The sequence below is a fragment of the Nocardia sp. NPDC058114 genome (assembly GCF_042884695.1).
GTDB lineage: Bacteria > Actinomycetota > Actinomycetes > Mycobacteriales > Mycobacteriaceae > Nocardia.
This window is the reverse complement of record NZ_JBHVTK010000016.1, coordinates 28,034-78,410: the sequence shown is the minus strand read 5'-3', so window position 1 is coordinate 78,410 and position 50,377 is coordinate 28,034. Positions and strand designations below refer to the sequence as shown.

Sequence of the window (50,377 nt, the reverse complement as noted above, 5' to 3'; positions counted from 1 at the left end):
GGTTAGCCACCGGGGCTTGCTCCTTCGTCGCCTACGCCCCGGCGGCTAACCGGCGGCCCGGCCGCGACCGGCCACTTCGTGGCCGCTGCTCCCTAGGGGTCGCAGGTGGTGTGTGGGAGTGCGGTCATGGCGGGTCTGGGGTTTGGGCGGTGTGGGTTAGCTGGCTACCGGGGGATCTTCGGCGTTCAGTGCGGCCAGTAAACGGGCGCGCAGGGACGGTGGCGGTGGGGTGGGGGTTGTGGACGCGAGCTGGGCGAGAGCTTCGCGGGTATCGCGAACCTCTCGCAGGAACTGCGTACACAGGATGGAGTCTTCGGTATCGATGATGGTCTGGATCGCGTGATGGTCTTCGTCGTCGATCAATCCGAGCGCGACGGTGTGCGCGAGATCGATCTGGGCTTCGTTCATCTCACGTCACCCCCAAACTTTTCTTCAGTCGTGTCAATCCGTCCCGAATTCGGGACTTAACGGTCGGTAACCCGATGCCGAGGTATGTCGCTACCTCCGCGTAGGTCCGCCCGCCGTAGTAGGCGAGCGAGATCGCCTCGCGCTGGGTCTCGGTGAGGGTCGAGAGTCCGCGCTGGACGGCCTGTTGTTCTAGTCTGCGTTCCACCTCCTCGGTGACCTCGTCGAATTCGTGTCCGAGCACCCGTATCCCGTACGCGACCTCGCGCTGGGTGTGGGCTTGCTCGGCGCGAACCCGGTCGACCGCGCGCCGGTGTGCCAACGTCATCAGCCAGGTCACCGCCGACCCCTTGGCGGGGTCGAAACTCGTAGCGGTACGCCAGATCTGGAGATAGACCTCCTGAGTGGTCTCCTCCGCGTACCCGGGGTCGTGGAGCACCCGCAGGACCAGGCCGAAAACGCGCGCGGACGTTCGGTCGTACAGCTCGGCAAAGGCCTGCTGGTCGGACAGACCGCATCGTTCCAGCAGTGCAGCTAGCTCGACTCCTTCGGCCGCGCGTGCGGTAACCGCAGAATCCACGCTCGGTGGAAAGGCTTCGCTTCGGAACCCATTCTGTGTCATCGGTCACGAATGTAGCCCGAGGCTATGACCTCCTCGCGACCGGGGGTGCCCTTTATTCGGGTGCCAGCTGTTTGCTAGAGATTCGGCGCGCCACGGCCAGCGGATTGGAACAGATTTGCCAACCCGGCCAGACGGGTCCGGTTGACCTCAGACGGCCATCCGTCGCCGGTTGCGGCGGGCGTGCATCTCGCGTTCGGTCTCGGACATGCCGCCCCAGATGCCATAGGGCTCGCTGACCTTGAGGGCATGGGTGCGGCATTGCATCAGCACGGGGCAGGCCCGGCAGATCTCCTTGGCGCGCATCTCGCGCGCTGTGCGGGCGCGGCCGCGTTCGCCGTCGGGGTGGAAGAAGACCGCGGAGTCCTGACCGCGGCACGAGCCGCGCATCTGCCAGTCCCAGACATCGGCGTTCGGTCCGGGAAGGTGGGTGGGCATGGGCATGTGAACTCCTTGAGGCGCGAGCTCGTCAGCGTTGTCGAGCGAGTGGTGCGGCAGGTCTTCGCGCCACCCGGTGGGGGTGGCCGGCTCGACGGTGCCTGACGGTGCCGCTCGGAGGTCGCTGCGATTTCGCGCGGCGCCAACCGTGGCGATGAGCTACGTTAGGTGCAGGCGGGAATTTCCGTCAATAGTTCGGCGCATGAGTTCAGTAAATCTGCAACGCTGAAATTTAACCTACTCACTATTTACATTTCACACCCGATCCCTCCATACTGTTTGGTTGGCTATGGATCGGGTGTCTTCGCGTTTCCGAGACATCCCATATTTTCCCAGGTCGCGCCGGTCGGGGCCTGGTTCGTGCCGGTGACGGCCAGGGTGGCTGGGTGTGCTGGATCACAACGGCCTCCGCGCCCGGACTGCGTGCAGATGGCGAAAACGGGGCGTGAAGGTTAATTGCGCGAAACGCATGTGAATTCGAGACTTTCCGGTAGTGGCATCGGGGAGCGGAGATTTACCTGATGGCAACATCGACACTCGAGCGAAATGCTGATTGTTTGCTGATTGCCCCTCGTCGATCCATAACATGGGCGCTGCCCGGGGCGGGTGGCGGCTAGAGTCTCGTCGTGCAGACAATGGCCTCACCCGCGGATATCGGTTCCGAAATACTCGTTTCGACTGCTTTCGGGCCCACTCCCGGCCTGGCCGCTACGGAGTTGCCGGAGCCGGCGGACCCGTTGTCGCGGTGGTACCGCGCGGTCGCGCTCGGCGGCCAGGGCCGCTATGCCGCCGCCCGTGCCGACCTGCTGATATCGGCCAGAACCGCGACCGATCCCGGCCTGAGATCCCTCGTCGAGAGCACCCGTGGATCGCTGCTGCGCCAGCTCGGCGATCACGCGGGTGCGGCAGCGTTCGACGGTCGCGCCGCGGCGATCGCACTCGGCGCTACCGGAGCGTCGCGCGCCGAGGCGCTCGCCGACGCGTATACGGGCCTGGCCGCCGATGCCCTCGGCACCGGTCGACTCGCGCTGGCCCGCACACTGCTCGGCCGGGTGCGGCCACTGCTCGCCGCGGCACCTCCGCGAGCCGAGGTGCGCTGGCACTGGGTGCGCGCCGAGACCGCGCTCGCCGCCGGTGAAGCGGACGCAGCGCTCCGCGACGCGGTCGCGGCGGTCGAACTCGCCGGGGCGCTTCCCTCTGTGCGTCACCAGGTGAAATCGGCGCTGCTCGTGGCGGCCGCGACAGCCGCCACAGGCGACCTCTCCGGGTCCGCCGAACTGGCCGTGCGAGTCGACGCGGACTGCCGCGAAAACGGCCTTCTCCCACTGCGCTGGGCCACCGCGATGCTGCGCTCGGGAGTCGCCGAACCGGCTCCGGCGCGCGCCGCGGCGGGCGAAGCCGCAGATCATGGCGCCCGTCTACGGGCCTGGGGTGGGGACATCGCCACGCTGGGTGCCTGATTCGCTCCGGATGATCTTTCTGAGAGCACGGTTAGAAGCGGCCACGCCCGCTGGCGGCCGATCCGGGGGTCGCTATTGTTAGTGCCGTTCCGCCATTTCGGTGGAAGCTCGGTCACATTCGACCGCGCCACTCGTAACGCCAGGAAAATCTCTGACGATGACGCATATGGGCGAAGAGTTGGACCTCGCCGTCGCTGCGGCTGCGCAGGGCGACAGGACCGCTTTAGCTCGGGTATTGGAACTGGTCCGTCCCTTGGTGGTTCGCTACTGCAGGGCCAGGATCGGAGCCGCGGAGCGCGGACAGCTCTCCGCGGACGATGTTGCGCAAGAGGTCTGTTTGGCTGTGATGACCGCCCTGCCCCGCTATCAGGATCAGGGTCGGCCCTTCATGGCCTTCGTGTACGGAATCGCTTCGCACAAGGTCGCCGACGCCCATCGCAACGCCGCCCGTAACAAGGCGGAGGCGATGGCCGAAGTACCAGATGTCATATCCACCGACCACGGGCCGGAACAGCGGGCTCTCGACTCGGAGACGAGCAGGCAGATGAACACTCTGCTGGCCACGCTCCCCGAGAAGCATCGAGAAATCCTGATCCTGCGTTTGGTCATGGGTCTGTCAGCAGAGGAAACCGCAGTCGCCGTGGGCAGCACGGCGGGGGCGATACGGGTTGCCCAGCACAGGGCACTCGCGAAACTGAAGTCACAAGTGGCGAGGGCAGGTGAAATGTATGGCTAGGGATGGCGAGCGCGGTCTAGGCGACCGGAAAGTTTGGCAGCGCGGATCGCACGACAGCGGTCCCTACGCCGCCGAGGATGCCGGTGACTCCGGACCGGTCGACATTGCGGCGGTGCGCAGCGATGATGCGCTGATCGACGCGATCGCGAGCGATGGTCCGGTCCGCACCGACAGTCCCGAAGAGTTCCAGCTGGCGTCGTTACTCGCGGATTGGCGGGCCGACCTACTGGCCGAGCCGATGCCCGCGGGCCCTGATCTCGACACCGTGTTCGCGGCCGTCAATCAGGAGATCGGCGCGCGGCAGGTTCGAGTCGGAGCTTCCTCGCGCGGACGTCTACGACTGGTCCGCCCGATTTTCGGGGCAGCGGCGGCACTGGCGCTGGTGTTCGGCGGTATCACGGCCTTCGCTTACAGCGCGGCTCCCGGCGATCCGCTGTGGCGGGTCAAGGAGGTCGTGTTCAGCGAGCAGGCACAGTCCACCGTCGTACAGTACGCCGACGAAGATCTGCTGGCCGCACAGAACCTGCTCACCTCGGGCAATCCGGAACAGGCGAAGGCCAGGCTGGAACAGGCTTCGGCCAACGCGGGCCAGGTCGACGATCCGGCCAAGCGTGACGATCTGATCGCGCGCTGGAACCTGCTGCGAGATCAGCTGATCAAGGTCGCCCCGGAGATCGGCGCGCAACTGCCGCCGACCACCACCGCGCCGACCAAGCCCAGCTCGCCCGTTCAGGTCCCGCCGACGACGAATCCGGGTACCACCGCGCCGGTGGCGCCAACCGCTCCAGGAGCGGGTACCACCGATCCGTCGACACCGCCGCCGGTCATCATGCAGACCCCGGGCCCGGGCCCTGGCCCGGAAACCAAGCCGCTGGTTCCGGTCGAGCCGTCGCAGCCGCCGGTCGAGCCGACACAACCGCCGGTGACCCCGCCGGTGACTGTCGACCCGACCACACCACCCACCACCATCGTCGAATCACCGCCGGTCGTCACTGTGCCGACGACGGTGGTCCCGACGTCCGCACCGCTGCCGAGCTTGCCGCCCACGCAGCAGGTGCCTCCGCCGGCGACCATCCTGCAGTCGCCGCCCGCGGTGCCCTCGCCGTAGCAGCACGATGAATTGAACTAAAGACGAAGGCCCCGAACAGGTTCGGGGCCTTCGTCTTGTGCTGGGGCATTTCCGGTGTGGGCCCGCGTATTCCCCCCACGCACGCGTGACCGAGAGTGGAGGAGGGCAGGCGCCGCGACGGACTCAGCTGTGCCGAGTCGGCGGGGAGCTCAGTTGTCGAACCCGTCGAACCCGTCGCCGTGGAACGCCTCGTTCATCGACGCGTCCGCGTAGCCGCGGCAGTAGTCCCACGTGACGTAAGCCTCGGGGGTGGGGTCGTAGGCGGGTTCGTGTGGACGGACAGTGCCGTCGACCAGTAGCTGTAGGAGGTTCGCCCGCAGCATGTCCCAGTCGTGGTAGTGATCTTGCCGACAATCCTCACAGCTGACGACCAGACCGCGGATACCGCGGTGGGCCAGCAGGGCTTCGTATACGGCGAGGTCTGCGAGATCTTCCTCGACCGCGAGGCGCTCATGAGGATCCAACGGCTCACCGGGCTCGATCGCATCGAGCGCGGCGGACGGGTCGGAGGGGTCTCCGGCGAAGGGATCCGGCGGCAGGCCAGGTGGTAGATGGTCACGCACATCCCCACGGTACGCAGTACTTGGTGCATCGCGCCAGCGATGCACCGGGCAAGTTTTGCGGAAGGGCTCACTTCACAGGCGTCTCCGGGCGCCGGATACCATGGAATACAGGCGTCGGCGACTTTGTTCCAGCCGACCATCCGAAAGTTTTTTCCGCTCGAGCACCGACGCACTGTGTCTACCGCGTCGGTAGCTATGACGACCAGGAGGGGTCGATCCGAATGAGTAATCCCGTGTCGGGCGAACGAATCGCGGTGCGCCCTCCTACGGGGGGCGACGATCCGACCAAGATCGCCATGCTCGGCCTCACGTTCGACGACGTGCTGTTGCTGCCTGCCGCCTCGGATCTCATCCCCAGCTCGGTCGAGACTTCCAGCAAGCTGACCAGGGACATCACCCTGCGCACGCCGCTGGTGAGCTCGGCCATGGACACCGTCACCGAGGCGCGCATGGCCATCGCCATGGCGCGTGCGGGCGGTATGGGTGTGCTGCACCGCAACCTCTCGGCCGCCGATCAGGCCGCCCAGGTGGAGACGGTGAAGCGCTCCGAGGCGGGCATGGTGACCGACCCGGTCACCTGTCGTCCCACCGATACCCTCGCCGAGGTCGACGCCATGTGCGCCCGCTTCCGCATCTCGGGTCTGCCGGTGGTCGACGAGACCGGCGCGCTGGTGGGCATCATCACCAACCGCGACATGCGCTTCGAGGTCGATCAGGACCGCCGCGTGGACGAGGTGATGACCAAGGCGCCGCTGATCACCGCCCGTGAGGGTGTCACCGCCGAGGCCGCGCTGGGGCTGCTGCGTCGCCACAAGATCGAGAAGCTACCGATCGTCGACGGCAACGGCAGGCTGCGCGGGCTGATCACGGTCAAGGACTTCGTCAAGACCGATCAGTACCCCAACGCCACCAAGGACCGCGACGGCCGCCTGCTGGTGGGCGCCGCGATCGGTGTCGGTGAGGATTCCTGGTCGCGGGCCATGACGCTGGCCGACGCCGGGGTCGACGTGCTGATCGTCGACACCGCGCACGGCCACCAGTCGCAGGTGCTGCAGATGGTCGCCAAGGTCAAGGCCGAGGTCGGTGACCGGATCCAGATCGTCGGCGGCAATGTCGCCACGCGTGCCGGTGCCGCCGCGCTCGTCGAGGCGGGCGTCGACGCGGTGAAGGTGGGTGTGGGCCCCGGCTCCATCTGCACCACTCGTGTGGTCGCCGGTGTCGGCGCGCCGCAGATCACCGCGATCCTCGAAGCCGTTGCCGCGTGCAAGGCCGCAGGCGTGCCGGTGATCGCCGACGGTGGCGTGCAGTACTCCGGCGACGTCGCCAAGGCGATCGCCGCGGGTGCGTCCACGGTGATGCTCGGCTCGCTGCTCGCGGGCACCGCCGAGTCGCCCGGCGACCTGGTGCTGGTGAACGGCAAGCAGTTCAAGGCCTACCGTGGCATGGGCTCGCTCGGTGCGATGCAGGGCCGCGGCCAGGCCAAGTCGTACTCCAAGGACCGCTACTTCCAGGACGACGTGCTCGCCGAGGACAAGCTCGTCCCCGAGGGCATCGAAGGCCGCGTTCCGTTCCGCGGCCCGGTCAACCAGGTGATCCACCAGCTCGTCGGCGGCCTGCGTGCCGCGATGGGCTACACCGGTTCGCAGAACATCGAGCACCTCCAGGGCGCGCAGTTCGTGCAGATCACCGCGGCGGGCCTCAAGGAGAGCCACCCGCACGACATCACGATGACCGTCGAGGCCCCGAACTACACCGGGCGCGGCTGAGTACAATAGATGCGTTTGTGCGCCGGGAGGTACGCTCCCGGCGCACAAGGGCAATGCAGGCAGGCTCCGAGTCCGCCGTCTACCGGCACTCCCGGCCCCGCACGACCCGACCTCGAGGAGGGTCCGCCGCGCAGCGGCGGTTCGCGGCCGGGTCGCCGGCCAGGCGCCGCCGCGTAGGCGACGAAGGAGCAAGCGGCGGTGCCTGACCGGCGGCCCGTGGTGGCCGCGAACTCGAGCGCGCCAGCGCTCCAAAAACACAGGAGCAACTGTGCGTGACATGGTCGAAATCGGTATGGGACGGGTCGCTCGTCGGACCTATGAGCTCGACGACGTCGATATCGTGCCCTCGCGGCGGACGCGTTCGTCGAAGCTGGTCTCGCTGGCGTGGCAGCTCGATGCCTACCGTTTCGAGATCCCGGTGCTCGCGCACCCCACCGACGCGCTGGTCTCGCCCGAGTTCGCGATCGAGCTCGGGCGCCAGGGTGGCCTCGGTGTGATCAACGGTGAAGGCCTCTGGGCCCGCCACGCCGACGTGCAGGCCAAGATCGACCAGCTGCTCGATCTGGTCGACAAGGGGGGTTACGAAAAGGCCATCTCGCTGCTGCAGGAATTGCACGCCGCGCCGATGCAGCCCGACCTGCTGGCCGCCGCTGTCGCGCAGGTCCGGGCGGCCGGGGTGACCACCTCGGTGCGCGTGAGCCCGCAGAACGCCCGCGCGCTGACCCCGGCGCTGCTCCAGGCCGGTATCGACCTGCTGGTCGTGCAGGGCACCATCATCTCCGCCGAGCACGTGGGTGGCGAGGAGCCGCTCAACCTCAAGACCTTCATCGCCGAGCTGGATGTGCCGGTCGTGGCCGGTGGCGTGAGCGATCACCGCACCGCGCTGCACCTGATGCGCACCGGCGCGGCGGGTGTCATCGTCGGCTACGGCTCGTTCCCGGGTGCCACCACCACCGGCGAGGTGCTCGGCATCGGCGTGCCGATGGCGACCGCGATCGCCGACGCGGCCGCGGCCCGTCGCGATTACCTCGACGAGACCGGCGGCCGGTACGTACACGTCATCGCCGACGGTGACGTGGCCACCTCGGGTCAGCTGGCCAAGGCCATCGCCTGTGGCGCCGACGCTGTGATGCTCGGTGTGCCGCTGTCGGCGTCGGCGGAGGCGCCCGGTCGCGGGTGGTACTGGCCCTCGGCGACCGCGCACCCCTCGGTGCCGCGCGGTTCGTTCCTGCCGGTCGACGAGGCCTGGCTGGACGGCCCCGACGGCGCGGCGGCCCGTCCGAGCCTCGAGCGCGTGCTCTACGGCCCCTCCGACGACCCGTTCGGCTCGCTGAACCTGGTCGGTGGCCTTCGCCGTTCGATGGCCAAGGCCGGCTACTCCGACCTCAAGGAATTCCAGAAGGTCGGGCTCAGCGTCCGCTGACAGGCCGCCCGCGCTGACGAACGTGGGTCAGTGAGACCCGATCCCGCAGGAACCGGGAGATCGCGGTATTGACCGGTTCCGGGTGCGTCATCGTGACGGCGAGACGGGCGCCATCGATCTCCACGAAGGTGGAGGCGGTGAGCCCGTCCGCCAGCGTGCGGGCCCGGTCGCCCGCGATGCCGCTCTGCGTGGCGTGGATGATCAGTGCCGGGCAGGTGATCTCGCGTAGTCGGTCGAGTACCGAGTCGCGTCCGAGTAGGCAGCCGACGGCGGCGTCGAGCCCGCTGTGGGCGTCGCCGACCCAGCGGCGGGTCCAGATGTCGCGGTACCAGGTGTCGTCGCCGATGAGCCAGTCGGCCAGTCGGCCCGCGGCTTCCTCGCGGGAGCTGCGGTCGTGCCACTCGTCGAGGAATCGCTGGGTGGCGGTCGACTGGTCGAGGGTCGGCCCGTGCGCCTCGGTGCTGATCAAGATCAGCGCGGCGACCCGTTCGGGTGCGACCAACGCGGTCCGCAATGCTGTGAAGCCCCCTTGCGCCGTCCCGCCGACGATCGCGCGTTCGACGCCGATCGAGTCGAGCACCGTCAGCGCGTCCCTGGCCGCGGTCCAGTAGGTGAAGGGCAACCGCTGGTCTCTGGTGCGGCCGTGACCGCGCGCGTCCCAGGCGACGATCCGGAATTCGGGTGCGAGCGCGGCCTGCTGCGAGGCGAACATCGTGCGATCCATGAAGAATTCGTGGGCGAGCAACACCACCGGACCGGTGCCACCGCTGTCCTCGTAGTAGATGTCGGCATCGATCGCGCGGGCGAATGGCACGAGCACGAGGATAGCCAGAGCCGCCGCGCCACGCCCAAGAATGGGGGCGCGTCGTGCACAGTCACTACGGCGAGTCCGGCCTCCGGCGATGCCCGCTGCTTGCTCGTCGCACCCCGTCACTAAACTGTGGCGGTGGCAGATACTCAGAGACCGGTCCTCGTCGTCGACTTCGGCGCGCAGTACGCCCAGCTGATCGCCCGACGGGTGCGTGAGTCACGGGTGTTCTCCGAGGTGATTCCTCACACGATGACCGTGGAAGAGATCGCCGACAAGCAGCCGCTGGCCGTGATCCTGTCCGGTGGTCCGTCGAGTGTGTATGCCGAGGGCGCACCGCAACTCGACGCGCGGCTGTTCGATCTCGGCGTGCCCGTGTTCGGCATCTGCTACGGCTTCCAGGCCATGGCACAGGCGCTCGGCGGCACCGTATCGGAAACCGGCACCCGCGAATACGGTCGCACCGAGCTGAACATCGACGGCGGTGTGCTGCACGGCGGCCTGCCGACCATCCAGCCGGTGTGGATGTCGCACGGTGACGCGGTGACCGACGCCCCCGAGGGCTTCGAGGTCACCGGTACCACCGCGGGCGCCCCCGTGGCCGCGTTCGAGGACCGTGCGCGGCGCCTGGCCGGCGTGCAGTATCACCCCGAGGTGCTGCACTCCCCGCACGGCCAGCAGGTGCTCAGCCGCTTCCTGCACGAGCTCGCGGGCATCCCCGCGCAGTGGACCCCGGCCAATATCGCCGAGTCGCTGATCGAGAGCGTGCGCGAGCAGATCGGTGACGGGCACGCCATCTGTGGCCTGTCCGGCGGTGTCGACTCCGCCGTGGCGGCCGCGCTGGTGCAGCGCGCGATCGGCGACCGGCTCACCTGTGTGTTCGTCGACCACGGTCTGCTGCGGGCCGGCGAGCGCGAGCAGGTCCAGCAGGACTTCGTCGCCGCGACCGGCGCCAAGCTGGTGACCGTCGACGCGGTGGACAAGTTCCTCGGCGAGCTGAAGGGCGTCTCCGATCCCGAGGAGAAGCGCAAGATCATCGGCCGCGAGTTCATCCGCTCCTTCGAGGACGCGGTCGCGGGCATCGTGCTCGAGGAGGGCGCTGCCGCGGGTGCCGCACCGAAGGTCGAATTCCTGGTCCAGGGCACCCTGTACCCGGACGTCGTCGAATCCGGCGGCGGCACCGGCACCGCGAACATCAAGAGCCACCACAATGTCGGTGGCCTGCCCGACGACCTCGAGTTCGATCTGGTCGAGCCGCTGCGCCTGCTGTTCAAGGACGAGGTCCGCGCGGTCGGCCGTGAACTCGGGCTGCCCGAGGAAATCGTTGCACGCCAGCCGTTCCCGGGCCCCGGCCTCGCGATCCGCATCGTCGGCGAGGTGACCGCCGACCGGCTCGATCTGCTCCGCCAGGCCGACGCCATCGCCCGCGAGGAGCTCACCGCGGCCGGCCTGGACAAGCAGATCTGGCAGTGCCCGGTCGTGCTGCTGGCCGACGTGCGTTCGGTCGGTGTGCAGGGCGACGGCCGCACCTACGGTCACCCGATCGTGCTGCGTCCGGTGTCGAGCGAGGACGCGATGACCGCGGACTGGACCCGGCTGCCCTACGACGTGCTGGAAAGGATCTCGACGCGCATCACCAACGAGGTGGCCGAGGTCAACCGCGTGGTCCTCGACGTGACGAGCAAGCCGCCGGGCACCATCGAGTGGGAGTGAACTAGGCCGGCCGCGGCGGCGCCGCCTGGGTGAGCAGGAGCCTGCCCAGGAGGAAGCCGCCGGCGTATGGCCGGTGGGTGACCGGCGGCAGGACCTTCGCCAGTGGGGTTTGCGGTCTCTTCTCGGATTCGTCCATTGCCCTTGTCTTTCAACTGGTCCCGTCAACAGCAATGGCCCGTCGTGATGACGGGCCATTGCTGTTGCCTGAGTTGTCTTCGGTCAGTGGTGTTTACGGCTGGGGGTCAGCGTGAGCAGCAGGCCGATGACGATGGCCGCGATCACCACGCCCCAGCCGATGGGCAGGATCCCGCCGTCGTCGGGGGTGGGTGCGCCCAGCAGTGCCCAGACGCTCACGGCCAGTGCGATCAGGCCGATGGTCAGCAGGGTGAAGGCGGGTCGGCGGGCGGGCTCGGTGCCGGTCGGATCAGCCACGGGTCACCACCGCGTCACCCAGGTGCATCTTGACGTGCAGGTCGAGGACCGGTGCGCCGGGGGTGTTCGGCCCGCTCAGTCCGTCTTTGCAGGTCGAGTTGGAATCGGCCACTCGGATGTCACACGTCGTGTTCACCGTCATCCCTTCGGGCAGTTGCACTTTCGCGTCACCGATGTTCACCGCGACTTCGACGCTGCGTGACTCGGTGAGGTTCAGTCCGCGCAGGTCCAGCGTGCCCGAACCGATGTCGAGGGCGTAGCGGGGCTGCAACTCGGTGACCGAGGTCGGCGCCCAGACACGGTCGCCGACGGCGGTTTCGCTGAAGTCGATCGGCCCGATCAGGGAGGCCAGCACCACGAACCCGGCCAGCGGGGCGGTGAGGATCAGCAGCCCGTACCCGCGCCGCAGGAACGCGCCGACGACGAGGCCGAGTCCGACTACGGCCAAGGCGAAGGCCGCGATCCGTGCGGGGGTCATCCATTCGACGCCCGATGCGGCTGCCGCACCCGCCAGCGCCGCGGCCAGGATCGCCAGGCCGATGGTGACCGGGGTCAGCCGGGAGCGTGGACGTTTCGGTGCCGGTGGCGCGACCGGTGCGTAGCGGGGTGCCGCTTCCGGGAGTTCCCAGGCGAGGGGGGCGACAGCGAGCGGGTCCCAGCCGTTGGGCACCTGCGCGTTGATCCGCGGGGGCTCGGGTGCGGGAGCGATGGTTCCGGGGACGTCCTTGCGCAGGACGGCGGTGGCGCCGGTTTCGTTCGCCTGTGGTTGTTCGGCGGGCCGCATGCTCTCGTCGGTGCCGGCCGGCTCGACGACCTCGGTTGTCGGGCTGTCCGCCCGCTTGTCGAGATCGACGGGTGGAACCGAATCGGCCGCCTGCTCGCTCGTATCCGACACGGCGAGCGGAGTCGACGCGTCCGCGGCGACCTCGCGGTTGTCCGGATCCTCGTGTCCGGGTTCGCTGGAGGCCGGTGTCACGGTGATCCGGGTGGTCTCGACGGAATCCACAGCAGCGCTGCCCGATTCGTCGATGTCCTTGTGCAGGACGACCGTGTCGGTCGCGTCGACCCGCAGCAGCGGCGCGGATTCGGCGGTGGCCGTGCGGGTTTCCTCGCGGGCGAGTGCCGGATCGGGAACGTAGGTATCGGGGAGTTTCGTGTAGGGCGTGTACATCCCCGTCGGCGGCACCTCCGGGTTGTACGGGTAGCCGCGCACCGGGACCCCGGTCGGGTAGCCCGCGCCCGGGTAGCCCGTCGTGCCGAGCGGAGCGCGGTAGGCGTCGAATCCCGCGGGCAGCTCCGGATGCCGCAGATACAGCATCCACCAGCCTGCGAGCATCAGCCCCATGCTGACCACCCCGGACCCGCCCATTCCCAGCCCGATCGGCCCCATGGTCGACACGGCGATAGCCAGCGCGACGATCAACACGATCGTCTTGGTCTGCGAATGCGAACCTCGATCGTGGGCCGACAGGGCCTGCGCCGCCGACATCTCGTTGCCCGCCGACCCCAGCACCAGCCAGGCCAGCAGGTACAGCACGATCCCGGCCCCGCCGAAGATCGTCGATACCACGAAGGCCACCCGCACGAGCACCGGATCCACCCCGTACCGCAACCCGAACCCCGCCGCCACGCCGGCGATCGGCCCTTGCCGAGGCAGCCGGACGGGCCGCGTCTGCCACATCTGGTGAACCTGGTCGGCGAAGCTCGTTCTGCTCATGCCATCCATGGTGTGCCGAGCCGCCCCTTCCGCACATCGGGGGTAACCCTGATAATTGCCCGGGTTCAGGGACAGGGGGAGCGGTAGGCGACGTTCGCGACCTGCCCGCGCCAGACGGCTTCGGTGAGTCGGCCGGTGGACGCGCAGATCCGGGCGGCGACGGTCTCGGTGTCGAGGTCCCACACGCCGAGCTGGCCGTTGTCGGTGACGATCACGAGCTGTTCACCGCGTGGGTGCAGGACCACCTGCCGGTCGCGGCCGTCGGCGGGGCCGAGCGGGCCGATGTATTTGCGCGGCGCGCGGGGGTCGTCGAGATTCCACAGGCCGGTCGTGCCGTCGTCGCTCGACACGGCCAGCTCGGTGCCGTCCGCCGATGTGGATATCCAGCTGAGCGGCCCGACTTCGGTGCGGACCGCGTCGACGAGCGGGGTGAAGACCTCGGGTGTGTCGGTGTCCCACAGGCCGAAGCGATCGTCTTTGGTGACGGCGAGAGTCCGGTTGTCGGGCAGGAACTGGGACGGTTGTACGACGGTGCTGAGTTCCACGTCGGTCTCGGCGATCAGACGAGGATGCACCGGGTCGTCCAGATTCCAGATCTGGCGGGTGTAGTGCTGCCAGTCGCTGCGGTGGTCGACGAGCATCACTTCGACCAGGCTGCCGTCGAGGCTGAAGGCGTCACCGACGAGCTTTCCGAAACTCGCGGTGATCGGCGACCCGAGAGGCTTCGGCGCGCTGCGGTCGGTGACGTCCCACATGTGGACCGAGTCGGTGAAGGTCAGCAGCATCCGGTTGCCGTTGACAGTCGAGCTCTCGGCCTCGCCGGTCGGCCAGCTGGGCAGTTGTCGTGGATGACGCGGATCGTCGAGGTCGAAGACGATCCGGCGCTTGCCGACCTGGTCGTGCAGGCTCAGCGTGCGTCCGTCCGGACTCAGCACCGGGTTCGACAGCGCCAGCACGTTCGGGACCGTGGTCAGCCGGGTCGGGCGGCGCGGGTCGGTGGTGTCCCAGATCGTCACGTCGCCGGTCCGGGTCACCATGGCCATCCGATCTCCTGCTCGATCGAACACCGGACCCGAGGGCAGCCGGGGAAACACGTCGATCGTCGATCGGGGCAGTGTCCAGGTGCGCAGCAGGCCGTCGTGCCCCGCTCCGATGAGTATCGGTTCGCCCGGGAGGAAGAACATCGACGTCGGTCCGCCGCTGCACAGGGAGACCCTGGCCTGTGGGCAGGCGGCCGGGCTCACCGACAGGGCCGGGCCCGCTTGCACGGGTTGGGCCGGGTCGGTGATGTTCCACAGCCGCGCGGCCTCGTCGGAGCCGGTGGCGAGGAGGTGCCCGTCCTGGTGGAAAGCGATCGAGGCCAGCACGTCGTTGTCGACACGAGTCGAGGCGCCGAACGTGTGCGGGTGGTGCGGATCAGTGATGTCCCAGAGTTCGAACTGACTCGACGGTGCGCTGCTGGTGTGCTTCACGCCGTGCGTGCCGATAGCCAGGCGGGTGCCGTCCGGGCTGAGGGCGACCGCTTGGAGGACGTCGGTGCCGGATGTGGCGATCGGCGGCCCGATGGGACGCGCAGCGGCGGTATCCCACAACTGCACGAAATCGGGGACGCCGGTGTCGAAGGTGGCGGACCCGACGGCTAGCAGCGTGCCGCCGGGGCCGAATTCGACGGAATGGTTGTCACCGGAGAGCGGACGGGTGAAGGTGCGCACAGGTCGTGACCGATCGCGGATGTCCCAGAGGGTAAGCGTCGAGGCGTCGATTTCGGCGAGTCGCGTTCCGCTCGGATCGACGGTGAGTGTGTCGCTTCGCAGGGTGTCGAAGGTGTGGATCAGACGGGGAGACTCGGGGCGAGCGAGGTCCCACAGCTGGGTACCGGAATTGCCGAGGGTGACCGCGTCGGTGCTACCCGGGATGAATTCGAGGTGGTCGGTCCGCGTTCCGAGTGAGGTGGTGAGCCGGCGTGGCCGTGCGGGATCGCGCAGATCCCAGAAGGCGGTGTCGCCGGCGTAGTCGATCGACACCAGTAGTGCGTCGGCCGCGCGATGAGCCAGCGTGGAGACGCCGCGCTGGTGGGCGGGCACGCTGACGGCCAGGGGTGAATCCTGGCTGTTCAACAGCTGGGTGCGCGTCGCGATGTCAGGCCGGATTCGATACGCGGCCAGCAGGAATTGCGCCGAGATCGACGGGTCGCTGCTTCTGGTCCGGTGGGCCGCGGCCACCAGTTCGGCGTAGTCGCGGTCCAGTGCCCGCTGATCGGCGAGCCTGCTGCGGTCGACGGCGATGACACCGGTGGCGAGCAGGGCGATCACGACGGCGACCGCCACGATCCGCCAGCGGCCGCCATTGCGTGCCGCTCGCCGCGAAGCTTGGAGGAAGGCGCGTACACGCGGACTGAGGGGGGCGCCGCCGGTGTGCTCGTTCGCGTTGTCGAGTCGGGTACCGCGATACAGCAGCGCCGAATCATGTCTCGCCGACTCCCACTCGGTCGCATCGTGTTCGAGCCGCTGTCGGACCAGGTGCCCGACCCGGTCCGTATCGATCCAGCCGCGTAGCCGGGGCCACGCGGTCAGCACGATCTCATGGGAGAACTGCACCGAGCCCGCGTCGAGGGCGATCAGTCTGCTGGTCGCGAGGACTTCGAGCGCTTCCGCTGAGGCATCGGGATCGCCGCTGCGGCCGAGCAATTCGGCACGGTCTACCGTTCGCCGGGTGTCACGCCCGTCCTGTCCGACGGTGACAAGCGAGCCGAGCAACTCCTGAGCGGCGCTCTGCTGCCCCGGAGTGAGCTCGCTCCAGGCGAGTTCGGCGGTCTCGGCGACCGAGCCGGCGACACCGCCCGCTTTGCGGTAGCCGGCGACGGTGAGTTTGCGACCCTCGCGCTGCTGCCAGGTCGCGGCCATCACGTGTGAGAGCAGTGGCAGCGCCCCTGGGTCGTAGCCGTCGGCGCTGAGGTGCCCGCCGAGCCCGCGCAGTTCGGTGAGTACCAGCTCTTCCAGACCTGGCTCCAGGGTGAGCCCGGCGGCGGCCGCCGGTCCGGTGATCGCGTGCGAGACCTCGTCCATGGACATCGCGCCGAGCAGGTAGCTGTTGCGCTGCAGGCTGTTCCGCACTATCGGATAGTGCAGGCATTGTTCGTAGAAGTCGGCACGCAGCGCCAGAACGACCGTCACCGAATCGGGTAGGTCGGCGAGCGCGGACAGGAACGCCGAACGTTCGGCTTCGTCCTGGCACAGGGTGAACAGTTCCTCGAACTGGTCGACGATCAGGACCCGAAGGCCGTCGGTCAGTGTCGCCGCGAGTCCGGCGGTCGGCGTCGCTCCCGGTGTCATGGTCGCGGCGGGTAGGTCGATCGTAGGTCGAAGACCCGCCGCCAGCAGCGAGGACTTGCCCGCCCCCGACGCGCCGATCAGGACGACGACGCCGGTGGTGGCGCGCACCAGGTCGACGAATTCGGTGGTGGCCTGCTCACGTCCGAAGAACAAGGTGTGCTCCTCGGGGAGATAGGCGCGCAGGCCGGGGTAGGGGCAGGCGTCGCCGTCGGTGGCGGCCGCTGTCCAGGTGACCGACTCCTGCCACAGGCGTCGCCATTCGTGCGGGTCGGCCAGGCCGCGCGGTAGGTCGCGTTGAGACTTCTCGGTCAGCTCGACGAGCGTGAGGACCACCGGCAGCAGCGATTCGAAGCGAGCGGGCACATTGCGCCCGGCCTTCCAGTCGCTGATCCGCTGCGGCGACGGCGTGCCGGCCTGGGTGCCGCGCATGCGACGCTCGGTGGCCGAGGCGACCCGGCGCAAGGTCGGATTGCCTGCCACGGCATAGAGTTCGGCGAACCGCTGCGCGAAAATCGCACGTGGCGAAGAACTCTGCGCGTCATTGATGGTCAATGAACCCCCCGTTCGATGAAAACGACCGAGGGTCATGCTATTCGGATCGACCGGGACCCGGCGACTCGCCGGGCCCCGGTGCGGATCACAGGAACATGGTGTCGCCGAAGATCGAGTTCGTCGCCTTCACCTGTCCGGTGCCGGCGGTGACCGTCGCCCACGAGTAGACGTTGAGCGGTCCACCGCAGTTGCCCACCATCAGATGGAAGTCACGGTTCACCAGATAGGTGGTGCCCGAACCGAGCGACATCGATCCCACATCGATCTTCTTGATCTCGCCCGGCGCGAGCGACAGGCTCAGATCGACACCGGCCGAGATCGACGGGCCGATATCGGCGGACACATCCGGACCGGACGAGCCGAACCCGATGCCGGCTTCCGCGCCGACCGAGACGCCACCGTCGAGCCCGACCGACAGCGTCAGGTCCACCGCGCAGGCGACGAGATAGCCGGAGGTGACCTCACCGGTCGCGCCGAGCGGTGCGGTGACGTAGGCGGTGTTGTCGAGGAACACCTCGCGATTGGTCGGCATCGCGTTGAGCGGCGGGACCAGCCGGTAGGACTCCTCGGTATGGCCGAGGGTGAGTTCGAAGCCGGCGGGCCCGTGATAGGTCGTCTCGTGCGGTGCCATCGGTGTAGCCGATGCGATCGGTGTCATCCCGAGGGTGCTCAGTCCGATAGCGGCGGCACCCAGCACGGTGGTGATGATGTTCACTTGTTCCTCCCCTGAAGCGGCGGCCGCAGTTCCGGCCTGCCATCAACGTAGGAAGAGCCTGTGCGGCCGGGCTTTCGGCGCGACCGCGCATCGGCTTAAAAGACCTGCTGAGGACCCTGGGTTCAGGTTTCCGGTCCGGCGGTCCGGCACCGGCGTCGCGGTCCGGCACCGGATCGGACATATACCCAGGTAGAGCGTAATTTCTGTCCGGACCGGACAGCTCGCCGCGCAGGTCAGCGGCGGATCGCCGACATCGGGGACGAGATCAGGGACTTTCCTGATGTCGACACCCCGTCGCGCGTGCCAGTATCGAGAGCATGGATCCGTCTGTTTCCGCCCGCACTGCCGCCCAGGGGTCCGCGACCCCGTCCGGGCCCGGCGCCGCCGCCGGGAACAACGCCACCCACGGGCCTTCCGACGGCCCGGGCGCAGCGGCGAATCCGCGGTTCGGTTGGCACCGGCCGCGTGGTTTCGTAGAGCGCTCGTTCGGGGGTGAGCCGGTGGTCTATGGGCCGCCGCAGCACTACGCGCCGCCGCCGCAGTATCGGAGCGCGCCGGGTTACGCCCAGTATCCGCAGGGTTATGGCGTGCCGCGCGGCTATCGGCCCATGCTGCCCGTCCCCGGCCCCGAGCCGGTGGGTGCGCCGATGCCGGAGACCCCGCGCCTGGTCCGTCGCAGTGGTGGGCGGGTGGTGGGTGGAGTCGCGGGTGGTCTGGCCGACCATCTCGGTGTCGACGTGATCAAGGTGCGGCTGGCGTTCGTCTTGCTGTCCGCGCTGGTCGGCGCGGGACTGGTGGCGTACGGGCTGCTGTGGATCTTCACTCCCGGTGGCGCGGACGCGGCGAAACCGACCGGTGACGAGCGCAGGCAGGCGATCGGGCTCGCCCTGCTCGGGCTCGGACTCGCGGTGACGGTGGGGTGGTTGTTCCAGGGGACCGCGGCGAAGGTGATCGCGCCGATCGTGGTGGTGGCGGTCGGCGCCGCGCTGGTGTGGCGCGAATACGATGTCGCCGCGCCGGGGCCGCGGGCCCTGTTCGGGCTGCCCGCGCGACCCTCGGTGGTCACCTGGTCGCGCATCGTGGCCGGGGCGACGCTGATCGTGGTCGGGCTCGGTGTGGTGGTGCTGGCCAGGATCGATCTCAGTTCGCTCGGGTCGGCGCTGATCGCGGTGGCGGTCACCCTGGTCGGCGCGGGTCTGCTGACGGTGCCGCTGTGGCTGCGCATGGTCCGCGCGCTCAATGCCGAGCGCGGCGCCCGCATCCGCAACGAGGAACGCGAGGAGATCGCCTCGCACCTGCACGATTCGGTATTGCAGACGCTCGCGCTGATCCAGCGCCAGGCCGAGGATCCGCAGGAGGTGCTTCGCCTGGCCCGCAGTCAGGAGCGTGAACTGCGCAAGTGGCTCTTCGACGACACCGCACCCGCCCAGTCGAGCCTGGCCACCGCGCTGCGCACCATCGCGGGCGAGGTGGAGGACCAGCACGGTGTGAAGGTCACCCCGGTCACCGTCGGCGATGTGGCGATGGACCCCGGCGACACCGGCGCGGGCCTGCCCAAGGAGCATTTCACCGCCCTGCTCGGCGCCACCCGTGAGGCGCTGGTCAACGCCGCCAAGCACGCCGAGGTCCCCGAGATCGACCTGTTCGCCGAGACCGAACCCCACCAGGTGAGCATCTTCGTGCGCGACCGTGGCGCCGGTTTCGACGTGTCGGCGGTGCCTGCCGATCGGCGCGGGGTGGCCAAGTCGATCTGTGCCAGAATCGAGCGCCGCGGCGGTACCGCCGTGATCGACTCGACCCTCGGGCGTGGCACGGAGGTGCGGATCGTCATGCCGCGCACCGACTCCGGGACCTCCGAGCCGGACGAGGTCGCGAGCGACGACGCGCCGACCACCGCAGGCCCGGATGACCACGCGCCGACGCGGGACCATCCGGCCGATCACTGAGCGCGATCGCACCGACCCGGGCCGATCTCGGCGCCCGGACGCCGCGGTGTGGTACCGATGACAGCAGGTCGATCGAGCGGTTCGAATGAGGAGTCTGGTAGTGAGTGTGCGGGTGTTCCTGGTCGACGATCACGCGGTTTTCCGGTCGGGGGTGCGAGCCGAGCTGAGCCGGGAGACCGACATGGAGGTCGTCGGTGAGGCCGGGGCGGTGGCCGAGGCGATCGCCGGGATCGATGCCACGAAGCCGGACGTGGTGCTGCTCGACGTCCACATGCCCGACGGTGGTGGAGTGGCGGTGCTGAGCGGGATCGCCACGGGGCCGGTGTGTTTGGCGTTGAGTGTGTCCGACGCGGCCGAGGATGTGATCGCGGTGATCCGGGCGGGGGCGCGCGGGTACGTCACCAAGACGATTTCCGGTGCCGAGCTGGCCGACGGTATCCGCCGGGTCGCGGGTGGGGACGCGGTGTTCAGTCCGCGGCTGGCCGGGTTCGTGCTCGATTCGTTCACCGGGCGCTCGCCGGTCCCCGAGCCGCCGCTCGATCCCGAATTGGATTCACTCACCCCGCGCGAGCTGGAGGTGCTGCGCTTGCTGGCGCGTGGATACACCTATCGGGAGATCGCCGAATCCTTGTTCATCTCGGTGAAGACCGTGGAGACGCACGCGTCGAATGTGCTTCGTAAGACGCAACAGTCGAACCGGAACGCGCTGACTCGATGGGCGCATCGACGCCGCATCGAGTGAAGCTCGGCTCTACATCACGGCGATGATGATCGCGATCAGGATGATCAGGCCGATCAGCACGCCCGCGCCGATGGCGAGGGGGGCGCCGTTGGGGAGGTTGTCGACGAAGCTGCCGGTGCGCTGCTGGGGTGCGGCGGCGGTGGCGCCCACCGGCGCGCGGTGCGGGCGCGGGAGGGGGGAGGAATTGTGGCTACGCAGGCCGCTGGCGGAGTTACGGGTGGACCAGGCCGGGATGGTGCCGTCCTCGGTGCGCAGCGGCACACCGAGGATGTAGGCGCCGGTGCCGGGTCCGAAGGCGGCGGTGAGGATTTCGTCGCGGGCCTCGGCCATGGTGGGGCGGCGCTGCGGCGCGGGCTCGAGCATGTGCAGCAGCGGCTGGGTGAGGATGCCGCTGCGGGTGGGCGGGATGATCCGGCCCATCGCGGCCGCGGCGACGACGTCGTGCTCGTCGGAGTCGAAACCGAACGGTGGCTGGCCTTCGAGTGCGGTGTAGAGGGTGGCGCCGAGGGAGAACACGTCGCTGGCCTCGGTGGGCCGGGCGCCGCGCGCGACCTCGGGCGGCAGGTAGGCGGGGGTGCCGGTGATCACACCGTCAGGTTCGTCACCCTGGGTGTCGCCGGCGCCGCGCGAGATGCCGAAGTCGCTGAGTTTGGCCAGGCCCACACTGTTGCCGCGGTCGGCGACGAGGATGTTGCCCGGCTTGATATCGCGGTGCACGATGCCCGCAGCGTGCGCGGCGGCCAGCGCGTCGGCGACCTGCGCGCCGATCTGGGCGACCTCGACCGCGGGCAGCGTGTCGACCAGCGCGAGCGCCTTGGCCACGCTGCGCGAGGGTAAGTACTCCATGACGAGCCACGGCTCGCCCGCCTCGATCACCACGTCGTGCACGGCCACGGCGTGGATGTGCGACAGCTTGGCGGCCACCCGGCCCTCGTGCACGATGCTGCTGCGGATTCGCTCGGCCTCGGCCGCGCTCAGTCCCGCGGTGGACAGCACCTGCTTGATCGCGACTTCCCGGTTCAGCAACCGATCGGTCGCGAGCCAGACCGCACCCATGCCACCCCCGCCCAGCTTGGACTGCAGGCGGTAGCGACCCGCGACCAGGTAGTCGGGGCCGATATGGGGACGAGCACGTTCGGTCACGGGTGCGAGGGTAGCCGAATATGGCGCTGACTGGCCGGGATCTCCGGGGTGCTGCGCGGTGGACACGGGGTGGGGGTGGGTGTCACGCTGGTCGCTATCGAACGTATATTCGAATACGATCGATAGCTGAAACGGTGCTGCCGTTTCGGTGCAGGGCGGTTTTCCGCTCGCGGGTCCATCGTGGAAGTAGGTGGTGTTGATGGGTTCGGAAGCGTTGTCGCCCGATGCGGGCATGATCGACGAGCTGCGCAGGCGGATGGCCGCAGTCCCGGGCCGTGGTGAGTCCGCGACCGGGCATATGCCACGTGAGCAGCCGCTACGCCGAGATCTGCTGCCTGTTCCGCCCCCACTCGCCGATCTGTTGCCCGATGGTGGGCTGCCGAAAGGCGCGGTCGTCGCCTACACCGGCGCACACTCCCTGCTGACGGGGATGCTCGCCGCGGTTACCGGGAACGGCGGCCACGCCGCGGTCGTCGGCCTGCCCCGGCTCGGTTTGCTGGCCGCTGCCGAGATGGGTGCCGAGCTGTCCCGGTTGGCGGTGATCACCGACCCCGGCCCCGACCCCGCCGAAGTGGCCGCGGTCCTGCTCGACGGCCTCGACCTGGTAGTCCTCGGCCTCGGTGGCCTCGCTGTTCCTCCGTCGCGCTGCCGCGTCCTCGCCGCCCGCGCCCGCAATCGCGGTGCCACCCTGGTGGTCGCGGGCGAATGGGCCAACCCGACTCTGCGCCTGGACTCCCGCGTCACCGGGTACCGCGGCCTCGGCCCCGGTCGCGGCCGCTTGCGCTCGGTCTGCCTCGACGTGCGCGTGAGCGCCAAGGCCGGCCAGACCCGCCACGGCCGTATGGACCTGTGCGCCCAGGTCGGCCGCACCGAATGGCTGCCCCGCGAAACCGTCAGCGGTGCACCGGAAGTCACCGCGCTACACGAGGCGGTCTCATGACCGCCGGGCCGTTGTCAGGTTCCGGCCGATGGGCGTGAGGGGATCCACCGGCTGTCCGGCGGCCGCCCGGACGATCGCCGCGGGTCTCCCGTTCGTTCCCGAGTCGCTCTCGGCACGCCGTTGCGGTTACCGATCGCCTACCGCATTCGTGGTGGGTGGCTCGTTCGGACGTGGCGTGGCGTGTGGATCGGTGGCGTCGTCGTGACGCGCGTTGAGCGGGTGCTCGCGGTGTGGTGCCTGGACTGGCCCGCGGTGGCGGCGGCCGCGGCGGAGGGGGTGTCGGCGGAGCGACCGATCGCGGTGTTGCGGGGAAGTTCGGTGGTGGCGTGTTCGGCGATCGCGCGGGCCGAGGGTGTGCGGCGGGGGATGCGACGGCGGGATGCGCAGGGATGTTGCCCGGAACTTGTTGTCGTGCAGGATGATCCGGATCGCGATGCGCGGTTGTTCGAGCCGGTGGTCGGCGCTGTCGACGAGACGGTGCCCGGCGTCGAGGTGTTGCGGCCCGGGCTCATCGTGCTCGGGGCACGCGGTGCCGCACGGTATTTCGGCTCCGAGGAGGCCGCGGTGGTGCGGTTGATCGACGCGGTCGCCGTGGCGGGAGCCGAGGCGCAGATCGGGATCGCCGATGCCATGTCGACAGCGGTGATCGCGGCACGGCGCGGGGCGATCGTGGCGCCGGGGGAGGGCGCGGAGTACCTCGCTGGGCTCCCGGTCGCGGAGCTGGCGGTGGAGCCGAGCCTGGCCGCACCACAGCGCGCGGAGCTGGTCGACCTGCTGCGCCGCTTGGGTTTGCGCCGCATCGGCGACTTCGCGCGCCTGTCTCCCGCCGAAGTGGCCTCCCGGTTCGGCGCCGACGCCGTGCTCGCCCATCGCACCGCCCGCGCCCTGCCGGAACGTCCACCGTCGGCACGCCGGCCCGCTCCGGAACTGACCGTCGAGCTGGCCTGCGATCCGCCCATCGATCGGGTCGACGCGGCCGCCTTCGCGGGCAGGCAGCTGTCCACCCGGCTGCACGCGGTGCTGTCGGCGGCGGGGGTGGCGTGCACCCGGCTCGCCGTGACCGCGCGCACCGAGACGGGTGAGGAGCTCACCAGGATCTGGCGCTGTGCTCGCCCACTCACCCCCGCCGACACCGCCGACCGCGTCCGCTGGCAACTCGACGGCTGGCTCACCCACCGCGCCCGCCCCACCGGCCCGATCGTCGCGCTCACCCTGGAACCGGTCGAGGTGGTCGCCGCCGGTGCGCTGCAACTCGGTCTGTGGGGTGGTGAGGGCGAGGAGACCGAGCGCGCCCGCCGCGCCCTGGTCCGCGTGCAGGGGCTGCTCGGTGGCGAAGCGGTCCGCATCGGCGTGCTCAGCGGCGGGCGCGGGCCCGCCGAACGCATCACCATGATCGCCCTCGGTGACGAGCTGACCCCCGCCGCCGACCCCACCCAGCCCTGGCCGGGTCGTCTCCCCGAACCCGCTCCCACACTGCTCCTGCTGCACCGCCCGGTCGTGCACCTGACCGCCGCCGACGGCGCCCCCGTCCTGGTCACCGATCGCGGCCTGTTCACTGCCGTCCCCACCCGTCTGCGCTGGGGCAGCAAGCAGTGGGCGCTGCTGGGCTGGGCGGGCCCCTGGCCGATCACCGAACGCTGGTGGTCCACGGCCGAGCCCACCTCCCTGGCCGTGCGCGTCCAAGTCCAGCTCGATGCCGACCCCACCGAGATCCGCGCCGTCCTGCTCGTCTACGACGCGATGCACTGGCACGCCGAGGGCGTCTACGAGTAGCCCACCGCCCCGGTTCTAGAGTGAAACGACGCTTGTCCGGGACGGTCCCGGAAGGCTCGGTCGTGGGAGGAGCGCTGTGAACCCGTTCGAGGGCATGCTGTGTACGGCGGCCGCTGCCGATCTTCCGCTGCTCGGTACCGCGGGACATTTCACCGGATGGCTGTGTATCGAGCATCCCGGTGCGTGGGGCGGTGATGTGATCGGTGACGAAGTGCTCGGTCCGGAGATCACCGCCGAACTCGCGGCGCGTACGTCGGCGGCGCAGGTCCGGCCGACGCTGATCCGCCGCCCCGGCCGCAACGAGTTCACCGGTACCCGCACTGTGCTGCTGGTCAGTTCGCGGCCGGAGGGCTCCTGGTGTGAGCGGTTCGAGATCACCGACTTGCGCCAGCTCTTCGACATCGACCTGCATCTCGTCGACGGTCCGGCGCCGGGAATCGGTGTGCGCGTGGACGATCCGGTGGTCCTGGTCTGCGCGCACGGCAAACGCGACCAGTGCTGTGCCCTGCTGGGCCGCCCGATCGCCGCCGCCCTCGCCGCCGACTACCCGGGCCGGGTCTGGGAGGCCTCGCACACCGGTGGTCACCGCTTCGCCCCCGCGGTCGTCCTGCTTCCCTCCGGCCTCACCTACGGCCGCGTCGACGCCACTGCCGCCAAGGCGATGCTCGCGGCGGCCGACGTCGACGAGGTCTCCCTGACCGGTCTCCGCGGCCGCAGCTGCTATCCCCCGATCTCCCAGCTCGCCGAAGTGGCTGTGCGCGAGCAGGTCCCGGCCGATGCCACCGCTCTCACCGTCCAGCCCGACCCGGCCCCCACGCACGACCCGACCGTGGCGGGCGCCGCCATCGTCACTCACCGCGACGGCCGCCGCTGGCGCGTCACCGCCCGCACCGTCGCCGCCGCCCCGCGCCAAGCCAGCTGCGGTGCCGCCCCCAAACCGGCCACCTACTTGGAACCCGCTGCGATAGAACAACTTCCCGCGCTGTCTCGCGCGCAGTCCGAACGTCCCACGGATCGCTGACTCATCGACTGCGGACGACTCGGCTTCCGGGCAAGCTTCACAGTGGACTACTGGAACTACGGCGCGGTGGCCCTCCCGCACGTCGTCCGACGGGCTTAACGTCGACTCCATGATCGACATCCGGGAAATCGGCGAGGACGAAACCGGGCTGGCGGGCCCGGCTCTACTGGAGCTTCGCCCACGGTGGGAGACGGCATCGCGCCTGATCGAGTTCATCGATAACGAACTCCGCCCCGCGGGCTACCGGCTCATCGGGGTCTTCGAAACGGGTTCCCCCGCGGCACTATCGGTGGCAGGGTTCCGCGAATCCCACTCCACCGCCTGGGGCCACCACCTCTACATCGACGATGTCTCCACCCTTCCCGTGGCGCGCGGTCGAGGCCATGCCGACAGCCTGATCGACTGGGTCACCGCCGAAGCTCGGCGTCTGCGGTGCACGGGGGTCCACCTGGACTCCGGCGTCGGTCCTACCCGAGCCGCCGCCCATCGTCTCTATATGCGCCGTCATCTGACCATCACCGCCCACCACTTCACCCTCGACCTGCAGTGAATCGTGGCGGACCCGGCGGCACTGAATCCATGTGGGTGCGAGACGAACCGAGTGACTACGCGGGGGTCACCAGTGTGTGCCGGGTACCCAGCGGGCCGCGCGGCGCAGGGCGGTGCCGGTGGCTTTTCGGGCGGCGGAAGGGGTTTTCGGATCTGCCCGGGGTGCCGGTGCGGGGGCCGGGGTGTCTTCGGCCGATTCGCCCTTGGCCGCAGGGGAATCCGGCAGTGCGCGGTAGTAGCGGTGCAGGATGCGGTCGCGAAGTTTGGGGGTGATGATGCCGCCGTATTCGGCGAGGGTGCCGAGGGGAACATCGATGCGTTTGGGACGTTCGGTGAGGGCGCGCACGATCGTGCCCGCGGCCCACTCGGGGGATTCGGACGGCCCCTGGTCGCCGCTGGGGGCGATCATCGGGGTGCGCACCAACGGCATGTGGATGGTGGTGAACGTGACTCCGTCGGCGAGGGTTTCGACCGAGGCGACCTCGGTGAACTTGTCCAGGGCCGCTTTGCTGGCGAGGTAGGCGGCGAAGCGAGGGGTGGCCACCTGCACGCCGGCGCTGGAGATGTTGACGATGTGGCCGAAGCCGCGTTCGCGCATCTGTGGCAGCAGCGCGAGGGTCATCCGCAGCGCGCCGAAGTAGTTGACCGCCATGGTGCGTTCGAAGTCGTGCAGGCGATCGGTGGAGCGGTGGATGGCGCGGCGGATGGACCGGCCCGCGTTGTTGACCAGCATGTCGACGTGGCCGTGCTGGTCGAGGATCGCTTTGACGGCCGAGTCCACGGATTCGGAGTCGGTGACATCGCACGGGTAGCCGTAGGCCTGCCCGCCCGCGTCGACGATCTGGGCGACCACCGCGGCCAGTTCGTCGGCGCGGCGCGCGAGCAGGAACACCACACCGCCCTTGTCGGCGACCGAGAGTGCGGCGGCCCGTCCGATCCCGGACGACGCACCGGTGATCACGACATGCCTGCCGGTGAGATCGCGCCGCTTGCGGCCCCGTTCACCTGGAGAAACCTGAGACATCACTGCTCCTTTGCAGCTCGTTGCCTCGAACTTACTCCAAAGTAAGTTCGAGGGCCAGGGTCGCCGGAAAACTCGAAAATATGTTCGAGTGGCTCTCGCTAATGTTCGAACATATGTGCGATACTGATGCACATGGCGGACGATCGGATGGCGGACATCTATGCCGCGGTGCGGCTCGGCGGTGGCGACCCTGATGCGGCGCGCGCGGCGCTGACCAGGCTGTGGAGTGAGATAGGGGAAGGCGGCGACCCGTTGCATCGCTGCGTGGTGGCGCATCACCTGGCGGATGTGCAGGAGTTGCCGGAGGGTGCCTTGTTGTGGGACCAGCGGGCGCTGGCCGCGGTGTTCGGGCCGGGCATCCCGCTCGATGAGGGGCTGCGCGGGTTCCTGCCCTCGCTGTATCTGAACCTGGCCGACAGTCATCGCCGCGTCGGTGACTTCGAGATGGCGCGGATGCAATTGGCCATCGCGCGCGGGCACCTGGATGTGCTCGCCAACGATGCCTACGGCGCGGTGATCCGCACCGGTCTGAGCCATGTGGAGGCGGCGCTGGAATCGCGGTCGATGGAGCGCTTGCCCGCGAATTGAGTAGTCCGCCAAGGGGAAAGGGTGCGTGATGCGGGGGTCGTGAGAGGAGCGGGTGCATGGGCTGGAGCAACGGTCCGCCGACCTGGTCGGAGCTGGAGCGGGTGCTCTCGGGCAAGCCGAGCGGCAGGCCTACGCAAGACTTGCACCCGGGCGACGGCGGCGACAGTCCGGCCTGGTCACGTAAACGCGGCGAGTACCACGCCGCCGAGCTCGACCGGCCGACCGGCCCGACGGTGCCCTACGCGGAGCTGCACACCCACTCCGCCTACAGCTTCCTCGACGGGGCGAGTCAGCCGGAGGAGCTGGTGGAGGAGGCGGTGCGGCTCGGTCTGGAAGCGCTCGCGCTCACCGACCACAACGGGTTCTACGGGACCGTCCGGTTCGCCGAGGCGGCCAGGGAATGGGGAATGCCAACGGTTTTCGGTGCCGAACTGTCACTGGGAACCGATGCGGAGGCGGCGCCGGGCCGAGGGGATGCGGTCCGGCGCCGTTCTGTCCCTCGGGGCGGGGTGCGTTTCGTGCCGGGTCGAACGCAGGCGCGCGAAGCAGATACTGATGGGCCGAGCGGGGACACGGCTGACGGCGGTTCGGCCGAGCCGCGAAACGGGCACGCGAACGCGCCGGACTCAGTGCCGCGCACTGGATCTCCTGACCCTGACGGTCCGCATCTGCTGGTCCTCGCCAGGGGTCAGGAGGGTTATCGGCGGCTGTCACGAGAGATGGCGGCGGCGCATATGGCCGCGGGGGAGAAGGGTGTTCTGCGATACGACCTGGACGCCCTCACCGCGGCGGCGGGCGGGCACTGGCATATCCTCACCGGCTGCCGGAAAGGCCACCTGCGCACCGCGCTCGAACACGATCTGCGCGGTGGCGATATCCGGCTACCGAAAGCCGAAGCGGCCCTGCGGGATCTGCTCGAACGATTCGGCGCCGATCGGATGAGCGTGGAGCTCACCCATCACGGCATCGCCACCGATGACGAGCGCAACGCGCTGCTGATCGCGCTGGCCGACCGGCTCGATGTTCCCGTACTCGCCACCACCGGTGCGCATTTCGCCTCTCCGGCGCAGCGTCGCCGGGCGATGGCGCTGGCCGCGATCCGCGCCAGGAGCAGTCTCGACGAGATGGCGGGCTGGCTCGCGCCCACCGGCGGCGCGCACCTGCGGTCGGGTGCGGAGATGGCGCACCTGTTCGCCGACTACCCGCACGCGGTGGCGAACGCGGCGGTGCTGGCTCGCGAATGCGCGTTCGACCTGGGGTTGATCGCCCCGAAGCTGCCCCCGTTCGACGTGCCCGCCGACCATGACGAGAACTCGTGGCTGCGCGAGCTCGCCCTGCGTGGTGCCGCCGAGCGCTACGGGCCGCCGGCGCGGAACCCGCAGGCGTACCGGCAGCTCGAGCACGAGCTCGCGGTGATCGAGAAGATGGAGTTCCCCGGCTATTTCCTGGTGGTGCACGACATCGTCGAGTTCTGCAAGAACAGCGACATCCTGTGTCAGGGCAGAGGCTCGGCCGCCAACTCCGCGGTCTGCTACGCCATCGGCATCACCAATGTCGACCCCGTCGCCAACCAGCTGTTGTTCGAGCGGTTCCTCTCGCCCGAGCGCGACGGACCGCCCGATATCGATGTCGACATCGAATCCGACCGCCGCGAGGAGGCCATCCAGCACGTCTACGCCAAGTACGGTCGCGACTATGCCGCCCAGGTGGCGAATGTGATCACCTATCGCGGCAAGTCCTCGGTGCGCGATGCCGCACGCGCACTGGGCTTTTCACCGGGGCAGCAGGACGCGTGGAGTAAACAGGTGAGCCGCTGGTCCGGGGTGGCCGCCGAGACGGGCACCGATATCCCGGACGCCGTGCTCGAGCTCGCGGGCGAACTCGACGGTCTGCCACGGCATCTGGGGATCCACTCCGGCGGCATGGTGATCTGCGATCGGCCGATCGCCGACGTATGTCCGGTGGAGTGGGCGCGGATGGCCGGGCGCAGTGTGTTGCAGTGGGACAAAGACGACTGCGCCGCAGTCGGTTTGGTGAAATTCGACCTGCTCGGCCTCGGCATGCTCTCGGCGCTGCACTACATGATCGACCTGGTGCGCGAGCACAAAGGCGAGCAGGTCGAACTGCACGCGCTCGATCTCACCGAAGCCGGTGTCTACGAGATGCTCTCGCGCGCCGACTCGATCGGGGTGTTCCAGGTGGAGTCGCGCGCGCAGATGGCGACATTGCCCCGGCTGAAGCCGCGTACCTTCTACGACCTGGTGGTGGAGGTGGCGCTGATCCGGCCGGGGCCCATCCAGGGCGGTTCGGTGCACCCCTACATCCGCAGGCGCAACGGCAAGGAAGCGCCGGTCTGCGATCATCCCGCGCTGGAGAACTCACTCGCCCGCACCCTCGGTATTCCGTTGTTCCAGGAACAGCTGATGCAGATGGCCATCGACGTGGCCGGTTTCAGTCCCGCCGAAGCCGACCAGTTGCGCCGCGCCATGGGCTCCAAACGCTCGCCGGAGAAGATGGAACAGTTGAAGGACCGCCTCTACCAGGGCATGCGGGACCTGCACGGCATCACCGGCGCTCTCGCCGACCGCATCTACGAGAAGCTCTACGCCTTCGCCAATTTCGGTTTCCCCGAGAGTCATTCGCAGAGTTTCGCCTCGATCGTGTTCTATTCGTCGTGGTTCAAGCTGCACCATCCGGCGGCGTTCTGTGCCGGGCTGTTGCGTGCGCAGCCGATGGGTTTCTACTCGCCGCAGTCGCTGGTCGCCGACGCCCGCAGGCACGGGGTGCGCGTGCACGGCCCCGACATCAACGCCAGCCGTGCCGAGCCCACCCTCGAGAACGCGGGCACCGAGATCCGGCTCGGCCTGTCGGGTGTGCGGCACATCGGCGTCGATCTCGCCGAGCGCATCGTCGCCGCCCGTGCCGAACGCGGCCCCTTCACCTCGATGCTCGACCTCACCGGGTGCGTGGAACTCACTGTCGCCCAATCGGAATCGCTCGCCACGGCGGGAGCGCTGGACGTTCTGGTCGATACCGAACCGCGCGCTGCCGGCGCTGCGACGCACGAACCGTTCACCGGCGACAGCCGGAGTTGGGCAGCAACACCTGCCGCGCGAGCTTTGGACACGGATCATCGAGTGCTCGAACAAGGTTACGGCCCGCCGGATTCAGCTGTGCCAAAGGATTCGCGTGGCAGCAGCGTGCGCAGGGCGGCATTGTGGGCGGCGGGCGCGGCGGCTGTGGAACGTCCGGATCGCCTCCCCGGCACCGGTCCAGCCACTGTCGCCCCGGCGCTGCCCGGCATGAGCGCGCTCGAACTCGCCGCCGCCGATGTCTGGGCCACCGGCATCTCGCCGGGCTCCTATCCCACCGAATTCCTTCGCGCCCATTTGAACTCACTCGGGGTGGTGCCCGCGTGCGATCTGTTGCTCGTCGAGGACGGCGCCCGCATCCTGGTGGCGGGCGCCGTCACCCATCGTCAGCGCCCCGCCACCGCCGCGGGTGTCACCTTCCTCAACCTCGAGGACGAGACCGGCATGGTCAACGTCGTCTGCTCGGTCGGCCTGTGGACCCGCTACCGCCGCCTCGCCCAGAACGCCACCGCCCTGCTCGTTCGCGGCCGCATCCAGAACGCCGAGGGGGCGGCCAGTGTCGTCGCCGACCACCTCGAACACCTGGACCTGACCATCGTCGCCCGCTCCCGCGACTTCCGCTGAGATTTTGGAGCGCTGGCGCGCTCGAGCGGGGCCCCTGAGGCCCCGATCTTCCCTCCCTCCGGGTACTCCTTCGTCGCACCCTCCGGTCAGTCCAGATCGGGGCGGGCCCCTTTGGGTAGAGACATACAGGGACTACCCGGCTCAGGGTGTGCACGCATGGGGCGATGTGTCCGCCGAGTTGAACGCCAGCCGGGGGTCCGCTGACGCACTACGCTGCGAACATGCGCAAGCTTGCCGTGGTGATGATCGCGTTGCTCGGACTCGTGTTCCTGGTGGGGTGCGGCGACGACGACAGCGAGGACCGTGCCGGTAAGGCGTCCTCGCCCACTGTCATGGGCGGACCCGCTCCCGCGGTGACGCCCGGTTTCCGGGAGGGCGCCCCGCAGCAGGACAGCCCGGCGCCGACGGACCAGTCGAACCGGAAAGAGGTGATCACCGGGTCGGTGGATGTCACCTCGGGGGACCCGATCGCCGCCGCCGCGACCGTCACCGAGCAGGTCCGCGCCGTCGACGGCCGGATCGACAGCCGCACCGAACAGCCCGGCACCGACAAGCGTGCCGCTCGGGCCGTGCTCAGTGTGCGGGTGCCCGCCGACAAGACCGACGCCTTCATCACCGGGCTCGGTGGGGTGGGCACGGTGACCCGGGTGAGCACCAACCGCGACGATGTCACCATGCAGTGGCAGGACCTCGACGCCCGCATCCGCGCCCTGCAAGCCTCCGTCGACCGGCTCAAAGCGCTGATCACGAGCGCCACCAACACCGCCGACCTGATCGCCGCGGAGGAGGCACTGTCGAGCAGGCAGGGCGAACTCGACAGTCTCACCGCGCAGAAACGCAGCCTCGACGATCAGGTCGCGCTGTCGACGCTCACCATCACCCTCACCGCCGACGACAAGAACGCACCCGGCGACCCGGACAACTTCTGGGACGGCATCGTCTCGGGCTGGCACTCGCTGATCGACTGGTTGCAGGACGCGATCGTCTTCGTCGGCAAGGCCGTACCGTGGCTGGGCTTCCTCGCGGTGATCGGCGGATTGCTGTATGCCGCACTGCGATTGCTGCGCAGGCGCCGTCGCACCGCAGCGCACGTGTCCACCGCTCCCGCATCCGCACCCGCAGCCACCGCTCCCGCGCCTACCGCACCGGCAGCCACCGCATCCGAGGCCACCGCATCCGAGGTCGGCGCATCAGGCGGGCCCGAATCGGCAGCATCCGGGAAGGAGACCCCCGGTGCCCACAGTGCGGGCGACGATCAAACCGAACAGCCGTAAAGGCCCACTCGTCGAAACCGCCGAAGACGGCACTCTCACCCTCTACGTCCGCGCCCCGGCGGTCGAGGGCAAGGCCAACAAGGCCGCGATCGAACTACTCGCCGATCATTTCGGCGTAGCCAAGTCCGCCGTTCGGCTGACCGCCGGCGCCACCTCACGGTTCAAGCGATTCGACATCGACTGAGTCAGACCGCGCCCGGAAAGCCCAGCTGCCGCCAGGCTTCGTACACCGACACCGCCGCCGCGTTCGACAGATTCATCGACCGCCGCCCCGGCAGCATCGGAATGCGCACCTGCTCGGTGATCTGCGGATCGGCCAGTACTTCCGCGGGCAGACCGGTGGGCTCGGTACCGAACAGCAGCGCGTCGTTGTCGCGATAGGCGATATCGGTGAAACGCGTGGTGGCCTGGGTGGTGAAGGCGAACACGCGGCCGGGCCGGATCGCCGCGAACGCCGTCGCCAGGTCGGGATGCACGGTTACCACCGCGAGGTCGTGGTAGTCCAGTCCGGCCCGGCGCAGCTTGGACTCCGAGAGGTCGAAGCCGAGCGGTTCGATCAGGTGTAGCGCGCAGCCGGTCCCCGCGGCCAACCGGATCGCATTGCCGGTATTGGGCGGAATCACGGGCTCGTGAAAGATCAGGTGCAGCACAGCGGACCACTCTGTCATGCGCCACCCCGTCCGCGCGCAGGCGGTATCTGGAACAATCGGGCTCGTGAACGAGGCGGAGACGACCGGCAAGCACCGGGTCGCGCGGTTGAGCGCGGGGGAGCAGTACCTGCGCAGTCATCTGCCGATGACCGTGGTGACCGCGCTGATCGTGATCGCGGTCGGCTTCGTCGCGTGGGACCGGTGGCGTCGCGGCGCGCTGATCTTCGGCAGCGCCGCCCTGGTGGCCGCCGCGTTCCGGCTGTGCCTGCCGACCGTGCAGGTGGGATTGCTCGCCGTGCGCAGCCGCCCGTTCGACGTGGCGGCGCTGACCGCGCTCGGCAGCGCCATCGTTTTCCTGGCCGCCACGATCAACACCCTCGGCGTCAGCTGAGACAGAACCGGGCGCGTCGGTCGACGCGGCCGGTTCTGGTTCAGGGTTCAGGCGGAGGTCTTGTCCCACAGGCTGCGGGTGCCGTTGCTGCCGTAGAGCGCGCGAGCATCGCCCGGGCTGATCGTCGCCCGGGTTCGCGGTGGCGCGGTGCGCTCGTGGGCAGCCAGGATCTGTCCGGTCATCTTCGCGACGTACGGGGCAGCCATGATCAGCCCACGGTTGCCGCGACGTGCGGCCGCCCAGACGATCGCCTTCCCCGGGACACGCACGGAGGCATCGACAACGCGGGGCATGTCGAATCGGCCGAGCTCGCGCATCCAGGCAGGCAGCGTCGAGATCGTCGCCAGCGACAGCACCCGACCGCCGGCGGCGAACGTCATGCCTTTGCTCACCGACGGCCACAGCAGAAAGTGCATGGCCTCCACGGCCCGCTCGCTGACGCACAACTGCGGCCGGACGCGTTCGAAGTAGGCGCGCACCTCGGCCCGATTGCGCGGTACATCCGCGGGCTTACAGGTCTGCAGTTCGGCGGCGATCACGCATTCGGCCCAGTACCGGTCCTCCTCGTCGGGACTCAGCGGGCCGGGTCCGAACATCTCGTAGGCCTTGAGGACCGAATGCCACCCGGTGACATGGATCCACAGCTGGGAGTCGGGGTTGTTGGCGCTGTAGCGCTTGCCGCTGATCGGTTCGATGCCCGTCATCGGCGCGTGCACCTTCATCAGGTGTTCGGATGCCTGGATGGCGGTGCGGCCGTCACCGAGCGCGACCAGCAGGAAGTAGGACAGCGTGTGGTCGAGGCGGGTGGCGGGATTGTCGTAGATCCCGTGTGAATCGGCGACCGCGGCGGTCAGGAACGGATCGAAGTGCTCGAGGGTGACTGCGCGCTGGAATCCGATCAGCGCGGTCGGCGCCGCCCACACCTTCCAGGTGGGGGAATCCGGCCCGAAGAAGCCGTAGTCGTCGCGACGCAGAGTCGACGCATCGAAAGCCATTGCACATGCCCCTTTGCAGTGCGAGAAACAGTTGAATACAACACCACCGTAGCAATGGCTCGACGTGAATACAACGGTTGCGTAGGATTTGTGCCGACAGGGTCGGCGGGTATCGTCGGCGAGCGAAAGGCAGGTGGGCGGTGACCTCGACGCAGGAGCAGCGACCTCGACGCCGCTATGCGCCGCGCCTGCCGCCGGAGCAGCGCCGCGCGCAACTTCTCGACGCCGCGTTCACGGTCCTGGGCCGGATGGAACTGCACGAGTTGAGCATGGAGGCCGTCGCGCAGGAGGCGGGCGTCGGAAAACCTGTCCTGTACACGGTGTTCAAGACCCGCGCCGAACTCGTCGAAGCGCTGCTGGAACGCGAACGGGAACGCGGACTGGATCAGATCGCCGACACGCTGCCCGAAGACCTGCTCGGCGCCGATCCGTTGGCTGCCGCCTCGGCGACCGTCGAAGCGTTCGTCGGTGTGGCACTGGCGAATCCGACCCGCTGGCGGCTGATCCTCGCCACCCCGGCGAGTGCGCCCGACGAATACCGTGCGGCGCTTCGTGCTTCGCGCGCCGAAATCTTGGAGCGCGCGGAATCGCTTGTCCGCATGGGCATCTCCGTGCTGCCGCGATGGTCGGGCATGGATGCCGGACTACTCGCGAACTCGACCCTCACCATCGCCGAAATGCTCGGTCGGCTGGGGGTCAGCGAGCCGGAAGAGTATCCGCGCGAACGACTTCAGGCCTACGTTCGCTCGATCGTCACTCTGCTGACCGGACCCTGACGGCTCAGCGGTTCTCCCGCGCCAAGCGCATCGTCTCGGTGAGCAGCTTCGACACGGCGGCCGCCTCGGTGAGGAACCCGTCGTGCCCGTCGCGGGAGTGCACGATCTCGAGACCCGCGCAGCCCGGCAGTCCTTCGGCCAGCTCGGCCTGGGTGTGCAGGGGGTACAGGCGATCCGAGTCGACTCCGCCGACCACGCACGGCACCGCAGTGGAGGCCAGCGCGGCGGCGACGCCGCCGCGCCCGCGCCCCACGTCGTGGCGGTTCATGGCCTCGCTGAGCAGTACATAGGTGGCCGGATCGAAGCGCGAACACAGCTTGTCGGCCTGGTGCTCGAGGTAGCTCTGCACCGCGTACCGTCCGCCGGTCCACGGGTCCTCGTCGCCCTGTGCCTTGTTGGCGAAGCGGTGATCGAGTTCGCCCTCGGTGCGGTAGGTCAGGTGCGCGATCCGCCGGGCCAGGCCCATACCGGTCATCGGCGCGCGACCGGTGCCGTGATAGTCGCCGCCCTGCCAGTCGGGATCGGCCGTGATGACGGCCATCTGGGTGGTCTGGGTGCCGATCTGGTCGGCGGTGGCACGGGCGCCCACGGCCAGCACGAGCGCGGCGCTGACCCGCTCCGGCAGGCCGATGATCCACTCGAGCACCCGCATGCCGCCCATCGAGCCGCCGACGACAGCGCCGAGCCGCTCGATCCCGAGCACCTCGAACAACTGCGCTTCGGCTTTCACCTGGTCACGGATGTTCAGCTCGGGAAACCGCGCGCCCCATGGCTTTCCGTCGGAGGCGAGTGAGGACGGGCCGGTGCTGCCCTTGCAGCCGCCCAGCACGTTGGTCGCGATCACACACCACTCGTCGGTGTCGATCGGCGCGCCGGGCCCGACCATGCCCTCCCACCAGCCGGGCGCCCCGTCGGGCCCACCGACGACATGGGAGTCGCCGGTGAGCGCGTGTTCGACGAGCACCACGTTGTCCAGGGTGGGCGAGAGCTCGCCCCAGCGTTGCACCGCCAGCCGCACATCGGGGACGACGGCGCCGTTCTCCAGCGCCACATCCCCGATGGCGACCAGGCCGACGCGCCCGTCCGGCGGCGGCAGCAGGGCCACCCCGGTTCCTGGTCGGGCGATCGGCGATTCGGTGCTCACAGTCACGTCGTCGCCGCCGCGAACCCGGCCCGCAGATCGGCCAGAATGTCGTCGATTCCCTCGATGCCCACCGCGAGCCTGACCAGGCCGGGAGTGACGCCGGCCGCCAGCTGCTCTTCGGGCGTCAACTGCGAGTGCGTGGTCGACGCCGGGTGAATCACGAGTGAACGCACATCACCGATGTTAGCTACATGGCTGTGCAGGCTGAGCGCGTCCACGAACTTCTTGCCCGCGTCGACGCCGCCTGCCAGCTCGAACGCCACGATCGCGCCCGCGCCCTTGGGCGCCAGCTCCTTGGCTCGCGCGTACCAGGGCGAGGACTCGAGGCCCGCGTAGAAGACCGCGTCGACGCCCGGCTGCTCGGCGACGAACTCCGCGACCGCCTCGGCATTGCTGACATGCCGTTCGACCCGCAGGCTCAGCGTCTCGATGCCCTGGGCGATGAGGAACGCGTTGAACGGCGAGACCGCGGCACCCAGATCGCGCAGCAACTGCACGCGAGCCTTCAGCGCGAACGCGGGCGCGCCCAGATCGGCGAACACCGCACCGTGGTAGCTGGGGTCGGGCTCGGTGAAGCCGGGGAAGCGCGCGTTGCCGTCGGCGTCGCGCACCGTCCAGTCGAAGGTGCCGCCGTCGACGATCACGCCCGCCACGGCCGCACCGTGCCCACCCAGGTACTTCGTCGCCGAATGCACGACGATGTCGGCGCCGTGGGCCAGCGGCTGGATCAGGTAGGGGGTGGCGACGGTGTTGTCCACGATCAGCGGAAGGCCGTTCGCGTGCGCGACACCGGCGATGCCGGGAATGTCGAACACCGCGCTGCTCGGGTTGGCGATGGTCTCGCCGTAGAACGCCTTGGTGTTCGGCTGGATCGCGGCTTCCCACTGCGCGAGGTCATCGGGATCCTCGACGAACGAGACCGTGATTCCCAGCTTGGGCAGCGAGTAGTGGAAGAGGTTGTAGGTGCCGCCGTAGAGGTGCGGGCTGGACACGATGTGGTCGCCCGCGCTCGCCAGGTTCAGGATCGCGTAGGTCTCCGCGGCCTGGCCCGAGGCCAGCAGCAGCGCCGCGACGCCACCTTCGAGTGCGGCCACGCGCTGCTCCACCGCGTCCTGGGTGGGGTTCATGATCCGGGTGTAGATGTTGCCCGGCTCGGCGAGACCGAACAGCGCGGCGGCGTGATCGGTGTCGCGGAAGGTGTAGGAGGTGGTCTGGTAGATCGGCAGCGCCCGCGCGTTGGTGCTCGCGTCGGGAGCTTGGCCCGCGTGGACCTGCTTGGTCTCGAAGGACCAGTTCTCGGGCAGGGAAGAGTCAGTCATGTCGTGCTCCAAATGGGTGTCAGCCGGGGGATCTCGTCAACTGGGTCGGATCGACTGGCAACAACACATGGGGGCCTCCTGCAGTGCGCGCTTGCTCTCGACTTTCGAGAGCCCGGTCATCACCCGGAGCACCCCACCGCAGCTGGAGGGTTGCCGACCAGCGAGCCGGGGCTTGGCGCTGGTACTCATGACCTTGCCGTCATGTTAACCGGAGATCTCCCGCGGGCGGAAACTTCCCCCGCATTTCCCGCCGAAGATCACTCGCCGGACGGTGTGCCGAAGCCTGGCGTGTCGTCCACCGGTGCGCCACAGACCTGCCGCAAGCCGTGGTAGGCGCGCAGCACGGCGTCGCGCGTGACCCGAACGGCTACCGTCGGTGACCCGCTCAGCAGTGCCTGTTCGGTATCGGCGACCGAGAGATGGCACAGCATCTGCCAGATCCCGGCCACCAGCTTCACCGTGAAGTCCTCCGGTGACGTGCCCATCCGCTGCGCGAGTTCGGTGCACACCGCGACGTTCTTCTTCTCCGCGTATTCCAGCGCGCGCGCGTTGACCGACTGGCTGGTGCGCATGATCCGCTGCATCTGCAGGAACTGACGGATGAACCGGATACCGTCCGCATCCGCCTCGGCCTGGACCACCTCCAGGTAGGCGCCGCACAGTGCCTGGAGTTCGTTGCCGGTGTTCGGCTGGGAGCGCAGCGCGACGGCGACGGAGACCCCGAAGTCGTCGATCGGGGCAAGCACGATGTCTTCCTTGAGCGCGAAGTACCGGTTGACGGTGCGTGGGGACACATCGGCACCCGCGGCGATCTGCTCGACCGTCGTCGCGTCGAACCCTTGGCTGTCGCACAGGTCGAGTCCGACCGCCACGATCGCGGCCTTGGTCTGGAGTTTCTTGCGCTCGCGCAGGCCCAGCGGCGCGCCGGCAGCCGGTTCGGTCGTCCGGTCGGCGCTGATCGGAGTGGTCGAGTCCAGCATTTGACCAGCCTACCGTGTCGGCCGCTTTATCTGTCCAACTAGGTCAATTGGCGCAGTCAGACATTTTTCTCTTGACGCCAATTGTCTCACAGTGCCAGGATTGGTCCACACTGATCGAGTGACGAGGAGTCCTGGTGACCAGCACCGAGATAGAGACGAAACATGTTGATTCCCAACAGAGTTCGATGCGGTGGTGGGCGCTGGTCGTGCTCTCCGCCGCCCAGTTGATGGTGGTGCTCGACGCCACCGTGATCACGATCGCCCTGCCCTATGCCCAGCGTGACCTGGGGATCAGCGACGGCGACAAACAGTGGGCGCTCACCGCGTACACACTCATCTTCGGCGGCCTACTGCTGCTCGGCGGACGGATGGCCGACTATCTGGGCCGGCGCCGGATCTTCCTGGTCGGCCTGGTCGGCTTCGCCGCCGCGTCGGCGCTGGCGGGGCTCGCGCAGACCGGTCCGCAGTTGTTCGTCGGCCGAGGTCTGCAGGGTGCGTTCGCCGCGCTGCTCGCCCCCGCGGCCTTGTCGCTGTTGTCGGTGATCTTCACCGACGTGCAGGAACGGGCCCGCGCGTTCGCGGTGTTCGCCGGCATCACCGCCGGTGGCATCGCGTTCGGGCTGATCGTCGGCGGCGCGCTCACCGAATTCGCGTCGTGGCGGTGGACGCTGCTGATGAACACGCCGATCGCGCTCATCGCGGTAGCCGGTGCGGTGGCGGTGATCGCGCGCGATATCCCGGTGCCCAGAACCGGCGGCTACGACCTGCCCGGCGCCGTCACCGTGACATTCGGCTTGGTGTCGATCGTCTACGGATTCAGTCGCGCCGCCGAACACGGTTGGCTGGCGGGCAGCACCCTCGGCCTGCTCGGGGCAGGCTTCGCCTTGCTCATCGCGTTCGTCTTCATCGAGGCACGCTCGGCGAACCCGCTGCTGCCACTGCGAATTCCGGGTGAGATCAATCGCGGCGGCGCCTTGCTGGCCGCGCTGCTGATCCCGATCGCGATGTTCGCCATGTTCTTGTTCCTGAGCTTCTACTACCAGAACACCCTGGGCTATTCGCCGCTGAAGGCAGGCATCGCGTTCCTGCCGTTCCCCGTGGGCATCGGGATCGCGGCGGGCATCACCAGTTCGCTGATGCCCAAGTTCGGGCCGCGTCCGCTCATGGTGGTCGGCGCGCTGCTCGGCGTCGTGGGACTGCTGTGGCTGGCACAACTGAGCTACGGCGACGGGTACGCGCTGAGCGTGCTGCCCGCGCAGCTGTTGATGGCGCTCGGGATGGGCCCGCTGTTCGTCGGGATGCAGGCCGTGGCCCTGCATCAGGTCGACGCCGAGGACTCCGGTGTCGCCAGTGCCCTGCTCAACGCCGCCCAGCAGGTCGGCGGCGCCGTCGGCACCGCCCTGCTGACCACCCTGTCGGTGCAGGCCGCGGAGAACTACGTCACCGACAACCCGACCGTCGACCACCTGATCGAACGCGCCTCGATCTACAGCTACGACGTCGCGTTCTATATCGGCGCCGGCTTCTTCCTCGCCGCCGCCGTGGTGATCGCGGTGATGATCCGCGACAAGCCGGAGAACCTGATCGAAGGCGACGAACACGCGGCCGCGATACCCGTCGCGGTCTGACCTTCTCGACGAGGCCCGCGCTACGACGCGGGCCTCTTGTTACCACTCAGTAGCCGGTCAAGGCCCGATCGGGTGATGACAGGCGGGCCGGCAGGGCTGTCCCGCACAGTGGGGCCTCCCGTCGCGGTGAGGTGGGGGACAGCAGTACGCTCGTCTTGTTTGCACCACACGTCCCGCAGACAACGCGGGGCATATACGTTGTCTGTTGGAACTGCTGGGGTCCGCTCACAAGCGTGTTCGCCTAGCCGTGCAATAAGGGCACCCACCGAGGAGGACACGAAGATCCATGTCCAAGATCAAGGTTGAAGGCACCGTTGTAGAACTCGACGGCGACGAGATGACCCGGATCATCTGGCAGTTCATCAAGGACAAGCTGATCCATCCCTATCTCGACGTGAATCTCGAGTACTACGACCTCGGCATCGAGTACCGCGACAAGACAGACGACCAGGTCACCGTCGACGCGGCCAATGCCATCAAGAAGTACGGCGTCGGCGTGAAATGCGCCACCATCACCCCCGACGAAGCGCGGGTGAAAGAGTTCGGCCTCAAGAAGATGTGGCGCTCGCCCAACGGCACCATCCGTAACATTCTGGGTGGCACCATCTTCCGCGCGCCGATCATCATCTCCAACGTGCCCCGGCTGGTGCCCGGCTGGACCAAGCCGATCATCATCGGCCGTCACGCCTTCGGCGACCAGTACCGCGCCACCGACTTCAAGGTTTACGAGGCGGGCACCGTCACGCTGACCTTCACCCCGGAAGACGGCAGCGAGCCGATCATCCACGAGGTCGTGAAGATGCCCGAGGACGGCGGCGTCGTCATGGGTATGTACAACTTCAAGAAGTCCATCGAGGACTTCGCGCGGGCCTCGTTCAACTACGGCCTGCAGCAGAACTACCCGGTGTACCTCTCCACGAAGAACACCATCCTCAAGGCTTACGACGGCATGTTCAAAGACACCTTCCAGGAAGTCTTCGACGCCGAGTTCAAGGCCGAGTTCGACGCGGCGGGCCTCACCTACGAGCACCGCCTGATCGACGACATGGTCGCCTCCTCCATGAAATGGGAGGGCGGCTACGTCTGGGCCTGCAAGAACTACGACGGCGACGTGCAGTCCGACACCGTGGCCCAGGGCTTCGGCTCGCTCGGCCTGATGACCTCGGTGCTGCTCACCCCGGACGGCAAGACCTGTGAGGCCGAGGCCGCGCACGGCACGGTCACCCGGCACTACCGTCAGCACCAGCAGGGCAAGCCGACCTCGACCAACCCGATCGCGTCGATCTTCGCCTGGACCCGTGGCCTCGAACACCGCGGCAAGCTGGACAACACCCCCGAGGTGATCGGCTTCGCGCAGGCGCTCGAGGACGTGGTCATCAAGACCGTCGAGGGTGGTCAGATGACGAAGGACCTCGCCGCGCTCGTCGGCGGCGACCAGGGTTACCTGAGCACCGAGGAATTCCTCGGCGCGCTGGACGTCAACCTGGCTCGCGCTCTGAAGTGAGATAGCCCCGGTTCGCAACCGCGAACCTGCACGGCTGTGAGAAAGCGCTCGCATCGAATCCGATGCGAGCGCTTTTGCGTCCGTACCCGGCGGTTGTTCCCACGGTGGGGTAACTCACGCTCGTTTCGGGTAGCTAATGGGTAGTCGTGCCCGTTGCATGGAAGCGTGACTTCTTCCATCGCAGCCCCCGATCGTCTCGACGTGCCACGCACCAGCTGGCATGTCCCGGCGATGCTCGCGTTGGCGCTGGGTGGATTCGGGATCGGGACCACCGAGTTCGTGACCATGGGGTTGCTGCCCGATATCGCGCGGGCCTTCGATATCTCCGAGCCGTCGGCCGGGCACGCGGTGTCGGCGTACGCGCTGGGGGTCGTGGTGGGTGCGCCGCTGATCGCCGCGTTGTGCGCGCGGGTGGCGCGCAAGAAGTTGCTGATCGTGTTGATGGTCGCGTTCACGCTCGGCAATATCGGGACCGTGCTCGCGCCGACCTTCGGCACGCTCGTGCTCGCGCGGTTCGTGTCCGGTCTGCCGCACGGCGCGTACTTCGGCGTCGCCTCGCTGGCCGCCGCCACGCTCGCGCCCGTGGGGCAGCGAGCCAAGGCCGTGGCCGCGGTGATGCTCGGGCTCAGCGTGGCGAATGTGATCGGGGTGCCCGGCGCGACCTGGCTCGGTCAGCACCTGGGCTGGCGTGACGCCTATGTGGTCGTCGCCGTGATCGGCGTGGCCACGGTGGCCGCTCTGTGGCGCTATGTCCCCGCGCTGACCAGCATGAAGATCACCAACCCGATAACCGAACTCGGGGCGCTGCGACGCCCGCAGGTGCTGCTCACCCTGGCCGTGGGCGCGATCGGCTTCGGCGGCATGTTCGCGGTCTACACCTACATCGCCACCACCATGACCGATGTCGCGGGCATGCCCATCGGCGCGGTGCCGATCGTGCTGGCGCTGTTCGGTCTCGGCATGATCGTGGGCAATATCGGCGGCGGCATCCTCGCCGACCGCGGCGTCGACCGCTCGATCTTCGTCGCCATGATCGCGATGGTCGTGATCCTGGCCGGGTTCGTCCTGGCGGCGCACAACCCCGTCACCGCCGCGATCGGCGCCTTCCTCGTCGGCGCCTCGGGCGCGGCCCTGGCCCCCGGCCTCCAAACCCGCCTCATGGACGTAGCCGCCGACGCCCAAACCCTCGCCGCCGCCCTCAATCACGCCGCCTTGAACATGGCCAACGCCGCGGGCGCCTGGCTCGGCGGCCTCGTCATCGCCGCGGGCCTCGGCTACACCGCCCCCGCCATGGTCGGCGCGCTCCTGGCCGTCGTCGGCGTCCTCCTGTTCACCCTCACGGTTTTCCTGCAACGCCGGTCGGCGCAAACACGCCGTAACTGATTGGGGCCCTTGCGTACCTCGGCATACAGTGCCCCACATGCCGAGCCAACGCTTGGAGGAACTGATGGAGAGCACGCCTCAATATCGCGGCCGCATCGCTACCAAGTACATGGCGAAGGGGCGCGAGGAGGGGCTCGCGGAGGTGGACGCGAAGGTCGCCGAGACTGCTGCGCACGCGGTGCTCACCGTGCTGACTGCCCGCGGGCTCGAGCTGTCCGCCGCGTAGCGGGCGCAGCTCGCCGCGTGTACCGACCTCGACCAGCTCGACGCGTGGTTGACGCAGGCGGTCACCGCCACTCGTACCGACGAACTCTTCGGCTGACGCGCGAGTTGTGTCTACCTCGGCGGTTCAGTCGGCGGGCCGGGCCCAGCCGACGCTGAGTTGGACGGCTCGTTGCCAGCGTTCGTATTCTTCTTCGCGTATTCGACGGTCCGGCGACGGTATCCATTGGGCGGCGACCTTCCAATTGCGACGTAGGCCTTGGAGATCGGGCCAGTAGCCGACGGCCAGGCCCGCCGCGTAGGCGGCGCCGAGGGAGACGGTTTCGGTGACCAGCGGGCGCATGACCGGCGTGTCGAGGACGTCGGCGATGATCTGCATGAGCAGGTTGTTGGAGGCCATGCCGCCTGCTACCCGCAGGGACTTCGCCTGGAGACCCGCGTCGGCGTTCATGGCTTCGACCACGTCGCGGGTCTGCCAGGCGGTGGCCTCCAGGACGGCGCGGGCCAGGTGGCCCTTGGTGACGTAGGAGGTCAGGCCGATGAGCAGGCCGCGGGCGTCGCTGCGCCAGTGCGGGGCGTAGAGGCCGGAGAAGGCGGGGACCAGGTAGCAGCCGCCGTTGTCGTCGACTGTGCTTGCGAGAGTTTCGATCTCGGGTGCGGTGGCGATCAGGCCGACGATATCGCGCAGCCACTGGACGAGAGATCCGGTGACCGCGATCGGCCCTTCGAGGGCGTAGACCGGTTCGGAGCCGACCTGGTAGCCGATGGTGGTGAGCAGGCCGTGCCGGGAGCGGATCAGTTCGGTGCCGGTGTTCATCATGAGGAAGCCGCCGGTGCCGTAGGTGCATTCGGTTTCGCCCGGGGCGAAGCAGGTCTGGCCGAACAGGGCCGCGTGCTGGTCGCCGAGGGCGGCGCCGATCCGCACGCCGGGGACGACGGTACTCGCGGTGCCGAAATCGCCGGTCGACGGTTCGATGCGGGGGAGCATGGCGGGCGGAATGTCGAAGAACCGCAGCAGTTCCGCGTCCCACTGGCGGGTGGCGAGATTCATCAACAGGGTGCGGCCGGCGTTGGTGACGTCGGTGACGTGCTCGGCGCCGCCGGTCAGATTCCAGATGAGCCAGGATTCCATGGTCCCGAAGAGAACGTCGCCGCGTTCGGCTCTGGCGCGCAGACCGTCGACATTGTCGAGTAGCCAGCGCAGGCGAGGTGCGGCGAAATACGTGGCAAGGGGAAGCCCGCTCAACTCGGTAATGCGGTGTGCTCCAGGCAATTCCCTCATCTGATCGACCAGCTCTTCGGTGCGTACGTCCTGCCAGACGATGGCCAGCCGAACCGGCAAACCGGTGTGCCGATCCCAGACAACGGTGGTCTCGCGCTGATTGGCGATCCCGATCGCGGCCACCTGTTCGACGGTGATCCCGGCATCGCGCAGCGCCGCGGGCACGATCCGCTCCACCGTCCGCCAGATCTCGAGCGCGTCCTGTTCCACCCAGCCCGACCTGGGATAATGCTGACGGTGGGTCCGCTGCGCCATTCCGGCCAGCCGGGCGTGCTGATCGAAGACGATGCACCGGCTCGAGGTGGTGCCCTGATCGATCGCGAGCACGAAGCGTTGCGTCATCGGCAGCTGCTTTCGTCGGCGGTGCGGGGTGTCACGGTAGCGGCACGCCTGTTCACGGGGGCTGTCGCAGCGAAAAGCGTGGTGGCACAGTTCATTGCGCTGCCGTCAGATCGCGGTGCACCGCGAGAGCGGCGGCGCGCACCTGCTCGACCGTGGCCTGTCGGGTTTGTAAACGGTTGTCGCACAGCCGATCCGTCGGACCGGTGATGCCGATGGCAGCGACGACGAGGCCACCTCTGGCTCGAATCGGCGCGGCGATCCCCGCTTCGCCCGAGCGGTACTCCTCGACTTCGTCTGCCCAGCCCCGCCGTCGCACCTCGGTGATCGCGCGGTCGAGTCGGTCGCGTTCGGTGATCGTCCGCCGGGTGAATGCCTGGAGCGCACCGACTTTCGCCGCGGCGTCGTAGGCGAGCAGGACCTTGCCGAGTGCGGTCGCATGGGCGGGCAGTACCTCGCCGACTGCCAGGGCCTGCTCGCTGTTGTCGGGCCGGAAGACGTGGTGGATCACCGTGATCCCGGTATCCCGCGCTACCGCGATCCGTACCGATTCCCCGGAGCGCGAGGCGAGGGCGTCGGCCCGATGGATCGCCCGCGAGCGCAACTCGTTCACGTCGAGCCGATCGGTTCCGAGTTCGCCGATCGCGGGGCCGAGCAGGTACTTGCCGGTGAGCGCGTCCTGGCCGACGAATCCGACCCCGAGCAGCGTCCGCAGGATGCCGTGCGCGGTGGGTTTGGCCAGGTCGAGCGCGGCCGCGATCTCGCCGACGCCCAGCGGCCCCGGTCCGCGCGCCAGCAGCCGCAGCACGGCGGCGGCGCGTTCGATCGACTGGATCGGGCCGGGCATGGGCCCGAACCTACCACCGTTCAGCATTGTCGAACGCTGCTTGTGGTGCCCGTGTCCGCGCGTTCCTAGCGTGGGCTTCGGGCACAGGTGCCCGAACGGCGGACTCGACGACGAGGTCCGGGAAGGCGAGAAGATGAACCGGTACGTGGGCGCGATCGACCAGGGCACGACGTCGACGCGATTCATGGTTTTCGACCACAGGGGCACCGTGGTCGCCCGCCACCAGCTCGAACACTCGCAGATCATGCCGCGCCCCGGCTGGGTCGAACACAATCCGGACGAGATCTGGGAACGCACCCGCACCGTCGTCAAGACCGCCCTCTCGCTCGCCGATCTCACGGCCGACGACCTCGCCGCCATCGGCGTCACCAACCAGCGTGAGACCACCGTTGTCTGGAACCGCCACACCGGCCGCCCCTACGGCAACGCCATCGTCTGGCAGGACACCCGCACCGACCGCATCATCGCCGACCTCGACGCCGCCGGGCACAGCGCGCTCATCCGCGAGAAGACCGGCCTGCCGCCCGCGCCGTACTTCTCCGGCGGCAAGCTGAAGTGGATCCTGGACAACATCGCGGGCGTGCGCGCCGATGCCGAGCGTGGTGACGCCCTGTTCGGCACCCTCGACAGCTGGCTGATCTGGAACCTCACCGGCGGCGTGCACGTCACCGACCCCACCAATGCCTCGCGCACCATGCTGATGGATCTCGAAACCCTCGACTGGGACGACGACCTCCTCGCGATCTTCGGCATCCCGCGCGCCATGCTGCCCGCCATCGCGCCGTCGGCGAATCCGCGACTGTTCGGGACGACGAAGCCCGACGGCCCGTTCAAAGGCTCGGTGCCCATCGCGGGCGTGCTCGGCGATCAGCAGGCCGCGGGTGTCGGGCAGGTGTGTTTCCAGCCCGGCGAGGCCAAGAACACCTATGGCACAGGCAATTTCCTGATGCTCAACACCGGCACGGAGATCGTGCGCTCGAACCACGGCTTGATCACCACGGTCGCGTATCAGTTCGGCGACGACAAGCCCGCCTACGCGCTGGAGGGGTCGATCGCGGTCACCGGGTCGGCCGTGCAGTGGTTGCGCGACCAGATGGGCATCATCGCGGGCGCGGCGCAGATCGAAGACCTCGCCGGGCAGGTGGCCGACTCCGGCGGCGTGTACTTCGTGCCTGCCTTCTCCGGTCTGTTCGCGCCGTACTGGCGACCCGATGCCCGCGGCGCGGTCGTCGGGCTCTCGCGCTACAGCAACAACGCCCACTTGGCCAGGGCCACCCTGGAATCCATCGCCTACCAGACCCGCGACGTGGTCGAGGCCATGCAGCGCGACGCCGGGGTCCGACTGGCGACGCTGCGGGTGGACGGCGGCGTCACCGTGAACCAGTTGGCCATGCAGATCCAGGCCGACCTGCTCGGCGTCCCGGTCTCGCGACCGGTCGTCGCCGAGACCACCGCGCTCGGCGCCGCCTACGCCGCCGGACTGGCCGTCGGTTTCTGGAGCGGCACCGGCGAACTGCTCGACAACTGGTCCGAAGACGTCCGCTGGTACCCCACCTGGTCCGCGGAGCAACGCGAACACGGCTACCGCCGCTGGCTCAAAGCCGTCGAGCGCACGCTCGACTGGGCCGAAATCTGAGTCACCCCCGATACTTTCGAGAAGGAGATCATCGTGTCTGTGCAACTGGACCCCACCTACCGTGAGCAGGCTGTCGGCACGCTCGACACCGCCGAGGTCGATGTCCTGGTCATCGGCGGTGGCGTGACCGGCGCCGGCGCCGCGCTCGACGCCGCCTCGCGCGGCCTGTCGGTAACCCTGGTCGAGGCACGCGATTTCGCCGCAGGCACCTCGAGCCGTTCGTCCAAGCTCATCCACGGCGGCCTGCGCTACCTGGAACAGATGGATTTCGCGTTGGTGCGCGAGGCGCTCAAAGAACGTGGGCTACTGCTGAATACGCTCGCACCGCACCTGGTGCACCCGGTGCCGTTCCTGTTCCCGCTCCAGCACCGGGTGTGGGAGCGCGCCTACATCGGCGCCGGTATCGCCCTCTACGACACCCTCGGTGGCGCGCGCACGGTCCCGATGCACAAGCACCTGACCCGTTCCGGCGCACTGGAACTCGCGCCCGCGCTACGTGACGACGCGCTCACCGGCGCCATCCGCTACTACGACGCGCAGGTCGACGACGCCCGCCACACGATGATGATCGCCAGGACCGCCGCCGAGAACGGCGCCACGGTGCTGACCCGGACCAAGGTGATCGGGCTGGAACGTGACGGCGAGAAGGTCGTCGGCGCGCGTGTCGAAGACCTGGAAACCGGTCTGACACACACCATTCGGGCCCGTACCGTGATCAGCGCGACCGGCGTCTGGACCGACGACATGATCAAGATGACCGGCGTGGACTTCCCGTTCCACGTCCAGATGTCGAAGGGCGTGCACATCCTCGTGCCGCGCGACCGGCTGAACCTGCACACCGGCATGATCATGCGCACCGAGAAGTCGGTCCTGTTCGTCATCCCGTGGGCCGAACACTGGATCATCGGCACCACCGACACCGAATGGGCGCTGGACAAGAACCACCCGACGGCCACCGCCGCCGACGTGCAGTACATCCTCGACCACGTCAACGCGCTGCTGCGGGAGCCGCTGACCAGGGCCGACATCGTCGGCACTTACGCGGGCCTTCGCCCGCTGATGACCGGCGCCACGAAGGAGACAGCGAAGCTCTCGCGCGAACACGCCGTCGCCGAACCCGCGCCGGGCCTGTTCGTGATCGCGGGCGGCAAGTACACGACCTACCGGGTGATGGCCGCCGATGTCGTCGACGCCGCCGCCGCGCGCCTGGGCGGGGAGATCCCCGCCTCGGCGACCGCGCAGTTGCCCATCGTCGGCGCGGCGGGCTACTTCGACATGCTCGCCGAGGTGACCGACCTGTCGGTGTCACAGCGGTTGCCCGTCGACGTGGTGCAACACCTGCTCGGCCGCTACGGCTCCCTGAGCACCGACATCTTCGGCCTCATCGCCGCGGACGCCGCCCTGCGCCACCCGCTTCCGGGCGCCTCGGACTACATCGCCGCCGAGATCGTCTACGCCGTCACCCACGAGGGCGCCCTGCACCTCGACGACATCCTCACCCGCCGCACCCGCATCTCGATCGAGGTCCCCGATCGCGGCCTCGCCGCCGCGCCGGAAGTCGCCCGCCTGATCGCACCGCTGCTCGGCTGGAACGAGGAGACCACCAACGCCGAGATCAACCGCTACTACGACCGGGTCCACGCGGAGCTGGCCGCCAACGAAGCGGGCGACGACGCCGCCGCCAACGCCGCCAGACTGGTCGCAGCCCGCTGAACTCCGCCGACAGCACCGCGGCATCGCAGCCCTCGCACACGCGAAGGAGTGGGTCACCGCGGTGCTGTGGCGCATCGGGCAGGCGAACGTAGTCGCCGATCCTCGACCTCCGTGCCGCGTGGTGGCTAGCGTGGGCACATGGAATCGCGAATCACCCCCCGACGAACCCCGGCGCTGTCGTGAGCCGGGGCACCATCCTGATCACCGGCGCCAGCTCCGGACTCGGCGCCGAGATGGCGCGCCAGTTCGCCGCGCTCGGGTACGACCTCGGCCTGTGTGCTCGCCGGACCGAGCGTCTCGACGAACTGCGCACGCAGATCCTCGCCGACCATCCCGAACGCGTCGTCTCGGTGAAGCAACTCGATGTCACCGACGATGCGGCGGTGTTCACCGTCTTCGACGAGTTCGCCGAGGAATTCGGCACCGTCGACCGTGTGATCGTCAACGCGGGACTGGGTAAGGGCGCGCCGTTGGGCACCGGCCATCACAAGGCCAATCGCGAGACCGCGGTGGTGAATTTCCTTGCCGCCCTGGCCCAGAGCGAGGCGGCGCTGAAGATCTTCCGCGCGCAGGGCCGCGGCCACCTGGTGATGATCTCCTCGATCTCGGGCCTGCGCGGCATGCCCAAGACGCTCACCACCTACGCGGCGACCAAGGCGGGCGTCGCGGCGCTGGCCGAAGGGGTTCGCGCGGAGGCGATTGCGGGCGTGGACGTCTCGGTGATCTACCCCGGCTACATCCGCTCGGAGATGAACGATCGCGTCAAGCATCAGCCGAAGTTCATGGTGGACACCGAAACCGGCGTGCACGCCATGGTCGCCGCGATCGAGAAACGTCGGGCCAATGCCTACGTGCCCGGTTGGCCGTGGGTACCGCTGGGCTTCGCGCTGCGCACCCTGCCGCTACCGGTTGTCCGAAGATTGATCTGAAACCAGCCCCGCACCCCCCGACCTCGAGGAGGGGCCGCCGCGCAGCGGCGGTTGGCGGGCCGGCCCCCCCAGACGTGGGGGGGGGGGTGGGGCCGGCGAGGCAACAACACGGGGC

General features: G+C 68.7%; 43 protein-coding genes and 1 riboswitch. Of the genes, 25 read left to right on the top strand and 18 right to left on the bottom strand.

Annotation, left to right across the window (positions count from 1 at the left end):
- Positions 1–156 precede the first annotated feature (156 nt).
- The 3 genes from ACFVVI_RS33810 to ACFVVI_RS33800 all read right to left on the bottom strand — a co-directional run bounded on the left by ACFVVI_RS33810 (position 157) and on the right by ACFVVI_RS33800 (position 1,468).
- The gene (locus tag ACFVVI_RS33810) at positions 157–408 is read right to left on the bottom strand and encodes a hypothetical protein (protein WP_387448837.1); all 252 of its coding nucleotides are present in this window, start codon (positions 406–408) and stop codon (positions 157–159) included.
- A 1-nt stretch (position 409) separates the two neighbouring features.
- A complete protein-coding gene (locus ACFVVI_RS33805; protein WP_378635331.1) occupies positions 410–1,027 on the bottom strand; it encodes a sigma-70 family RNA polymerase sigma factor in 618 nt (205 codons plus the stop codon).
- A gap of 147 nt (positions 1,028–1,174) precedes the next feature.
- A complete protein-coding gene (locus ACFVVI_RS33800; RefSeq protein WP_022567299.1) occupies positions 1,175–1,468 on the bottom strand; it encodes a WhiB family transcriptional regulator in 294 nt (97 codons plus the stop codon).
- A gap of 629 nt (positions 1,469–2,097) precedes the next feature.
- Between ACFVVI_RS33800 and ACFVVI_RS33795 the strand changes: the two genes are divergently transcribed.
- From ACFVVI_RS33795 to ACFVVI_RS33785, 3 genes are all read left to right on the top strand, one after another.
- Positions 2,098–2,922 (top strand): hypothetical protein, encoded by an 825-nt coding sequence (locus tag ACFVVI_RS33795; RefSeq protein ID WP_387448847.1) that lies wholly within the window; start codon positions 2,098–2,100, stop codon positions 2,920–2,922.
- A 157-nt stretch (positions 2,923–3,079) separates the two neighbouring features.
- On the top strand, positions 3,080–3,658 hold the full coding sequence (locus ACFVVI_RS33790) for a sigma-70 family RNA polymerase sigma factor (RefSeq protein WP_056818204.1): 579 nt from the start codon (positions 3,080–3,082) through the stop codon (positions 3,656–3,658).
- Positions 3,651–4,766 (top strand): anti-sigma-D factor RsdA, encoded by a 1,116-nt coding sequence (locus ACFVVI_RS33785; RefSeq protein ID WP_378996930.1) that lies wholly within the window; start codon positions 3,651–3,653, stop codon positions 4,764–4,766. Before ACFVVI_RS33790 ends, ACFVVI_RS33785 begins: the two co-directional genes overlap by 8 nt.
- 170 nt (positions 4,767–4,936) lie before the next feature.
- On the opposite strand, the gene ACFVVI_RS33780 is transcribed toward ACFVVI_RS33785, so the two are convergent.
- A complete protein-coding gene (locus ACFVVI_RS33780) occupies positions 4,937–5,350 on the bottom strand; it encodes a DUF5319 domain-containing protein (RefSeq protein ID WP_022567296.1) in 414 nt (137 codons plus the stop codon).
- 221 nt (positions 5,351–5,571) lie between these two features.
- Between ACFVVI_RS33780 and guaB the strand changes: the two genes are divergently transcribed.
- Positions 5,572–7,116 carry an IMP dehydrogenase gene (guaB, locus tag ACFVVI_RS33775; protein ID WP_378635339.1) on the top strand — a complete coding sequence of 515 codons (1,545 nt, stop codon included), beginning with the start codon at positions 5,572–5,574 and terminating at the stop codon, positions 7,114–7,116.
- A 268-nt stretch (positions 7,117–7,384) separates the two neighbouring features.
- Entirely contained in the window at positions 7,385–8,539 is a 1,155-nt protein-coding gene (locus ACFVVI_RS33770; protein ID WP_378996870.1) for a GuaB3 family IMP dehydrogenase-related protein, read from the top strand.
- On the opposite strand, the gene ACFVVI_RS33765 is transcribed toward ACFVVI_RS33770, so the two are convergent.
- Entirely contained in the window at positions 8,526–9,353 is an 828-nt protein-coding gene (locus tag ACFVVI_RS33765) for an alpha/beta fold hydrolase (protein ID WP_378996868.1), read from the bottom strand. The genes ACFVVI_RS33770 and ACFVVI_RS33765 overlap by 14 nt on opposite strands.
- 132 nt (positions 9,354–9,485) lie before the next feature.
- Here ACFVVI_RS33765 and guaA point away from each other — a divergent pair, with 132 nt between their 5' ends.
- Positions 9,486–11,060 carry a glutamine-hydrolyzing GMP synthase gene (gene guaA / locus ACFVVI_RS33760; RefSeq protein ID WP_378996866.1) on the top strand — a complete coding sequence of 525 codons (1,575 nt, stop codon included), beginning with the start codon at positions 9,486–9,488 and terminating at the stop codon, positions 11,058–11,060.
- 219 nt (positions 11,061–11,279) lie between these two features.
- Here guaA and ACFVVI_RS33755 read toward each other — a convergent pair whose 3' ends face one another.
- The 4 genes from ACFVVI_RS33755 to ACFVVI_RS33740 form a co-directional block, all read right to left on the bottom strand.
- A complete protein-coding gene (locus ACFVVI_RS33755) occupies positions 11,280–11,492 on the bottom strand; it encodes a hypothetical protein (RefSeq protein WP_378996864.1) in 213 nt (70 codons plus the stop codon).
- On the bottom strand, positions 11,485–13,209 hold the full coding sequence (locus ACFVVI_RS33750) for a PspC domain-containing protein (protein WP_387448828.1): 1,725 nt from the start codon (positions 13,207–13,209) through the stop codon (positions 11,485–11,487). The genes ACFVVI_RS33755 and ACFVVI_RS33750 overlap by 8 nt, the downstream gene beginning before the upstream one ends.
- 65 nt (positions 13,210–13,274) lie before the next feature.
- Positions 13,275–17,093: a hypothetical protein gene (locus ACFVVI_RS33745; RefSeq protein WP_387448825.1), complete on the bottom strand. Its 3,819-nt coding sequence runs from the start codon at positions 17,091–17,093 to the stop codon at positions 13,275–13,277.
- An 85-nt stretch (positions 17,094–17,178) separates the two neighbouring features.
- A complete protein-coding gene (locus tag ACFVVI_RS33740; protein ID WP_378996858.1) occupies positions 17,179–17,808 on the bottom strand; it encodes an MspA family porin in 630 nt (209 codons plus the stop codon).
- A gap of 608 nt (positions 17,809–18,416) precedes the next feature.
- On the opposite strand from ACFVVI_RS33740, the gene ACFVVI_RS33735 reads away from it, so the two are divergent.
- Positions 18,417–19,754 (top strand): PspC domain-containing protein, encoded by a 1,338-nt coding sequence (locus ACFVVI_RS33735; RefSeq protein ID WP_379312785.1) that lies wholly within the window; start codon positions 18,417–18,419, stop codon positions 19,752–19,754.
- Positions 19,755–19,860: 106 nt separating this feature from the next.
- Complete coding sequence (locus ACFVVI_RS33730; protein ID WP_378662632.1) at positions 19,861–20,496, top strand: response regulator; 636 nt, start codon at positions 19,861–19,863, stop codon at positions 20,494–20,496.
- Between the two features lie 9 nt (positions 20,497–20,505).
- Here ACFVVI_RS33730 and ACFVVI_RS33725 read toward each other — a convergent pair whose 3' ends face one another.
- Positions 20,506–21,639: a serine/threonine-protein kinase gene (locus tag ACFVVI_RS33725; protein WP_378996856.1), complete on the bottom strand. Its 1,134-nt coding sequence runs from the start codon at positions 21,637–21,639 to the stop codon at positions 20,506–20,508.
- A gap of 199 nt (positions 21,640–21,838) precedes the next feature.
- On the opposite strand from ACFVVI_RS33725, the gene ACFVVI_RS33720 reads away from it, so the two are divergent.
- The 4 genes from ACFVVI_RS33720 to ACFVVI_RS33705 all read left to right on the top strand — a co-directional run bounded on the left by ACFVVI_RS33720 (position 21,839) and on the right by ACFVVI_RS33705 (position 25,923).
- The gene (locus ACFVVI_RS33720) at positions 21,839–22,579 is read left to right on the top strand and encodes a hypothetical protein (RefSeq protein WP_387448821.1); all 741 of its coding nucleotides are present in this window, start codon (positions 21,839–21,841) and stop codon (positions 22,577–22,579) included.
- Between the two features lie 201 nt (positions 22,580–22,780).
- Positions 22,781–24,352, top strand: coding sequence for a DNA polymerase Y family protein (locus tag ACFVVI_RS33715; protein WP_387448819.1), 1,572 nt, complete (start codon positions 22,781–22,783; stop codon positions 24,350–24,352).
- A 94-nt stretch (positions 24,353–24,446) separates the two neighbouring features.
- The gene (locus ACFVVI_RS33710; RefSeq protein WP_387448843.1) at positions 24,447–25,373 is read left to right on the top strand and encodes a sucrase ferredoxin; all 927 of its coding nucleotides are present in this window, start codon (positions 24,447–24,449) and stop codon (positions 25,371–25,373) included.
- A gap of 109 nt (positions 25,374–25,482) precedes the next feature.
- Entirely contained in the window at positions 25,483–25,923 is a 441-nt protein-coding gene (locus ACFVVI_RS33705) for a GNAT family N-acetyltransferase (protein ID WP_387448816.1), read from the top strand.
- Positions 25,924–25,989: 66 nt separating this feature from the next.
- Here ACFVVI_RS33705 and ACFVVI_RS33700 read toward each other — a convergent pair whose 3' ends face one another.
- Complete coding sequence (locus ACFVVI_RS33700) at positions 25,990–26,946, bottom strand: SDR family NAD(P)-dependent oxidoreductase (RefSeq protein WP_387448814.1); 957 nt, start codon at positions 26,944–26,946, stop codon at positions 25,990–25,992.
- A gap of 132 nt (positions 26,947–27,078) precedes the next feature.
- Between ACFVVI_RS33700 and ACFVVI_RS33695 the strand changes: the two genes are divergently transcribed.
- The 4 genes from ACFVVI_RS33695 to ACFVVI_RS33680 all read left to right on the top strand — a co-directional run bounded on the left by ACFVVI_RS33695 (position 27,079) and on the right by ACFVVI_RS33680 (position 32,708).
- Positions 27,079–27,534 (top strand): hypothetical protein, encoded by a 456-nt coding sequence (locus ACFVVI_RS33695; protein WP_378635369.1) that lies wholly within the window; start codon positions 27,079–27,081, stop codon positions 27,532–27,534.
- A 56-nt stretch (positions 27,535–27,590) separates the two neighbouring features.
- Positions 27,591–31,250 carry an error-prone DNA polymerase gene (locus ACFVVI_RS33690; RefSeq protein ID WP_387448811.1) on the top strand — a complete coding sequence of 1,220 codons (3,660 nt, stop codon included), beginning with the start codon at positions 27,591–27,593 and terminating at the stop codon, positions 31,248–31,250.
- A gap of 221 nt (positions 31,251–31,471) precedes the next feature.
- Positions 31,472–32,524 (top strand): DUF4349 domain-containing protein, encoded by a 1,053-nt coding sequence (locus tag ACFVVI_RS33685; RefSeq protein WP_387448808.1) that lies wholly within the window; start codon positions 31,472–31,474, stop codon positions 32,522–32,524.
- Positions 32,484–32,708 (top strand): DUF167 domain-containing protein, encoded by a 225-nt coding sequence (locus tag ACFVVI_RS33680; protein WP_378635378.1) that lies wholly within the window; start codon positions 32,484–32,486, stop codon positions 32,706–32,708. The genes ACFVVI_RS33685 and ACFVVI_RS33680 overlap by 41 nt, the downstream gene beginning before the upstream one ends.
- A gap of 1 nt (position 32,709) precedes the next feature.
- Here the strand turns inward: ACFVVI_RS33680 and ACFVVI_RS33675 are convergent, their stop codons facing one another.
- Positions 32,710–33,192 (bottom strand): tRNA (cytidine(34)-2'-O)-methyltransferase, encoded by a 483-nt coding sequence (locus ACFVVI_RS33675; protein ID WP_379301651.1) that lies wholly within the window; start codon positions 33,190–33,192, stop codon positions 32,710–32,712.
- Between the two features lie 46 nt (positions 33,193–33,238).
- Between ACFVVI_RS33675 and ACFVVI_RS33670 the strand changes: the two genes are divergently transcribed.
- A complete protein-coding gene (locus ACFVVI_RS33670; protein WP_235569656.1) occupies positions 33,239–33,565 on the top strand; it encodes a DUF3017 domain-containing protein in 327 nt (108 codons plus the stop codon).
- Between the two features lie 47 nt (positions 33,566–33,612).
- Here the strand turns inward: ACFVVI_RS33670 and ACFVVI_RS33665 are convergent, their stop codons facing one another.
- Positions 33,613–34,560 (bottom strand): oxygenase MpaB family protein, encoded by a 948-nt coding sequence (locus tag ACFVVI_RS33665; protein ID WP_387448804.1) that lies wholly within the window; start codon positions 34,558–34,560, stop codon positions 33,613–33,615.
- A gap of 140 nt (positions 34,561–34,700) precedes the next feature.
- Here ACFVVI_RS33665 and ACFVVI_RS33660 point away from each other — a divergent pair, with 140 nt between their 5' ends.
- Positions 34,701–35,336, top strand: a complete 636-nt coding sequence (locus tag ACFVVI_RS33660) for a TetR/AcrR family transcriptional regulator (protein ID WP_378996980.1) — start codon at positions 34,701–34,703, stop codon at positions 35,334–35,336.
- A 4-nt stretch (positions 35,337–35,340) separates the two neighbouring features.
- On the opposite strand, the gene ACFVVI_RS33655 is transcribed toward ACFVVI_RS33660, so the two are convergent.
- The 3 genes from ACFVVI_RS33655 to ACFVVI_RS33645 all read right to left on the bottom strand — a co-directional run bounded on the left by ACFVVI_RS33655 (position 35,341) and on the right by ACFVVI_RS33645 (position 38,779).
- Positions 35,341–36,486 (bottom strand): homoserine O-acetyltransferase, encoded by a 1,146-nt coding sequence (locus ACFVVI_RS33655; protein WP_378996978.1) that lies wholly within the window; start codon positions 36,484–36,486, stop codon positions 35,341–35,343.
- Positions 36,483–37,799, bottom strand: a complete 1,317-nt coding sequence (locus tag ACFVVI_RS33650; protein ID WP_387448799.1) for a bifunctional o-acetylhomoserine/o-acetylserine sulfhydrylase — start codon at positions 37,797–37,799, stop codon at positions 36,483–36,485. Before ACFVVI_RS33650 ends, ACFVVI_RS33655 begins: the two co-directional genes overlap by 4 nt.
- A gap of 82 nt (positions 37,800–37,881) precedes the next feature.
- Positions 37,882–37,992: riboswitch (SAM riboswitch) on the bottom strand.
- 64 nt (positions 37,993–38,056) lie between these two features.
- A complete protein-coding gene (locus ACFVVI_RS33645) occupies positions 38,057–38,779 on the bottom strand; it encodes a TetR family transcriptional regulator (RefSeq protein WP_379314511.1) in 723 nt (240 codons plus the stop codon).
- Positions 38,780–38,913: 134 nt separating this feature from the next.
- Here ACFVVI_RS33645 and ACFVVI_RS33640 point away from each other — a divergent pair, with 134 nt between their 5' ends.
- From ACFVVI_RS33640 to ACFVVI_RS33625, 4 genes are all read left to right on the top strand, one after another.
- Entirely contained in the window at positions 38,914–40,407 is a 1,494-nt protein-coding gene (locus ACFVVI_RS33640; RefSeq protein WP_378996972.1) for an MFS transporter, read from the top strand.
- A 286-nt stretch (positions 40,408–40,693) separates the two neighbouring features.
- Positions 40,694–41,911, top strand: coding sequence for an NADP-dependent isocitrate dehydrogenase (locus tag ACFVVI_RS33635; protein ID WP_067447965.1), 1,218 nt, complete (start codon positions 40,694–40,696; stop codon positions 41,909–41,911).
- Positions 41,912–42,142: 231 nt separating this feature from the next.
- The gene (locus tag ACFVVI_RS33630; RefSeq protein ID WP_387448840.1) at positions 42,143–43,294 is read left to right on the top strand and encodes an MFS transporter; all 1,152 of its coding nucleotides are present in this window, start codon (positions 42,143–42,145) and stop codon (positions 43,292–43,294) included.
- A gap of 64 nt (positions 43,295–43,358) precedes the next feature.
- Positions 43,359–43,520 (top strand): hypothetical protein, encoded by a 162-nt coding sequence (locus ACFVVI_RS33625; RefSeq protein ID WP_387448795.1) that lies wholly within the window; start codon positions 43,359–43,361, stop codon positions 43,518–43,520.
- 123 nt (positions 43,521–43,643) lie between these two features.
- Here ACFVVI_RS33625 and glpK (ACFVVI_RS33620) read toward each other — a convergent pair whose 3' ends face one another.
- Complete coding sequence (gene glpK / locus ACFVVI_RS33620; RefSeq protein WP_387448792.1) at positions 43,644–45,140, bottom strand: glycerol kinase GlpK; 1,497 nt, start codon at positions 45,138–45,140, stop codon at positions 43,644–43,646.
- Positions 45,141–45,231: 91 nt separating this feature from the next.
- Positions 45,232–45,984 carry an IclR family transcriptional regulator gene (locus ACFVVI_RS33615; protein WP_387448789.1) on the bottom strand — a complete coding sequence of 251 codons (753 nt, stop codon included), beginning with the start codon at positions 45,982–45,984 and terminating at the stop codon, positions 45,232–45,234.
- A 133-nt stretch (positions 45,985–46,117) separates the two neighbouring features.
- Here ACFVVI_RS33615 and glpK (ACFVVI_RS33610) point away from each other — a divergent pair, with 133 nt between their 5' ends.
- From glpK (ACFVVI_RS33610) to ACFVVI_RS33600, 3 genes are all read left to right on the top strand, one after another.
- Complete coding sequence (gene glpK / locus ACFVVI_RS33610) at positions 46,118–47,620, top strand: glycerol kinase GlpK (protein ID WP_378996963.1); 1,503 nt, start codon at positions 46,118–46,120, stop codon at positions 47,618–47,620.
- Positions 47,621–47,653: 33 nt separating this feature from the next.
- Positions 47,654–49,333, top strand: coding sequence for a glycerol-3-phosphate dehydrogenase (gene glpD, locus ACFVVI_RS33605; RefSeq protein ID WP_387448784.1), 1,680 nt, complete (start codon positions 47,654–47,656; stop codon positions 49,331–49,333).
- Positions 49,334–49,512: 179 nt separating this feature from the next.
- Complete coding sequence (locus ACFVVI_RS33600; RefSeq protein WP_387448781.1) at positions 49,513–50,262, top strand: SDR family oxidoreductase; 750 nt, start codon at positions 49,513–49,515, stop codon at positions 50,260–50,262.
- The last annotated feature ends 115 nt before the right edge of the window (positions 50,263–50,377 follow it).

What these genes read in the sequence shown, in the direction of transcription:
- ACFVVI_RS33810 (WP_387448837.1), bottom strand. Translation starts at nt 408, where the DNA reads ATGAACGAAGCCCAGATCGATCTCGCGCACACCGTCGCGCTCGGATTG.
- ACFVVI_RS33805 (WP_378635331.1), bottom strand. Translation starts at nt 1,027, where the DNA reads ATGACACAGAATGGGTTCCGAAGCGAAGCCTTTCCACCGAGCGTGGAT.
- ACFVVI_RS33800 (WP_022567299.1), bottom strand. Translation starts at nt 1,468, where the DNA reads ATGCCCATGCCCACCCACCTTCCCGGACCGAACGCCGATGTCTGGGAC.
- ACFVVI_RS33795 (WP_387448847.1), top strand. Translation starts at nt 2,098, where the DNA reads ATGGCCTCACCCGCGGATATCGGTTCCGAAATACTCGTTTCGACTGCT.
- ACFVVI_RS33790 (WP_056818204.1), top strand. Translation starts at nt 3,080, where the DNA reads ATGACGCATATGGGCGAAGAGTTGGACCTCGCCGTCGCTGCGGCTGCG.
- ACFVVI_RS33785 (WP_378996930.1), top strand. Translation starts at nt 3,651, where the DNA reads ATGGCTAGGGATGGCGAGCGCGGTCTAGGCGACCGGAAAGTTTGGCAG.
- guaB (WP_378635339.1), top strand. Translation starts at nt 5,572, where the DNA reads ATGAGTAATCCCGTGTCGGGCGAACGAATCGCGGTGCGCCCTCCTACG.
- ACFVVI_RS33750 (WP_387448828.1), bottom strand. Translation starts at nt 13,209, where the DNA reads ATGAGCAGAACGAGCTTCGCCGACCAGGTTCACCAGATGTGGCAGACG.
- ACFVVI_RS33735 (WP_379312785.1), top strand. Translation starts at nt 18,417, where the DNA reads ATGCTGCCCGTCCCCGGCCCCGAGCCGGTGGGTGCGCCGATGCCGGAG.
- ACFVVI_RS33720 (WP_387448821.1), top strand. Translation starts at nt 21,839, where the DNA reads ATGGGTTCGGAAGCGTTGTCGCCCGATGCGGGCATGATCGACGAGCTG.
- ACFVVI_RS33710 (WP_387448843.1), top strand. Translation starts at nt 24,447, where the DNA reads ATGCTGTGTACGGCGGCCGCTGCCGATCTTCCGCTGCTCGGTACCGCG.
- ACFVVI_RS33705 (WP_387448816.1), top strand. Translation starts at nt 25,483, where the DNA reads ATGATCGACATCCGGGAAATCGGCGAGGACGAAACCGGGCTGGCGGGC.
- ACFVVI_RS33700 (WP_387448814.1), bottom strand. Translation starts at nt 26,946, where the DNA reads ATGTCTCAGGTTTCTCCAGGTGAACGGGGCCGCAAGCGGCGCGATCTC.
- ACFVVI_RS33695 (WP_378635369.1), top strand. Translation starts at nt 27,079, where the DNA reads ATGGCGGACGATCGGATGGCGGACATCTATGCCGCGGTGCGGCTCGGC.
- ACFVVI_RS33690 (WP_387448811.1), top strand. Translation starts at nt 27,591, where the DNA reads ATGGGCTGGAGCAACGGTCCGCCGACCTGGTCGGAGCTGGAGCGGGTG.
- ACFVVI_RS33685 (WP_387448808.1), top strand. Translation starts at nt 31,472, where the DNA reads ATGCGCAAGCTTGCCGTGGTGATGATCGCGTTGCTCGGACTCGTGTTC.
- ACFVVI_RS33675 (WP_379301651.1), bottom strand. Translation starts at nt 33,192, where the DNA reads ATGACAGAGTGGTCCGCTGTGCTGCACCTGATCTTTCACGAGCCCGTG.
- ACFVVI_RS33665 (WP_387448804.1), bottom strand. Translation starts at nt 34,560, where the DNA reads ATGGCTTTCGATGCGTCGACTCTGCGTCGCGACGACTACGGCTTCTTC.
- ACFVVI_RS33650 (WP_387448799.1), bottom strand. Translation starts at nt 37,799, where the DNA reads ATGACTGACTCTTCCCTGCCCGAGAACTGGTCCTTCGAGACCAAGCAG.
- ACFVVI_RS33645 (WP_379314511.1), bottom strand. Translation starts at nt 38,779, where the DNA reads ATGCTGGACTCGACCACTCCGATCAGCGCCGACCGGACGACCGAACCG.
- ACFVVI_RS33635 (WP_067447965.1), top strand. Translation starts at nt 40,694, where the DNA reads ATGTCCAAGATCAAGGTTGAAGGCACCGTTGTAGAACTCGACGGCGAC.
- ACFVVI_RS33630 (WP_387448840.1), top strand. Translation starts at nt 42,143, where the DNA reads ATGCTCGCGTTGGCGCTGGGTGGATTCGGGATCGGGACCACCGAGTTC.
- ACFVVI_RS33625 (WP_387448795.1), top strand. Translation starts at nt 43,359, where the DNA reads ATGGAGAGCACGCCTCAATATCGCGGCCGCATCGCTACCAAGTACATG.
- glpK (WP_387448792.1), bottom strand. Translation starts at nt 45,140, where the DNA reads ATGACGCAACGCTTCGTGCTCGCGATCGATCAGGGCACCACCTCGAGC.
- ACFVVI_RS33615 (WP_387448789.1), bottom strand. Translation starts at nt 45,984, where the DNA reads ATGCCCGGCCCGATCCAGTCGATCGAACGCGCCGCCGCCGTGCTGCGG.
- glpK (WP_378996963.1), top strand. Translation starts at nt 46,118, where the DNA reads ATGAACCGGTACGTGGGCGCGATCGACCAGGGCACGACGTCGACGCGA.